The organism is Antiquaquibacter oligotrophicus (assembly GCF_020535405.1).
Classification (GTDB): domain Bacteria; phylum Actinomycetota; class Actinomycetes; order Actinomycetales; family Microbacteriaceae; genus Rhodoglobus; species Rhodoglobus oligotrophicus.
In genome coordinates, this window is record NZ_CP085036.1 from 686,003 (window position 1) to 743,673 (window position 57,671).

51 protein-coding genes and 1 tRNA gene (1 of these 52 cut by a window edge) are annotated in these 57,671 nt (G+C 65.3%); 14 read left to right on the plus strand and 38 right to left on the minus strand.

Annotated elements, in window-relative coordinates; genetic code table 11:
• Positions 1-15: 15 nt before the first annotated feature.
• A complete protein-coding gene (locus LH407_RS03420) occupies positions 16-417 on the plus strand; it encodes a DUF4307 domain-containing protein (protein ID WP_322132695.1) in 402 nt (133 codons plus the stop codon).
• A gap of 65 nt (positions 418-482) precedes the next feature.
• On the plus strand, positions 483-968 hold the full coding sequence (gene greA, locus LH407_RS03425; protein WP_407650629.1) for a transcription elongation factor GreA: 486 nt from the start codon (positions 483-485) through the stop codon (positions 966-968).
• Here greA and LH407_RS03430 read toward each other — a convergent pair whose 3' ends face one another.
• Positions 969-1,799, minus strand: a complete 831-nt coding sequence (locus LH407_RS03430) for an alpha/beta hydrolase (RefSeq protein WP_322132694.1) — start codon at positions 1,797-1,799, stop codon at positions 969-971.
• Between the two features lie 184 nt (positions 1,800-1,983).
• On the opposite strand from LH407_RS03430, the gene LH407_RS03435 reads away from it, so the two are divergent.
• Positions 1,984-2,934: a helix-turn-helix domain-containing protein gene (locus LH407_RS03435; protein WP_322132693.1), complete on the plus strand. Its 951-nt coding sequence runs from the start codon at positions 1,984-1,986 to the stop codon at positions 2,932-2,934.
• Here the strand turns inward: LH407_RS03435 and ilvA are convergent.
• The 6 genes from ilvA to LH407_RS03465 are packed head-to-tail and all read right to left on the minus strand — an operon-like array spanning position 2,931 to position 9,259.
• On the minus strand, positions 2,931-4,169 hold the full coding sequence (ilvA, locus tag LH407_RS03440) for a threonine ammonia-lyase (RefSeq protein WP_322132692.1): 1,239 nt from the start codon (positions 4,167-4,169) through the stop codon (positions 2,931-2,933). The genes LH407_RS03435 and ilvA overlap by 4 nt on opposite strands.
• Positions 4,162-5,304, minus strand: a complete 1,143-nt coding sequence (locus LH407_RS03445; protein WP_322132691.1) for an AI-2E family transporter — start codon at positions 5,302-5,304, stop codon at positions 4,162-4,164. Before LH407_RS03445 ends, ilvA begins: the two co-directional genes overlap by 8 nt.
• A 41-nt stretch (positions 5,305-5,345) precedes the next feature.
• A complete protein-coding gene (locus tag LH407_RS03450; protein ID WP_322132690.1) occupies positions 5,346-6,419 on the minus strand; it encodes an ABC transporter ATP-binding protein in 1,074 nt (357 codons plus the stop codon).
• Entirely contained in the window at positions 6,416-7,243 is an 828-nt protein-coding gene (locus LH407_RS03455; RefSeq protein WP_322132689.1) for an ABC transporter permease, read from the minus strand. The genes LH407_RS03450 and LH407_RS03455 overlap by 4 nt, the downstream gene beginning before the upstream one ends.
• Complete coding sequence (locus LH407_RS03460) at positions 7,231-8,127, minus strand: ABC transporter permease (RefSeq protein ID WP_322132688.1); 897 nt, start codon at positions 8,125-8,127, stop codon at positions 7,231-7,233. The genes LH407_RS03455 and LH407_RS03460 overlap by 13 nt, the downstream gene beginning before the upstream one ends.
• Positions 8,128-8,131: 4 nt before the next feature.
• Positions 8,132-9,259, minus strand: a complete 1,128-nt coding sequence (locus LH407_RS03465; protein ID WP_322132687.1) for an ABC transporter substrate-binding protein — start codon at positions 9,257-9,259, stop codon at positions 8,132-8,134.
• A 159-nt stretch (positions 9,260-9,418) separates the two neighbouring features.
• Between LH407_RS03465 and LH407_RS03470 the strand changes: the two genes are divergently transcribed.
• Complete coding sequence (locus LH407_RS03470; protein WP_322132686.1) at positions 9,419-10,609, plus strand: winged helix-turn-helix domain-containing protein; 1,191 nt, start codon at positions 9,419-9,421, stop codon at positions 10,607-10,609.
• On the opposite strand, the gene LH407_RS03475 is transcribed toward LH407_RS03470, so the two are convergent.
• From LH407_RS03475 to LH407_RS03505, 7 genes are all read right to left on the minus strand, one after another.
• Complete coding sequence (locus LH407_RS03475) at positions 10,606-11,481, minus strand: M48 family metallopeptidase (protein WP_322132685.1); 876 nt, start codon at positions 11,479-11,481, stop codon at positions 10,606-10,608. The genes LH407_RS03470 and LH407_RS03475 overlap by 4 nt on opposite strands.
• 94 nt (positions 11,482-11,575) lie before the next feature.
• Positions 11,576-12,142 carry a LemA family protein gene (locus tag LH407_RS03480; protein ID WP_322132684.1) on the minus strand — a complete coding sequence of 189 codons (567 nt, stop codon included), beginning with the start codon at positions 12,140-12,142 and terminating at the stop codon, positions 11,576-11,578.
• 53 nt (positions 12,143-12,195) lie between these two features.
• Positions 12,196-13,590, minus strand: a complete 1,395-nt coding sequence (locus LH407_RS03485) for a glycoside hydrolase family 1 protein (protein WP_322132683.1) — start codon at positions 13,588-13,590, stop codon at positions 12,196-12,198.
• A complete protein-coding gene (locus LH407_RS03490) occupies positions 13,587-14,897 on the minus strand; it encodes a D-arabinono-1,4-lactone oxidase (protein WP_322132682.1) in 1,311 nt (436 codons plus the stop codon). The genes LH407_RS03485 and LH407_RS03490 overlap by 4 nt, the downstream gene beginning before the upstream one ends.
• A complete protein-coding gene (locus tag LH407_RS03495; protein ID WP_322132681.1) occupies positions 14,894-16,120 on the minus strand; it encodes an amino acid deaminase/aldolase in 1,227 nt (408 codons plus the stop codon). Before LH407_RS03495 ends, LH407_RS03490 begins: the two co-directional genes overlap by 4 nt.
• Entirely contained in the window at positions 16,117-17,322 is a 1,206-nt protein-coding gene (locus LH407_RS03500) for an MFS transporter (protein WP_322132680.1), read from the minus strand. The genes LH407_RS03495 and LH407_RS03500 overlap by 4 nt, the downstream gene beginning before the upstream one ends.
• Positions 17,323-17,379: 57 nt before the next feature.
• Positions 17,380-17,997 carry a TetR/AcrR family transcriptional regulator gene (locus LH407_RS03505; protein ID WP_322132679.1) on the minus strand — a complete coding sequence of 206 codons (618 nt, stop codon included), beginning with the start codon at positions 17,995-17,997 and terminating at the stop codon, positions 17,380-17,382.
• 127 nt (positions 17,998-18,124) lie between these two features.
• Between LH407_RS03505 and LH407_RS03510 the strand changes: the two genes are divergently transcribed.
• Positions 18,125-18,910, plus strand: a complete 786-nt coding sequence (locus tag LH407_RS03510; protein ID WP_322132678.1) for a hypothetical protein — start codon at positions 18,125-18,127, stop codon at positions 18,908-18,910.
• A gap of 166 nt (positions 18,911-19,076) precedes the next feature.
• On the opposite strand, the gene LH407_RS03515 is transcribed toward LH407_RS03510, so the two are convergent.
• Positions 19,077-20,288 carry a ThuA domain-containing protein gene (locus tag LH407_RS03515; protein WP_322132677.1) on the minus strand — a complete coding sequence of 404 codons (1,212 nt, stop codon included), beginning with the start codon at positions 20,286-20,288 and terminating at the stop codon, positions 19,077-19,079.
• 209 nt (positions 20,289-20,497) lie between these two features.
• Here LH407_RS03515 and LH407_RS03520 point away from each other — a divergent pair.
• Together LH407_RS03520 and LH407_RS03525 are read left to right on the plus strand one after the other, a co-directional pair.
• Positions 20,498-20,574, plus strand: a tRNA-Leu gene (locus tag LH407_RS03520).
• Between the two features lie 56 nt (positions 20,575-20,630).
• Positions 20,631-20,975 (plus strand): hypothetical protein, encoded by a 345-nt coding sequence (locus LH407_RS03525; protein ID WP_322132676.1) that lies wholly within the window; start codon positions 20,631-20,633, stop codon positions 20,973-20,975.
• 12 nt (positions 20,976-20,987) lie between these two features.
• On the opposite strand, the gene LH407_RS03530 is transcribed toward LH407_RS03525, so the two are convergent.
• From LH407_RS03530 to LH407_RS03565, 8 genes are all read right to left on the minus strand, one after another.
• Positions 20,988-22,310: an NAD(P)/FAD-dependent oxidoreductase gene (locus tag LH407_RS03530; protein WP_322132675.1), complete on the minus strand. Its 1,323-nt coding sequence runs from the start codon at positions 22,308-22,310 to the stop codon at positions 20,988-20,990.
• Between the two features lie 36 nt (positions 22,311-22,346).
• Positions 22,347-23,744 carry a S8 family peptidase gene (locus tag LH407_RS03535; RefSeq protein WP_407650630.1) on the minus strand — a complete coding sequence of 466 codons (1,398 nt, stop codon included), beginning with the start codon at positions 23,742-23,744 and terminating at the stop codon, positions 22,347-22,349.
• Positions 23,726-24,181: a DUF501 domain-containing protein gene (locus tag LH407_RS03540; RefSeq protein WP_322132674.1), complete on the minus strand. Its 456-nt coding sequence runs from the start codon at positions 24,179-24,181 to the stop codon at positions 23,726-23,728. The genes LH407_RS03535 and LH407_RS03540 overlap by 19 nt, the downstream gene beginning before the upstream one ends.
• A gap of 41 nt (positions 24,182-24,222) precedes the next feature.
• On the minus strand, positions 24,223-24,729 hold the full coding sequence (locus tag LH407_RS03545; RefSeq protein ID WP_322132673.1) for an FtsB family cell division protein: 507 nt from the start codon (positions 24,727-24,729) through the stop codon (positions 24,223-24,225).
• A 29-nt stretch (positions 24,730-24,758) separates the two neighbouring features.
• Positions 24,759-26,039 (minus strand): phosphopyruvate hydratase, encoded by a 1,281-nt coding sequence (eno, locus tag LH407_RS03550; RefSeq protein WP_322132672.1) that lies wholly within the window; start codon positions 26,037-26,039, stop codon positions 24,759-24,761.
• Positions 26,040-26,107: 68 nt separating this feature from the next.
• Positions 26,108-27,379 (minus strand): histidine--tRNA ligase, encoded by a 1,272-nt coding sequence (hisS, locus tag LH407_RS03555; RefSeq protein WP_322132671.1) that lies wholly within the window; start codon positions 27,377-27,379, stop codon positions 26,108-26,110.
• A 35-nt stretch (positions 27,380-27,414) separates the two neighbouring features.
• Positions 27,415-28,020, minus strand: coding sequence for a TetR/AcrR family transcriptional regulator (locus LH407_RS03560; RefSeq protein WP_322132670.1), 606 nt, complete (start codon positions 28,018-28,020; stop codon positions 27,415-27,417).
• 221 nt (positions 28,021-28,241) lie between these two features.
• Positions 28,242-28,898 (minus strand): MazG family protein, encoded by a 657-nt coding sequence (locus LH407_RS03565; protein ID WP_322132669.1) that lies wholly within the window; start codon positions 28,896-28,898, stop codon positions 28,242-28,244.
• 49 nt (positions 28,899-28,947) lie between these two features.
• Between LH407_RS03565 and LH407_RS03570 the strand changes: the two genes are divergently transcribed.
• Positions 28,948-29,520 carry a thermonuclease family protein gene (locus LH407_RS03570; protein WP_322132668.1) on the plus strand — a complete coding sequence of 191 codons (573 nt, stop codon included), beginning with the start codon at positions 28,948-28,950 and terminating at the stop codon, positions 29,518-29,520.
• Between the two features lie 4 nt (positions 29,521-29,524).
• Here LH407_RS03570 and LH407_RS03575 read toward each other — a convergent pair whose 3' ends face one another.
• The 4 genes from LH407_RS03575 to LH407_RS03590 form a co-directional block, all read right to left on the minus strand.
• Positions 29,525-32,137, minus strand: coding sequence for a cell wall-binding repeat-containing protein (locus LH407_RS03575; protein WP_322132667.1), 2,613 nt, complete (start codon positions 32,135-32,137; stop codon positions 29,525-29,527).
• 78 nt (positions 32,138-32,215) lie between these two features.
• Entirely contained in the window at positions 32,216-33,622 is a 1,407-nt protein-coding gene (locus LH407_RS03580; RefSeq protein WP_322132666.1) for an MFS transporter, read from the minus strand.
• Positions 33,623-33,662: 40 nt separating this feature from the next.
• Positions 33,663-34,580, minus strand: coding sequence for a DUF2207 family protein (locus tag LH407_RS03585; protein ID WP_322132665.1), 918 nt, complete (start codon positions 34,578-34,580; stop codon positions 33,663-33,665).
• A gap of 55 nt (positions 34,581-34,635) precedes the next feature.
• On the minus strand, positions 34,636-35,274 hold the full coding sequence (locus tag LH407_RS03590; RefSeq protein WP_322132664.1) for a TetR/AcrR family transcriptional regulator: 639 nt from the start codon (positions 35,272-35,274) through the stop codon (positions 34,636-34,638).
• Positions 35,275-35,415: 141 nt separating this feature from the next.
• On the opposite strand from LH407_RS03590, the gene LH407_RS03595 reads away from it, so the two are divergent.
• The 3 genes from LH407_RS03595 to LH407_RS03605 all read left to right on the plus strand — a co-directional run bounded on the left by LH407_RS03595 (position 35,416) and on the right by LH407_RS03605 (position 39,531).
• Positions 35,416-37,533, plus strand: coding sequence for an Ig-like domain-containing protein (locus tag LH407_RS03595; protein ID WP_322132663.1), 2,118 nt, complete (start codon positions 35,416-35,418; stop codon positions 37,531-37,533).
• A gap of 156 nt (positions 37,534-37,689) precedes the next feature.
• Positions 37,690-38,652 carry a helix-turn-helix domain-containing protein gene (locus tag LH407_RS03600; RefSeq protein ID WP_322132662.1) on the plus strand — a complete coding sequence of 321 codons (963 nt, stop codon included), beginning with the start codon at positions 37,690-37,692 and terminating at the stop codon, positions 38,650-38,652.
• A gap of 48 nt (positions 38,653-38,700) precedes the next feature.
• Positions 38,701-39,531 (plus strand): CPBP family intramembrane glutamic endopeptidase, encoded by an 831-nt coding sequence (locus tag LH407_RS03605; protein ID WP_322132661.1) that lies wholly within the window; start codon positions 38,701-38,703, stop codon positions 39,529-39,531.
• Here LH407_RS03605 and LH407_RS03610 read toward each other — a convergent pair.
• Genes LH407_RS03610 through LH407_RS03620 form a run of 3 tightly spaced genes read right to left on the minus strand, consistent with a single transcriptional unit; the run spans position 39,528 to position 44,475 of the window.
• Positions 39,528-41,348, minus strand: coding sequence for an ABC transporter ATP-binding protein (locus LH407_RS03610; protein ID WP_322132660.1), 1,821 nt, complete (start codon positions 41,346-41,348; stop codon positions 39,528-39,530). The two genes, LH407_RS03605 and LH407_RS03610, sit on opposite strands and share 4 nt — an antisense overlap.
• 40 nt (positions 41,349-41,388) lie before the next feature.
• Complete coding sequence (locus LH407_RS03615) at positions 41,389-43,845, minus strand: phosphoketolase family protein (protein WP_322132659.1); 2,457 nt, start codon at positions 43,843-43,845, stop codon at positions 41,389-41,391.
• Positions 43,846-43,863: 18 nt separating this feature from the next.
• A complete protein-coding gene (locus LH407_RS03620) occupies positions 43,864-44,475 on the minus strand; it encodes a TetR/AcrR family transcriptional regulator (protein ID WP_322132658.1) in 612 nt (203 codons plus the stop codon).
• Positions 44,476-44,561: 86 nt separating this feature from the next.
• On the opposite strand from LH407_RS03620, the gene LH407_RS03625 reads away from it, so the two are divergent.
• Positions 44,562-45,317 carry an SDR family NAD(P)-dependent oxidoreductase gene (locus LH407_RS03625; RefSeq protein WP_322132657.1) on the plus strand — a complete coding sequence of 252 codons (756 nt, stop codon included), beginning with the start codon at positions 44,562-44,564 and terminating at the stop codon, positions 45,315-45,317.
• Here the strand turns inward: LH407_RS03625 and mfd are convergent, their stop codons facing one another.
• The 3 genes from mfd to LH407_RS03640 all read right to left on the minus strand — a co-directional run bounded on the left by mfd (position 45,318) and on the right by LH407_RS03640 (position 50,230).
• Complete coding sequence (gene mfd, locus LH407_RS03630) at positions 45,318-48,857, minus strand: transcription-repair coupling factor (RefSeq protein WP_322132656.1); 3,540 nt, start codon at positions 48,855-48,857, stop codon at positions 45,318-45,320.
• Between the two features lie 147 nt (positions 48,858-49,004).
• A complete protein-coding gene (gene pth, locus LH407_RS03635) occupies positions 49,005-49,586 on the minus strand; it encodes an aminoacyl-tRNA hydrolase (RefSeq protein ID WP_322132655.1) in 582 nt (193 codons plus the stop codon).
• 8 nt (positions 49,587-49,594) lie between these two features.
• Positions 49,595-50,230: a 50S ribosomal protein L25/general stress protein Ctc gene (locus LH407_RS03640; RefSeq protein WP_322132654.1), complete on the minus strand. Its 636-nt coding sequence runs from the start codon at positions 50,228-50,230 to the stop codon at positions 49,595-49,597.
• Between the two features lie 248 nt (positions 50,231-50,478).
• Here LH407_RS03640 and LH407_RS03645 point away from each other — a divergent pair, with 248 nt between their 5' ends.
• Positions 50,479-51,201, plus strand: coding sequence for a FadR/GntR family transcriptional regulator (locus LH407_RS03645; RefSeq protein WP_322132653.1), 723 nt, complete (start codon positions 50,479-50,481; stop codon positions 51,199-51,201).
• On the opposite strand, the gene LH407_RS03650 is transcribed toward LH407_RS03645, so the two are convergent.
• The 4 genes from LH407_RS03650 to LH407_RS03665 are packed head-to-tail and all read right to left on the minus strand — an operon-like array spanning position 51,198 to position 55,000.
• On the minus strand, positions 51,198-52,235 hold the full coding sequence (locus LH407_RS03650; RefSeq protein ID WP_322132652.1) for an L-idonate 5-dehydrogenase: 1,038 nt from the start codon (positions 52,233-52,235) through the stop codon (positions 51,198-51,200). The two genes, LH407_RS03645 and LH407_RS03650, sit on opposite strands and share 4 nt — an antisense overlap.
• Positions 52,236-52,248: 13 nt before the next feature.
• Complete coding sequence (locus tag LH407_RS03655; RefSeq protein ID WP_322132651.1) at positions 52,249-53,022, minus strand: SDR family oxidoreductase; 774 nt, start codon at positions 53,020-53,022, stop codon at positions 52,249-52,251.
• Positions 53,023-53,029: 7 nt separating this feature from the next.
• Positions 53,030-54,436 (minus strand): GntP family permease, encoded by a 1,407-nt coding sequence (locus LH407_RS03660; RefSeq protein ID WP_322132650.1) that lies wholly within the window; start codon positions 54,434-54,436, stop codon positions 53,030-53,032.
• Positions 54,437-54,466: 30 nt separating this feature from the next.
• The gene (locus LH407_RS03665) at positions 54,467-55,000 is read right to left on the minus strand and encodes a gluconokinase (protein WP_407650632.1); all 534 of its coding nucleotides are present in this window, start codon (positions 54,998-55,000) and stop codon (positions 54,467-54,469) included.
• Positions 55,001-55,170: 170 nt separating this feature from the next.
• Here LH407_RS03665 and gndA point away from each other — a divergent pair, with 170 nt between their 5' ends.
• The gene (gndA, locus tag LH407_RS03670; protein ID WP_407650633.1) at positions 55,171-56,616 is read left to right on the plus strand and encodes an NADP-dependent phosphogluconate dehydrogenase; all 1,446 of its coding nucleotides are present in this window, start codon (positions 55,171-55,173) and stop codon (positions 56,614-56,616) included.
• A gap of 10 nt (positions 56,617-56,626) precedes the next feature.
• Here gndA and LH407_RS03675 read toward each other — a convergent pair whose 3' ends face one another.
• Positions 56,627-57,671, minus strand: the 3' portion of a protein-coding gene (locus LH407_RS03675; protein WP_322132647.1) for a low temperature requirement protein A. Its footprint extends 200 nt past the window's final position; the window shows 1,045 of its 1,245 coding nt (coding positions 201-1,245); the start codon falls outside the window, past its right edge; it ends in the stop codon at positions 56,627-56,629.

Consider the following 57,671-nt stretch of genomic DNA (forward strand, 5'->3'; position numbering starts at 1 on the left):
TAACGAAAGCCACCTGTGACCTCGCCCGACACCCTCTCCTCTCGCTACGGCCGCACGCCGGGAACCGCACGTCGAACCCGCACCATCGGGATCATCGCTGCGGTGGCGGTCGCGATCGTCTTCGGGCTGTGGTTGTGGTGGGGCGGACTACTCGAGGCGCCCGCACAGTTCGAGGCGAAAGACACGGGTCACACGATCGAGAGCGACTCGAGGGTCAGCGTGCGGTGGCAGTTCACCGCCGAACCGGGAACCCCGGCATCCTGCGCCATTCAGGCCCTCGACTCGACGTTCGGAATCGTGGGATGGCGCGTGGTCGACCTGCCGCCGTCGGATCAGAACACCCGCGTCTTCACCGAGAGTGTCTTGACGACGGAGCGTGCCGTCACCGGGTTGATCTACCGTTGCTGGCTCACCTAAGGTTGAGGGCTACACCCCAGAACCGGCCCCGTTCGTGGCCGGTTTCGTTCTTGTAAGGAGAGATCGTGACCGACAGCACCGTCACGTGGCTGACCCAGGAAGCGTACGACCGACTGAGCGCAGAACTCGACCAGCTCTCCGGCGAGGGCCGCATCGAGATCGCCAAGAAGATCGAGGCTGCGCGAGAAGAGGGTGATCTCAAGGAGAACGGTGGTTACCACGCCGCCCGCGAGGAGCAGGGCAAGATCGAGGCGCGGATCCGCGTGCTCACCGAACTGCTCCGGACCGCTGTAGTGGGTGAGGCTCCGGAGTCGACCGGTGTTGTCGCACCGGGAACACTCGTGACGGCAACCATCCTCGGTGACGAGTCGACGTTCCTTCTCGGCAGCCGCGAGATCGTGGGCGACAGCGACCTCGACGTCTACAGCGAGGGCAGCCCGCTGGGCACGGCCATCATCGGTCTCGGCGCTGGCGACGAGACGTCGTACACGGCACCCAACGGCCGTTCGATTCCGGTGAAGATCCTGAAGGTCGAGCCCTTCGTACCCTGATCAGGATCGCGTCATGACCGCCGCGTGGCGATCGCCCATTTCGCTCGCCCACACGAGTGCGAAGTCCGCGACTTCTTCCCAGCCGTTCTGAGAAACAATTCGATGGCTTCGCCCGGCGAACTCTTTCCGCTCGACAATTGATGGTCCTGCCGCATAGCGCTTGAGCGCCGCCTTCTGGATGGCAGGCGGAGCGACGTGATCGATCCCGCCGGAGATCAGCAGGAGGGGTGCCCGATCGGGCTTCATGTAGTCCACCCGTGTCACGCCCGACTTCTCGTTCAGGATCGAGAGCACCCCCTCGAAGAACACCCGGTTGTACGAGGGGATGGCGCTGGCTTCCCACTCTCGGTCGGACTCCGATCGCGTCAGATCATTGCCAAATGTGAAGTGGAAATGACCGCGGCTTATTGGCGTGGTGCCCCGTCGACGGAACGGGTTCGAGAGCACGGGAGCACCGGTCCGCAGCGTTGACAAGGGCAGGGCGCGAACACCGGCCGTGTTACCCGGCTCGACGGCGACCGCAGCTCGAGCCAATCCTCGATCGAGGAGCACTTGAGTGAAGATCCCACCGAACGAATGGCCCATGATGATCGGCAATTCGTCGAGGCCTCGAATCACGGCCTCGAACGAGTCGAGGATCTCCGCAATTCCGCGATTGGCGAGGCCGGACGGATCGCGGCGGATGTCCGGCGGGGTCCGGTCCCCGATACCCGGCCAGCCCGGCACGACCACCGGATGCCCGGCCTCGCGGAACCGCGTGGCCCACGTGTCCCAGCTCGAGGGGGTCATCCAGAGTCCATGGATGAGCAGGATGGGTGGCTTTGACGACATGGGCGTCCTTCCGTCGTGAGATCAGAGCAGGTGTGCGCTCACTGTCCCAGGACTTTTTGTTCTCGCCTGTCGCTTGTTTGCCGGGAAATGTTGTCTGCGTGCCGAATCGCAGTTTGACACTCGTTCACGTTGATTGCGATGCTGTCGATGTCCGGCACCACTGCTCCGCTCGAATGGAGTCTCTATGCTCGTTCTCGACACGCAGACACTGCCCGCGCACGACCGAGGCGATGCCTACCAGGGCGCTGTGAGCGCGAACTGCACAACGAGTGCAGCCCGTTTTGAGTCGCCCGGTCGACTGTGGGCAAAAATCGAAGCCTTCGACCTCGGGCCGGCAAAGGTCTTGACTATCGATGCATCCGGAACAACTCTCCGACGCACACCCCGAATGGCGCGTGGCATGAACGACTGCCCCATCGCCCTGGCGCTGCCCGTGCGGTCGAGGAATCGTTTGCAGTGGGAGCGGGAGGACGAGGCATACGATCGCCGCGACATGATGCTCGTCGACCTCTCTGCACCGTATGTCTACGGGTGGGAAGGCGACGGTGCGTCGTATGCGTTCCATGTCGAATTCGATGAGCTCGACCTGCCCATGGAGACGATCCGCTCGGCGATGGTTCGACTGCCGTCGAGTCCTCTCTACGGGCTCGTGCGTGACCACATCGAACACGTGATGACGGGGGCCGGGGAGATCGTACGGAGCGGTGTTGGTGCCGATGTCGGTGCTGCCTCAGTCGAACTCATGCGTGCGCTCATCGTTTCGGCCGCGGGCGACACGCGACACGCGGCGGAGACGATGCATTCTTCCGTCGGAGCGCGGATCGACGCCTACATACGACACCACCTACGGGACCCCGATCTGGTTCCCGCTCGTATCGCTGCGGCGAACGCGGTTTCCGTGCGCGAGCTCTACCGCGAGTTCGAGCGCCGGGGCGCCAGCCTCGAGCAGTCGATCATGAACCAACGCCTGCAAGGGGCGAGCGAGGAACTACGAGTGTGCGATCCGCGCACGTCGGTCGCCGAAATCGGGAGAGCCTGGGGCTTCAGAAACGCCAGTCATTTCGCGAGCCGCTTCAAGGCTCGTTTCGGATTGACTCCCCGTGAGTGGAGATCTCAGCCCCCGCCACGAGCTTAGAAGTCGACCCGCGGCTCGAAGTCCTCGGCTCGGAGCGCAGCGAGCACCTGGTCGGCGTGCTCAGGGCCGCGGGTCTCGATGTGCAGTTCGAGCTCGACCTGACTGATCTGGAGTCCGCCGTTGTGCCGGGTGTGCAGAACCTCAACGACGTTGGCGTTGCACTCGGCGACGATGGCAGACACCCGCGCCAACTGGCCGGGACGATCAGGGAGCGGGATACGGAGTTTGAGGTAGCGCTCCGAAGCAGCGAGCCCGTGGCTGATGACACGTTCCATCACGAGCGGGTCGATATTGCCGCCGGACAGGATCGCGACCGTGGTACCCGTGGCCTGGATACGCCCCGCGAGGATCGCGGCAACACCCACCGCGCCAGCGGGCTCTACCACGAGCTTCGCTCTCTCGATGAGGACGAGAAGCGCCTGCGCGGTCTCGTCCTCCGAGACGGTCACGACCTCATCGACGACGTCACTAATGATCTCGAAGTTGAGCAGACCGGGGCGCGAGACGGCGATCCCGTCGGCGATGGTCGGCAGGATCGTGATCTCCGTCGGGCTGCCCTGGGCAAGCGACGGCGGGTACGCCGCGGCGTTGGCCGCCTGAACCCCGATGACACGAACGGTACGACCGTCGAGGGCGGCGCGCTGCTTTATGGCGCTCGCGACTCCCGAGATCAGCCCACCGCCGCCGATGGGCACAACAACCGTCTCCACGTCTGGCCGTTGATCGAGGATGTCGAGACCCATCGTTCCCTGGCCGGTCACAACATCCGTGTGGTCGAAGGGATGGATAAAGACCGCACCGGTCTCCGCTGCGAACTCCGCGGCGGCCCGCAACGGTTCGTCCACCGTGTGACCTCGGAGCACAACATCCGCTCCGTAATCTCGCGTGGCCTGAAGCTTCGGCAAGGGGACTCCGAGGGGCATAAAGATGGTGGCTTTGATGCCCAATTCACGCGCGGCGAGAGCGACCCCCTGGGCGTGGTTGCCCGCGGAAGCGGCAACAACGCCACGCGCCTTCTCCTCGTCGCTGAGGAGGAAGAGGCGGTTGTACGCTCCCCGGATCTTGTAGGACCCCGTGCGCTGCAGGTTCTCGCACTTGAGGTACACGGGAGCACCCAACACATCGCCGAGGAACCGCGAACTCTCCATCGGTGTGGTGTTCACCACGGCGGAGATTCGGGCACGGGCGGCCTCAAAATCTGCGAGACGAGGGCCGACGAGCGTCGTGTCAGGCATGGGGCAGGATGTCCTTCGCGGTGGGATGGGGAACGGTACGCCACGTACCGCCCGCGATGTATTTCACCATGACATTGGCGGTGGCGACGATGGGGACAGCAAAGAGCGCGCCGGCGATGCCGGCGGTGAACCCGCCGGCGGCCACGGCGAACACAACGGCAAGCGGATGCACCTTGACCGCCGTGCCGAGGACGAGCGGCTGCAACACATGGCCCTCGATCTGCTGGACGAGGAGCACGATGCCGAGCATAAGCACGGCCGGTAGCGGGCCGAGGTAAACGAGCGCGACAAACACCGCGAGCGCACCCGTGAGCAACGCACCGACGACGGGCACAAACGCACCGAGGAAGACTGCGACGGCAATGGGGATGACGAGCGGGAAACCGCCGTAGAACAACCCCAGTATCCAGGCACCCAGGCCGATGCCGACGGCGTCGACGAACGCCACGAATATCTGCACCTTGACGAACGTGGTGAGGGTGATCCAGCCGGCCTCCCCCGCCCCCGTCACGGCCGGGCGAGCGCGCTGCGGGAACAGCCGCACGATCCAGGTCCAGATGCGGCGTCCGTCGATGAGGATGAACAGGGTCGCGAAGAGTGCGAGGAGCACGCCAGCGATGACGTGGCCTGCGGTCGATCCGACCGAGAGCAGACCGTTGACGATCGCACCGTTGTCGCGCTGAATGGTTTCCCACACACCGCCCACCCAGACGTTGATGTCGTCCTGGCTGATGTCCAGCGGCGGCTGGCTCAGCCACTGGGTGAAATCGGCGTAGGCGAGCAGCGTCTTCTCTTGCAGGTCGGGGTACCCCGACCGCACCTGAGCGACAACCAGGATGACGAGTCCTGTGACGACTCCGAGGGTGCCCAGCATCGCGACCGCAACCGCAAGAGCCTTGGGCCACCGGTGCCGACGGAGGAAGTTCACGAGCGGGACGAGCAGGGCGCTCAGGAGGATCGCGACGAAGAAGGGAACGACGATGTAGCGGAACTCGATCACGAGGAACACGAGTACGGCGACCAGTCCGAGCACCACGAGGATGCGCCATCCGTATGCCCCCGCTATGGCAAGACCGGGCGGAACGAGCTGTGACTCGTTCGTCGGCTCCGCGGTCCTCCGCTTTGCGAAGATCATCCGATCAGTCTAGGCACGCTCCCCCGCGCCGTCGCACAGGCTCAGCGCGGTACCGCGCTCACGGGAGCAGGTCGAAGCTGCAGATGCACGGTGTCGCCGATCTGCGGATGCACGTCAACGGCGTGCTGCACGGACAGCAGGGTGTCGTCGCCCAGACGCACACGCGTACGTCGCAACGATCCGAGGAAGCTCGAGGACACCACGGTCGCGGGGATTCCGTCGTCGGCGAATCGGATGTTCTCCGGCCGGATGAAAGCCGTGACCTCGCCGTTTTGGATGGGCGCGCCCAGCATGTCCAACTCCACACCCTGTACGGAGACGGTGCCATCCGTGGCGATACCGGCGACACGATTCGAGAGTCCCACAAAATCCGCGACAAACGGCGTCGCCGGCGCGGCGTACAACTCTTCCGGGGTACCCACCTGCTCGATGACCCCCTCGCGCATGACCGCGACACGATCGGCGACGGCAAGCGCCTCCTCCTGATCGTGGGTGACGAAGACCGTGGTGATGCCGAGCTCCGTCTGGATGCGACGGATCTCGTCCCGCAGCTGCACGCGGACCTTCGCGTCGAGCGCGCTGAGGGGTTCGTCCAGGAGCAACACATGCGGGCGCGTGACGAGGGCGCGCGCGAGCGCCACACGCTGCTGCTGCCCTCCCGAGAGTTGGTGGGCGTAGCGCGAGCCGAACTGGGCGAGACCAACCATGTCCAGGGCTTCGACCGCGCGACCCTTGCGCTCCGCGGCGGGGACCCGGCGCATCCGGAGCCCGAATTGCACGTTCTCGAGCACCGTCATGTGCGGGAAGAGCGAGTACGACTGGAACACCATGCCCATGTCGCGGCGGTTGGTGGGAACGGATGCGACATCCTCACCGTCGATCAGGATCTCACCGCCATCGATGCCCTCGAGCCCCGACAGGGCCCGGAGGGCGGTCGTCTTGCCGCAGCCCGACGGGCCGAGCAGTGCGATGAACTCACCGGGCTCGATCGCGAGGTTGATCGAGTTGAGCGCCCGGTGCGGACCGTAGTGCTTGACCACGTTCGCAAGCTCTACGCGGGCGCCGGATACGGGCTCGAGGTCGATCGCGGTCGCCACGGGAATGGTGTTGGTCATGAGTTGTCCTTACGACGAGCCGACCCGAGCCGGCCGATGATGACGAGGAGCAGGAAGGCAAAAACGAGCGCAAGAAGGGCGAAGATCACCGCGATGTAAGGATCGGCTTTGTTCACCACGAGAAGCGCGGTCTGCAGATTGATGCGGTTGAGGAGCGAGGCGATCGTGAATTCACCGAGCACAACCGCGACCGAGATGAACGATGCGGCGAGAAGTCCGCGGCGCAGGTTCGGCACGATCACCCGGAACAGCACCGTCGCCCACCCCGCTCCGAGCGAACGAGCGGCCTCGCTGAGGGTCTTCACGTCGATCGAGTCGAGCCCGGCCTGGATTGCCCGGTACGCGTACGGAAGCACGAGAATGCCGTACGCGAAGGCGAGTGTCCACACGCCGCTGCCAAAGATCGACGAGACGACGCGATACACGGGGGCGAGGCCCACGACGAGCACAATCGCGGGGATCGTGATCGGCAGCAGGCAGATGAACTCCATGACGGGGCGCAACCGCGGGAAAGACAGCTTGATGAGGATCATCGTCGGTACGAGCAGCACGAGCATGATGACGACCGTCACCACCGCGAGCACAAGCGAGTTGCCGATCGCGATCCAGAGCTGGTTGAACTCAGGGCCGAGCTGCCCCGTGAAGACGGTGACCCAGCGGTCGATCGTGTAGCCCCCCTCGAGTCCGCCGCGAAGAGTGAACTCCACCATGCTCACGAGCGGCAGTGCGAAGAAGAGCGCGACAACAACGAGGATGACCGTGCGCGTCGCCGCGGTCGGCCCGGGGTGGTGGGCGCGCTGCAGCCTGCGGTTCACCGCTGCCATCGTGAAGCCCTTCTCTCGAAGACGGAGTAGATGGCCATCACCACGACCATGACCACGATCATCCCCAGCGCGAGGGCCCCTGCGAGGTTCTCCCGCCCGAGCACCGTTTCGCTCGTGAGGGCGGCGCGGATCTGCAGGGGAACGATGCCCTGGCCCTGACTCGTGAGGGCCGCCGCGGTCGCGTACGACGAGAACGAGTTGGCGAAGAGGAGGAGCAAAGAGCCGATGAAGCTCGGCGCGAGCACGGGCATCCCGATGCGCCACCAGTACGTGGCGCGTGTTCCACCGAGGGTGGCGGATGCCTCGGCCCACTGCGGTTTGAGGGCTTCCAGCGCTGGCAGGAAAACAATGATCATGAGCGGCACCTGGAAGTAGATGTAGGGCAACACAAGCCCGGGGACTTCGTAAAGCCACACGCCGCTGGCAAAGATGTCGATGCCGAAGTTGTTCTGCAGGATGACACGGAGCAGACCCTGCGTGCCGATGAGGGTCACGAACGCGAAGGCGAGCATGACACCGCCGAACTGCGCGAGCACTCCGGAGATCGAATCGACCACGGTGCGAAGGGGGCCGTCCGGCTTGGCGTCGAGCAGCGCGTAGCAGGCCGCGGCACCCACGACCGCTCCGATGACGGCGGTGAGCGCGGAAAGCCAGATCGAGTTCCAGAAGGTGCGGACGATGACCGGGTCTACGAGCGCTTCGAGGTTCGTTGTGGTGAAGGCGCCGTCCCCGTCGAACAGTCCGGTGCTGAGCGCGAGCACGGTCGGCAGCCCGAGGAACAGCACGACATACGCCGCGAAGGGCGCAAGACCGAGGATGGACAGGCGGGATGCCCCGCGACGCGAACGCCGCGGGGCACCACCGGTGACGGTGCTAGCCGGCACAGTGCTACTGGACAGCGGCTGCCCACTTCTCGCCGAGAAGGGTGCCAGCTGCCTCGCTCTGCTCGGCGGTCGGCACAACGGTCTCGCCCTCGACGACCGGAAGCGCTGCGAAGAGCTCCTCATCGATCGTTCCAGCCTCAGCCATCGCGTCGGCGCGCACGGGGCGCGCTCCGCCCTTCAGCCACAGGTTCTGCACCTCGTCGCTGTAGAGGAACTCCTGCCACAGACGAGCCGCGGCGGGGTGGGGTGCGTCCTTGTTGATGGCCTGGTTGTAGTAACCGGCGTAGGCGGTACCGGGGAACACGACGACCTCCCAGTTGCGCTGGCCCTCGAGGCTCGCGGCGTAACCGGTGTTGAGGTAGTCCCAGTCGAAGACGACGGGTGTTTCGCCCGAGGCGATTGTGGCGTCGGTCGGGTCGATCTTGAGGAAGTTGCCCGCCTTGTTCAGCTCGGAGAAGAAGTCGATACCCGCGGTGAAGTCGTCGAGGGTTCCGTCGTTCTGCACCGTGGCCATGCCGACCGCGGCGAATGCGGCACCGGCCTGCGTCGGGTCACCGTTGATGGCGACCTTGCCGAGGTAGTCGGCGCCGAGCAGGTCCTGGAGCGACTCGGGGGCCGGAACCGCGTCGGGGTCGTACCCGACCGACATGTACCCGCCGTAGTCGCCGACGAAGAGGCCGGTCGACTCCTTGAGGGCGTCGGGGATGTCGTCCCAGGTCTGCACCTTGTAGGGCGCAAAGTAGTCAGTGCTGCTGAGGGCCACGGCGAGACCGACATCGAACACGTCGGGGGCCGTGTCCTGCCCCGCAAGGTTGTCTGCGGCCTGGATCTCCTCGGCGCTCGATGCGTCGGGCGAAGCCTCGGTGATGGTGATTTCCGGGTAGCGCTCGGCGAACAGGTCGAGGATCTCGCCGTAGTTAGCCCAGTCGCGCGGCAGCGCGATGACGTTGAGTGCGCCCTCGGCCTTGGCAGCGGCCTCGAGGTCGGCAAAGGTACCGAAGTCGGCGACGGATGTCGCGGATGTCGCGTCCACATCGCCGGCGGGGGTGTCGCCCGCGGGGGCGCACGCCGCGAGCGTGATTGCGGACACAGCGACAAGCGCGGTGCCCGTAAGAATGCGCGTGATGGTCAAGGGTTCCTCTCCTCGGGCCTTCGGTCGTTCGGGCTGTGGTCGAACGGATGGAGCCGAAGGTCCACGGGCGAGGCTAAGGAGCGTTGGCTAATGGTTGGTCGAGCGTGCCTTAACGGAGAGCAAACGGATCGTGTCATCCGTCGGCGATAGCGTCGAGACGTGGTGGAATCACTGAGCGCGGCCGCGGCACGGCGTGTGGCCCTAGCGGCACAGGGCTTCGGGCGACCGCCAGGCGACGTGGGGACACGTCAGCTGAACTCGACGATCAAACGACTGGGGCTGCTGCAGCTCGATTCGATCAACGTCTTCGAACGCAGCCACTACCTCCCGCCGTTCGCTCGCCTGGGCGCGTACGACAAGGCCGCGCTCGATCGCCTCACCTTCGGTAAACGCAGCGACTACGTCGAGTACTGGGCCCACGAGGCGGCCATCATTCCCAAAGACGACCTGCCCCTGTGGCGGTGGAAGATGGATGCCCTCCGCGCTCGCGACTACGACCGCGACGAGTGGGTGCGCTCCAACGGCGCCATGCTCGACTGGCTACGCACCGAACTCGCCACCCGCGGGCCGATCGCGGCGAGCGCGATCGAGCACGACGCGAACACGCGAGTGGGCCCGTGGTGGGGCTGGTCGGACGTCAAACGCGGGCTCGAGTACCTGTTTCGCTGGGGCGAGGCGGTGAGCGCCGGTCGCACCCGATTCGAGCGCACGTACGCGCTCGCCTCGGCCGCGATCCCGCACCTACTCGACGCCCGGCCGTCGCGGCAAGACGCACACCGTGTGCTCGTCGAACGAAGCGCCCGTGCCCTCGGAGTTGCCACCACGAGCGACATCGCGGACTACTTTCGCCTGAAGGCTGCCGACGTGAAGCCGTCCATCACGGAACTCGTGGACGCCGGCACCCTCCTGCCCGTCACGGTTCGGGGCTGGACAGTACCCGCCTACCTTCACGCGAACGCCCGAATCCCGCGCGCCATACGAGCCGACGCGCTGCTCTCCCCCTTTGATCCCGTCGTGTGGGATCGTCGCCGCACCGAGCGGATGTTCGGCTTCCACTACCGCATCGAGGTCTACACCCCCGCCCCGCAGCGCACCTTCGGGTACTACACGTTGCCGTTACTTCAGGACGAAGCGCTCGTCGGGCGCATCGACCTCAAGAGCGACCGGCAGCGGCGAGTGCTCCGCGTGCAGTCCGCGTGGCGGGAGGACGGGGCATCCGTCGACCTCGATCGAGTGTCCGGGCTGCTGGATCGTATCGCCGCTTGGCAGGAGCTCGAGGCCGTGGAGTTCGCGGAGCGCGGCGATCTCATCGCGGCTCTCGCCGAGCACTACCCGTATCGCTCGCGCTAGAACCCGCGCCCGATCTCGCCGAGGCGCTTGATGCGCTCCGGGATCGGAGGGTGGGTGGCGAACAGACGATCCATGAGACCCGGCTTCGTCGGATCGGAGATCCACATGTGGGCCATCGTCGAGTTCTGCTTGATCATCGGCCTGCCGTAGTCGGAGAGCTTCTGCAGAGCACTCGCAAGGGCATCAGGATGCCGCGTGGTGAGCGCACCCGTCGCATCCGCCAGATACTCACGCTGGCGGGACACCGCTGCCTGCACAACCGCGGCCACGAGGGGTGCAACGAGGAACGCCACAAGCCCGAACACGAGCACAATCGGGTTGTTGTTGTTCGAGTTGCGACCACCGAAGAAAGCGACACGCAAAAGAACGTCGGCGATCATGCCGACGGCGACCACCAGACCAAAAACGATCATCGAGACACGAATGTCGTAGTTGCGCACGTGACCGATCTCGTGGGCCATGACACCCTCGAGTTCGGAGTCCGTCATGATGTCGAGCAGACCGGTGGTGGCGGCGACCGAGGCGTGCTCCGGGTCGCGTCCCGTCGCAAAAGCGTTCGGGGCCGGGTCATTGATGATGTAGACCTTCGGCATCGGCGTGCCCGTCGTGATCGAGAGGTTCTCGACGATGCGATACAGCCGCGGGTTGTCCGCCTTCTGAATCTGGTGCGCGCCACTCAGGGCCAACGCCTGGCTGCTCGCCGCGAAGTACTGGATGAGTGCGTAGCCGATCGCAATCACGAGCGTGATGATGACGATCGTCACGTCCCGGTAGATCCACGCCGCGAGGGCAGCAAGGCCCCCGATGATGAGGATGAACAGCAGGATGATGAAGACGGTGTTGCGTTTGTTTTTCGCTATGGCGCGATACATGGGATTCTCCGTGCCGGGTTTCGATACGCGGCTTCGCCGCTACTCAACCTTGAACTTTCGGTCGAACCTTCCTTCGGAAGCCTCGACCTTCAGTTCAAAACTGAACGCGCGGGGGCTCGGCGATGGCGGCCGAGTCGGTGACCTCGAAGAACTCGCGCTCCGTGAAACCGAGACCGCGCACAAAGAGAGTGTTGGGGAACTGCTTGATCTTCGTGTTGAGCTCGCGAACACCACCGTTGTAGAAGCGGCGGCTTGCCTGAATCTTGTCCTCGGTGTCGACGATCTCCGCCTGGAGCTGCAGGAAGTTCTGGCTCGCCTGGAGCTGCGGGTAGGCCTCCGCGACCGCAAAGATCGACTTGAGCGCCTGCTGCATGTGGTTTTCAGCGACTGCCGCGTCGGCCGGGCCCTGGGCCGAGAGCGTCTCGGCACGCGCCTTGGTGACGTTCTCGAAAACGCCCTTCTCGTGCGCGGCGTAACCCTTGACCGACTCGATGAGGTTGGGCAGGAGGTCAGCACGGCGCTTGAGCTGAACCGTGATGTCGCTCCACGCCTCGTCAACGCGAACGTTGAGCGTGACGAGAGAGTTGTATGTCGTCCACAGGTAAATGCCGATGATGACAACGAGCAGAACGATGACGCCGACGACGATGAGGATTTCCATGGCTCACATGGTACGGCAGAAGACCGGGTGATTACTCGGAAAGAAGGGGATGATCAGCGCATTCGTGACGATTGCACGCGTTGTAGCCACTCAAAGGAGGCTTTGGGGGTTCGCACGAGTGAGTCGAAGTCGACGTGAACGAGGCCGAATCGCTGGGTGAACCCCGCCGCCCACTCCCAGTTGTCCATGAGGGTCCACACGAAGTAACCCCGAAGGTCGACCTCCGGCACGGACAGCGCGGCGTTGAGGTGGCCAGCGAGGTAGCTGATGCGCTCGGTGTCATCGACGCGACCGTCGGGCCCCGGAGCATCCGGAAAGCTCGCTCCCCCCTCGGTGATGTAGACGGGCGGAAGGGCCGACCCGTAACGCCTCGTGTGGTCTCGGAGAGTGTCGGCGAGGAAGTGCGGCGCGATAGGCCAACCGAATCCGGTCGTTGGATACTCGGGCCACGGCGCGAGATGGAAGGGCAGGTCGCGCATGGCCTCCGCCTCGCCATCCGGGGTGCTCGAGTCCTCCGGAGGTCCGACAGCGATACGCGTCGGCATGTAGTAGTTGACCCCGTAGAAGTCGAGGGGCTGGTGGATGATGGCGAGGTCTGCCGGGTCTGTCTCCCGCAACGCGCGGAACTCCTTGCGCGCGAGGAGCGGGAATCGCGGATACCGGCCCAGCAGGATCGGGTCGGCATAGATGCGGTTGTGCACGAGATCGAACACACGCGTGTACTGGTCGCCCAGGAATCCGCGCCGAGCGCTCGACACCGGAGAGTGCACGTTCGTGACACCGATCTCACCCCGCACCCCCGCCGCCCTGAGTGCCGTGACCGAGAGACCGTGCCCGAGCAACTGGTGGTGGACACTCGTGAGTGAATCGAAGAGAAGCGATTCGCCCGGAGCGTGGATCCCGAGGGCGTACCCGTTGAGACTGACCGTGGTCGGCTCGTTGAGTGTGATCCACTTGTCGACGCGATCCCCGAATGCCTCCGCGGCTACCGTCGCAAAGTCGGCGAGACGATAAGCGGTGTCACGATTCATCCACCCGCCGGCGCGCTGGAGCGGCTCCGGGACATCCCAGTGGAAGAGGGTGACAACCGGGCTGATTCCGGCCTCGAGGAGGGCGTCGAGCAGGCGATCGTAGAAGGCGATGCCCTCGGCTCGTGCCGGCCCTCGACCGTCGGGGAGGATGCGGGGCCACCCGAGCGAGAAGCGGTAGGCATCAACACCGAGATCGCGCAGGAGTGCGACATCCTCACGGAAACGGTGGACGTGGTCTGTCGTGATCTCCGTGGTCGAACCGTCGGCGATGCGACCCGGTTGGCGGGCGAACACGTCCCACGTCGATTCCCCGCGTCCGCCCTCGTGAATGGCACCCTCGATTTGGGTCGCCGCGGTTGCCACACCGATCAAGAACCCGGGTGGCAGTCGCGCCGCAATCGCCTCCGGATCGATCATGCGCCGAGCACTCTGGCCAGATAGGGGTTCTGGAAGAGCCGATCCGGGTCGAGCCGATCGCGCGCGGCGAGGAAGTCGTCGAACCGTGGATACGACGGGCGCAGGTCGTCAGCGGTGCGCGAGTTCATTTTTCCCCAGTGCGGTCTGCCGTCGTGTGCGCGCATGATGGCCTCCACCTCGCGGAAGTACTCCCGCTCGTCGTCCTTCCAGTACCGGTGCACGGCGATGTACCCGGTGGGTCGACCCGCGGCGGTCGAAAGCCACAGATCATCGGCGGCAGATGCGCGAACCTCGATCGGGAACGAGATTTTCCAGTTTTTGCGCTCGATGAGGTCGTGCACCTCACGCAGCGCGGCAGGAACCTCGGCGACGGGAATGGCGTACTCCATCTCGCGGAACCGAGTTGTACGCACCGTGGAGAACACGTTCCACGAGTAGTCGGAGAAGGCACGGTCGGCCTCGAGCCTCACCGACAGTCTGTTCATGGGCGGAATCATCGCCGGCATCGCGCGCAGCATCTCGAGGGACAGCCTGAACACGGTGTTGGACATAAACCGATTGTCGAACCACTCGCGCATCGGCCCGAGTGGTTCACGCTGTGCGTCTGCGGGAAGTCGGGTGTTGGTTTTGGTGCTGACCAGGTCGGCATGCGGCCAGGAATAGAACTCGAAGTGGTCGTGCTCGGCGATCCGTTGCTCCCACTCGGCGAGAACAGTCTCTGCGGGCTCTGGTCGCTCGACCGCGCTCAACACGAACTCGGGAACACATTCCAATTGAACCGCGACAAGCACACCCAGCGCACCAAGGCCGAGGGCGATTGCCGGGAGCAGATCGGCGTGATGGTCACGATCGATGTGGAGCAACTCACCCGACGCCGTGACGATCGTCGCGCCGCGAACCTGTGTCGCGAGCCCCCCGAAGCGAGCACCGGTGCCGTGGGTGCCGGTCGACAGCGCCCCCGCAATCGTCTGAACGTTGATGTCGCCCATGTTTTCGAGTGCGAGTCCGTGGGGCGCGAGAAGCTCGGGTAGCTCATGCAGGTGCGTGCCGGCACCGAGCGTGACGAGGCGACCGTCGACCCCGAGCAGACCGCGAAGTCCCGAGACATCGAGCAGCACACCCTCAGTCGCGGCGATGGGGGTGAAGCTGTGGCCTGCCCCGATCGCGCGCACCGTTGTGCCGCGCTCGCGGGCGAAGGTGAGGGTATCGACGACATCGCCGACAGTGTTCGCCCGCCCCACGAATTGTGGTGTCGCCTCGACCGAACGACCCCAGTTCTGCCAACGACTGCCCGCCTGGATGGTCACAGAAAAGCATTCCCTTCGCCTCGATACGTCGGAACAGTGTCAACGACAGTGGAACCGTCGACGAGCGCGAACTCGTTCAGATGCTCGCTCAGCTCCCCCGCTTTGGTGTGTCGCAGCCACACGCGGTCGCCGACGCCCAGCCCGCGAGCTGCGGGTCCCCGGAGCGGCGACTGCACTTCGCCGGCGCCCTCGCGCGGCACAAACGACACACCCTGTGGCCAGACCAGCTGCGGCATCCGGTCCGGCGCCGGTGGTCCCGACGCGATCCACCCGCCACCGAGCAGAGTCGCCAACTCGGGTCGGGGTTTACGCACAACGGAGAGCGCGAAGGCGGCGGCCGGGGCGGGCGAGAAGTGGCTGTACCCGTCGAACAGGTGCGGACCGAAGAGGCCACTTCCCGCGGCGATCTCGGTGACGGACGAATCGCTCGCCGTCCGCTCCAGCGATCCCGTGCCACCGCCATTCACAAACTCGAGGGGTGCGATCTCGCGCACGGCGCTGACAACCGCCGAGCGTCGCTCGGAGAGTTCCGCGAAAGAACTGCGCTGCATCCAGTCCACGAGGCGCGCCCGAACGGGGCGACCGGGCGGTCGATTGGTGACCCCCGCGATCTGCGCCTCGTACGCCATGATGCCCACAAGATCGAAACCGCGGCGATCCACGATGTGCCGTGCCAGCGCCACCGCCTGGTCGACCGAATGGACGGGGGAACGATAGACCCCGGTGAACCCGATGAGCTTGGACTGCCAGGAGGCGTCGAGTTCGAGACACACTCGCACGCTCTCGCGGGTGCCGGGCGGCAGGATCGCGTCGATCGCGTCCAACTGGTCGACGGAATCGACCATCAGCGTGACGCGACGGGAAAGGGCGGCCGAACGGGCGAGCGCGCGGATGCCCGCCGCATCGACACTCGGATACCCCACAACAACGTCGTCCACCGTCTCCGCGAGCCAGAGCGCCTCGGGGAGGGTGTAGGCGAGAACACCGGCGAAACCGGGAAGAGCCAGCACCGACTCGACGACCGAGCGCACTCGCAGTGACTTGCTCGCGACACGGATGGTCGTGCCAGCGGCGCGGTCGAGCATGGTGTGGGCGTTGTGGGCGAGTGCCGTGAGATTCAGCGCACCGATCGGGGTGTCGAGGGATGCCGTCGCCTCGGTCATCGCGCCCCAATACGCCGCGGGGGTCAGCCACGGCTGGTCTGTGGGTCTGACGAGTTTCATCGGACACTCCGGATAGGCAACACGGCCGCGGCGCCCAGAAGCGCAGCGACGGCGGACAGGATGAAGAGGCCCTGGAACCCCACGAGAAGGGCAACGACAAGAGCGCCGAGCAGCGGGGCGAGCGCCTGGGGCACCGCGGTGGCGATGTTCATGATGCCGAGATCTTTACCGCGGGTGTGCGGGTCGGGCAGCACCTGGGTGGCGAGTGCCTGATCGACGGACAGGAACGTTCCGTAGCCGAGCCCGAGGAGACCCGCCGCGATCATTGCCACCGTGACGTCGGGCACAAAGGCGAGCATGAGCGCCGCGATGCCCTGCAGGGTCGCCGCGACAAAAACGAACGGCTTGCGTCGTCCAACACGATCGGAGAGCTTGCCGAATACGAGCGAGGCGACGATGACGAACACCATGTACACGAGAGTGAGCACGATGAGGGTTCCCTCGGCGTCGTCGACGCGCAGACCGTAGAGAAGGAACTGAAGGAGCAGGGCGGTGCCGAACGCGTTGCCGAAGTTGACGAGGATGCGACTGAGGAGCGTCCAACCGAAGTCCGGGTAATCCCGTGGGCTGATCCAGAACCCCGCCATGAGACTGCGCACCGTGAGCTTTTCCGCGGCGCTGAGGCGGGCATCCGGGACCCGGAGGAGGAAGGGCAGAACGAGGAGCACGAGCAGGGCCGCCATCGCCGCGTAGCCCAAGAACTGGCCGACGAAGAGTTCGGTGACGAGCACGAGCCCCAGGATGGTGCCGACCGCCTGTGGCGCGGAGATCCAGCCCGAGACGAACCCGCGTTGGCCGACCGGAACCTGGTCGGAGATGACGGCGGTCAGGGCGGCCGTGAGCACGCAGAAACCGGTGAGGGCCAACGCCCAGAAAATACCGACCCCCACGATCGACTCTTGCAGCCCGAGCAGCAATAAGCTCACGGCAAAAATGAGTGCACCCGCCGCAATCCAGGGGCGGCGTCTGCCGAAGCGACTCGTTGTGCGATCGGACAGCGCACCGGTGAGGGGGTAGGCGACGAGTGCGCACAGGCCTGCGATGCCCGAGATGATGCCGAACGCCACAACGTTGTCGACCCAGTAATCGGAGTGCAATTGAGCTTCGACCTGCAACGGAAGCAACAGTTGGACGGGAGTGAGTTGGGCCATCCAGATGCCCAACCACGCAGTGGCGAACAACGCAATCCACCCGCCGGTCACCGCCCGGGTAGGTTCAGCGAATGGTGCGCGAGGGGTGCTGTCGGTCACATTCATGGATCACTCGGCCCTTTCGCGGACGGGAATCGGAGTGGCAAGAGCGGTAAAGGTCTCGGCAGCGAAATCAAGAACGCGGCGTGCTGCCGGTTCGTCTCGATCGGCGAGCCAGGCGAGGGTCACACCGTCGGTGACGGTGACGACGAGCCTGGCGATGTCCTCAACGGGCATCGTCCACGTGACTCGGGCGGCCGCCGCGCCGGCCACAAGCAACTCGGTGACGGCACGCCGGTAGCTGTCGTACTGCTCGCGTGCACGGTGCTCGAGCTCGGGAGTCCGCATGGCGTAGTGCAAGATCTCCTGCATCACTCGCTCGTGGCCAGGGTCGGCGATGACGTAGTCGAGGAAGGCGTGCAGGCCCGTTCTCAGCGACGACCGGATGTCGGCATCCGGCTGTAGTGCCGAGAACACGGCTGTCGACTCCCCCTCGACGACGAGCGCGACGAGTTCGGCCATCATCTCGTCGTGGGAGCGAAAGGCGTAGTGGAAGCTCGCGAGCGACATCCCCGCCTCGCCCACGATGGCCCGCGTCGTCGCTCCGGACACACCCTTCTCGGCGATGACCCGCAGTGCGGCACGCAGAAGGAGGTCGCGACGTTCGTCGGCCGGAATGCGCACCACTGTCCCTCCCCTGCTGAGTGGGTCAACTGTCCCAGACAATCGCCCCGGATGCAACGGCCGACCGAGAGCGCGAATGCGGGAGACTTTGTCTCATCAACGAGAGTGTGACCGACAGAACGTAGGGCAGATGAAGATTCAGCGACGCGTCATAGGGCACGGCTCGCCAGCAGTCTCCGCGCAGCTCGCCGCGCTTGGCTTCCGCGTTTCTCCAACGAGCTTTTTCGGATTTTGGATCGATGAGGACGATCCGAGACTTTCGGCCGTCGCACAGATCACAACTATCAGCTCTCTTTCGCAGACCATCTTCACCAGGGCAGAGATCGACGAAGCTGAATGGGTTCAACCGTTGGCTTCGGGAAGATGGGCCTATCCCCAGCCCGAACGTGGCTTTGGCTACAAGCACTCGACCTACGATTCGTCGAATGCGTGCGCATCCTGCGGGGTCGGACGCGTGCAGGTTGCGCCGTTCCGCGTGAATCGAGACCCGAAGTCGCGCCGGCGAAACTTCTTCCAGCTCCACTGGATTACGGACGAGTTCTTCGTTACGCCCGAACTCGCGAGGGACGTCTTCTGGAAATTCGGAATCACCACCCGCGAGGTTCTTGGGACGAGCGCACGAGTTCGGGAGTCCGTGGTGCAGGTTGAAATAACCGAGGCTGTTGAAGTCGACACGAACTTCCTCGTGGGACACGCGTGCCGTGACTGCGGCACGACGAAGTACGAACCGGTCGCGCGCGGCCCTTCCCCCGCCCCTGTTGCGGACTGCTCAGCCCATCTAGTCCGCTCACGCCAATGGTTTGGAAGCGGGGGCAGCGCGGGGAACATGATCCTCATGTCCCAGGCGCTCAGGACGGCCCTGGTGAATGCGGCAGCATCGGGTCTCGTTTTAAGGCCGACATTCCCGAGAAAATGATTGCGGCGCGTGAATTTGCAGACGACACTCACCGTTAGCAGACACGCGAATCCCATTGGAGCGAGATAGCCGTTGCCCGCAGTTCGAAGCGCGAATGACGCGCACGACTAAACAGGTAACGCCCTCCCACACGCGAGCGCGCGTGGGAGGGCGTTACCTCAGGCGACTAGGCGGAGCGACGACGCACCGCGACCAGCGTCACAGCTGCTCCAAGAAGGAGGAGGAGCGCCGCAGCACCGCTCGCGGATCCGGCATCGATACCCGTCGCGGCGAGCGCACTCGAGGGGGCGACAACCGTCGTGTCATCCCAGCCGAGCAGTTCGCCATCGGTGGAGAGCACCGCGGCCTTCGCCGCACCGAGCGTGAAGTCAGCGGGGACGATCACGGAGAGCGTGCCATCCTCGGCGACTACGCCGGTGCCGAGCGAGACCGCAGTCTCGGTGGAGACGGGGAAGAGGTGCACCTCGAGCGTCTCGCCCGCGCGGTCAGCCCCGACCTGAATGGCGAGGGCCGTTCCCTGAACGACCGAGGTCGCCGCGTCGACGCCGCCGCGGTTGTCATCGGCGAGGTCGGCGAAGGTCACGGGATCGAAGCAGCGGAAGTCCTCGTAGCCTGCGGCCATCTGGATGCCGCCGAGCATGTGCTGGAGCAGGAGCGGCTCCGACCAGAACGCACCCGAGTGGCCCATCGCCGTGTAGACCGAACGACCGCCGTCGTAGGGGTGGCACCACGCGATCGGGTGGTCGCCCATACCCGTGGACCCGGTGTACCCGCTCGGGTCGTATGTGGACTCGTCGAGCGAAAGCAGGACGTGGGTGATGTCACGCGGGTTCGAGCGGAAGTTGTACCACTCGTCGGTGCGAACCCAGGGGTTCGGGAGGAAGTCGGTCGCCGCGGTGTGCTCGTCCTCGACGTGCACCGTGGCCTCCTGGAACTGCGGTGCGAAGGGGTGGTCGAGGAAGTAGGCGCCGACGAGACCGCCGTACCACGGCCAGTCGTACTCGGTGTCCGATGCCGAGTGCACACCGAAGTATCCGCCGCCACCCTGGATGTAGCGCTCGAATGCGTCCTGCTGTTCGTCATTCAGGATGTTGCCCGTGGTGCAGAGGAACACCACGGCGTCGTACTCGGCGAGCGAGGAATCGGAGAACACCGTCGCATCCTCGGTCGCCTCGACGCGGAAACCGTTCTCGGCACCAAGGTTTTCGATCGCATCGGTTCCGGATGCAATGCACTCCGTGTGCCGGAATGCCGCCGTAGCAGAGAACACGAGGACGGCCGGGTCCTCCGGAGCGGCGGCGCTCGCGGGGGCGGCGACCACTCCCCCGAGAACCACGAGAGCGGCGCTGGCGATGGCCGCAGGATAGAAGGTCTTCATTGATCATCTCCGTTGAAGTCGGTGAACCGGTGGTTCCACCATTTGTGGTTCTATACGACTAAATTAACGGCCGAAGGTCAAGTTAATGATGTTCACCGATATAACGACGGGGTTTCGGGTTAGTTGCGCAAGTAGCGAAATTCTCTCGCGTGCACACCGATGCGGGGAGCCTCGCTAGGCTGGGGCGCCGGATGCTCAGCATCCGCCGCGCCCCGGTAGCCCAACTGGCAGAGGCAGGCGACTTAAAATCGTCACAGTCAGGGTTCAAATCCCTGCCGGGGCACCACTAACGTCATGCGCTCTTTCTCGACACCCCGCCTCACGGGGCGTAGCGTCACCCCCATGGCAGAAACGACCTCACAGAAAGACCGGCTGACGGAGAAACTCGCCGCCGGGGTACCCGACCGCAGTGTGAAACTCGCCTACGGCGAGAAACAGACCGTCGACGGCGCCGAAATCATCCCCGTCGCCTTCGTCACCTATGGCTTCGGCGGCGGCGAAGACCTCGAACAACTGGGCAGCGGAGGCGGAGGTGGAGGTGTTGCCATCCCGCTGGGCGCCTACGTGCGAGGCCCCTCCGGGCTTCGCTTCCAGCCCAACCAGATCGCCGTGCTCGCAGCCGCGATCCCGTTGGTCTCGACGATCGCGTGGGGAATCTCGCTCATCGTCAAAGCCGCCCGGCGCTAAACGATCCTGCCGCTAGGCCTTCGGGCGCGACGCGAACTCCTCGAACGCTGCACGAGGCGTCACACGAGCCGACAGCTCAACCATGTCGCGGCGCAGCAAGAAGTTCAGGATCCAGTTGCCGAACACCCGAATCTTGCGCTCCCACATGGGGATCGCGAGACCGTGGTAACCGCGGTGCATAAACCAGGCGATGAGGCCCTTGATGGCGAGCTTCCGCCACTGGTACACACCGTTGTAGAGACCGAGGCCCGCAACCGCGCCGAGGCTCTTGTGGTAGTACTCCTTGGGGTCCTCGCCGCGTAGCGACGCCACGATGTTCTTGGCGAGGAGCTTCGCCTGGCGCACGGCATGCTGGGCGTTCGGAACGCAGAAGCCGCCAACGCCAGCGCCGGTCAGGTCGGGAACCGCCGCGACATCGCCGGCGGTCCACGCGTCAGCCACCGGACCGTTGTCGTCAACGATCTGCAGGGCGGCGGATGCCCGGAGACGGCCGCGCTCCTCGAGCGGTAGATCGGTGTTGCGGATCATCGGGTTCGCCATGACACCCGCCGTCCACACGATCGTGTCGGACTCGAACGACTCACCGGTCGACAACTCGACGACACCACCGACGGCCGAGCTGAGCTGAGTGTCGAGGTGGATCTGCGCACCGCGCTCCGCGAGGGACTTGATCACCCACTTGCTCGTCTCGAGCGACACCTCCGGCATGATGCGACCCATCGCCTCGATGAGGTGGAACTCCGTCTCCTCGAAAGAGATCGTCGGGAACTCACGCACGAGCGACGACGCGAGCGACCGCATCTCCGCAAACGCCTCGATACCGGCGAAACCGCCACCGACAACAACAAAGGTCAGGAGACGCTTCTTCTCGGCGCTGCCCTCCGGCAGGTTCGCCGCCTTCTGGAAGTTCGAGATGATGCGGTCGCGAACGGCGACAGCCTCTTCGATGTTCTTCAGGCCGATCGCCTCATCCGCGACACCCGGAATCGGGAACGTGCGCGAGACTGCGCCCGCCGTCATGACGACGATGTCGTAGGTCTCCTCCCACGGCTCACCCACCTCGGGAGTGATCGTGGCCGTCTTCTCCGCGTGGTTGACGTACGTGACACGCGCGTTGACGATACGAGTGCGCTTGAGGTGCCTGCGGTGCGAGACCACCGCGTGGCGCGGCTCAATCGAGCCGGCAGCAACCTCGGGCAGGAAGGGCTGGTAAGTCAAGTAAGGAAGCGGGTCCACCATGGTGACCTGGGCTTCGTTACGGCCGAGCCACTTCTCAAGCTTCTTAGCAGTGTAGAAACCGGCGTAACCGCCGCCGACGATCAGGATTTTGGGCACGTGTAGGGCTCTCCTTGGTGGAAGTTCGCCCTAACCCTACTCCGTCTTACGCAGGGACCTGAAATGCCGGACGGCCACCCCGACGGCGACCCCGGCCAAGGCGAGGAAAGCACCGAATACCAGAAGGGGGATGCCAACGATCCGCAACTGATTCATCGTGGGAAGCAGAACGCCGAGAGGGCTGCCGGGGGCCAACGGAAGCGGCTCGGGGATCGTGTACGGCGGGGCGCTCGTCGGCGCGGGCGTCTCCGGCGCATCCGCTCGGCGGTACAGGGTGATCCACTCGCTCAGTTCGCCCATGGGGTTGGACTCGACGAGCGGAACGGATGCAGAAACCGCAGCCGCAGCATCCACCAACCCGAATCCGTAGATGGGGTCGGTGCCCGGCTCCCCCGCGTCCCGTGCCGTCGCCACAACACGGTTGATGACGTTCGCCGCATCCAGCTCGGGGTGTGCGGCCATGACCAGGGCGACGATGCCGGACACGATGGGAGCGGCGCCACTCGTGCCGTTCCAGCGGACGTGCCCACCACCCGGCGTGACCCCGACGAGGTTCTCGCTCGGAGCCGCAACAGCGATCGTGATGCCCTGTGATGACGCATCGAAACTCGCCTGCCCCGCCGCATCCACACCGGCGACGGTGAGCACACCCGGCATCGTCGCAGGGGCGCCGACCTGAGTCGTGCCGCTGCCGCGATTGCCTGCCGCCGCCACAACAACGACATCATTTTCGAAGGCGTAGAGGAACGCGTCGTCCCAGCTCTCCGGCCAGTCTGGGGTGTTGCGTGTGAGCGACATGTTGATGATGTCGGCGCCGTTGTCCACCGACCAGCGCACCGCCTCCGCGATCTGATCGTCCGAGCTTGTCGCCCCCTCGCCGAAACCGATCGACGCGGAGAGCAGCGTTGCAGCGGGAGCCGATCCGATGACGCCGCTGTCAGCACCCGTGCCGCGCCCCGCAGCGAGGGAACCCACCATCGTTCCGTGGTCAGAGCCGGTCGAACCGACAGGCTTCTGGCCGTCGGATGCCCCCAAGCCAGAAAAATCGGCACCGCCGACAACCACACCGCTCAGTTCGGCAACCGTACCGTCGACACCCGTGTCGATGACCGCGATCGTGATCCCCTGCCCCTGGGTAGTCGACCACGCCTGGCGGATGCCGTACGCGTCCAGCCAGTACTCGCTGTCGCGGACAGGGTCAGCGTGCGCGGGAAGCGGGATGAGCAGGGATGCCGTTATGGAGGCTAGGAGGGCGATGGCTAGAGGGGTGCGGCGCTGGGGTCGCGAGGTAGTAGGTAGAACCTCGGCCCGGGACGGGCCTCGGCGCTTGCGTCGCGAGGTACTACTACGTGAAACCTCGGCCCGGGACGGGCCGAGGCGCTGGCGTCGCGGCGAAGGCCCGAAAGGGCCTTCGCTTATAGCTCCAGCGCGCACTCACACACCTCCGGGGTCCACCTGGCCTCGGCGAGCGCGATGTCACCGATGGGATTCACTCCGGGGCCCGCCGCCAGCGCGTGCCCCACGAGAGCGTGCAGGCACTTTACCCGATCAGGCATACCGCCAGCTGAGATTCCGTCGATTTCTGAAACATCGCCGAACATGGCCCGATCGGCGAGGTACTGCTCGTGGGCGGCGCGATAGGTGTCGTGCACGTCACCCTCGAGAAGAGCGGCGAGCTCGGGCATCCGACCCTCCGCCTCGAGCGTGGACACGGCCGCAGTCGCCGCAGGATGCGTCAGGTAGTAGAACGTCGGAAACGGTGTGCCGTCGCTCAGACGCGGCCGCGTGGACACGACGGTCGGGCGACCGCACACACACCGAGCCGCGATGCCCACGACGTCGCGCGCTGGGCGGCCCAACTGCTGGGACACGGCTGCAATATCCGCCTCGGTGGGCGGATCGAAGGGAGGCCTCACTCGGATTCCTGGGTCTCGGGCGGGGCCGTCGTCAGGCCCGCGGTGTAAATCGACGACAACAGACCGCTCATCCAGTCAACCTGCGTCGTCTGCAGTTCGTCACTGATGGGGAGACCATCGACGGTGCCGCTGTCGGCCGTCGCCTCCCCGATCACGAGGTAGCTCACATCCCCCGGAAAGACGTAGTAGAGCCGCTCCCGCGCCTGCGCCTCGATGTAGGCGGGGTCGTCCCAGCGGGCGACCTCGTCGGTGAGTTCCGACACAGCGGACTCGGCATCCTTCACCGACTGCTCGAGCTGCGCGATCTGCGCTCGCTGCTCGAGCAGGATACGCAGGTTCGGAGCGAGCACGATCACCGCCACAACGATGAGGGCGAGCATAAAAAGTGTGAAGCCCGACAGTCGCAGATTGCGAAGCCACGCCTCGATCGCGGACTCCTCACGCGGAGAGGCGGCGGGATGCTGTGAGCTCCCGCCGCCTCTCGTGCGTGTTCGTGCCGCCATACCTCAAGGGTACGGCGCGCTACCCCGGCTTACGCCGAGAACCGCGGGAAGGCGGAGCGGCCCGCGTACACCGCGGCGTCGCCCAGCTCCTCCTCGATACGCAGGAGCTGGTTGTACTTGGCAACACGGTCGGAGCGCGCCGGAGCACCCGTCTTGATCTGACCCGAGTTGGTCGCCACCGCGAGGTCGGCGATCGTCGTGTCTTCGGTCTCACCAGAACGGTGGGAGATGACCGCGGTGTAGCCGTGGCGCTGCGCGAGGCTCACGGCATCCAGCGTCTCGGTGAGTGTGCCGATCTGGTTGACCTTGACGAGGATCGAGTTCGCCGCACCCAGGTCGAGGCCCTTCTGGAGGCGAGCCGGGTTGGTCACAAAGAGGTCGTCACCGACGAGCTGCACCTTGCCACCGAGCTTCTCGGTGAGGGCGACATAGCCGTCCCAGTCGTCCTCGTCGAGGGCATCCTCGATGGTGGCGATCGGGTAGTCGTTCACCAGGTTGACCCAGAAGTCGGTGAGCTCATCGGCGCTCAGCTTCTGCTGCTCGAACGAGTACACACCATCCGAGTAGAGCTCGGTCGCGGCAACGTCGAGGCCGAGAGCGAAGTCCTTGCCGGGAGTGAAGCCGGCCGTGGAAATCGCCTCGACAATGAAGTCGAGGGCCGCACGAGCGCCGGGAAGGTCGGGGGCGAACCCACCCTCGTCACCGAGACCGGTGGACTGGCCGTTCTTCTTGAGCGTCGACTTGAGCGCGTGGTAGACCTCGGCGCCCCAGCGGAGTGCGTCGGCGAACGTCTCGGCGCCGACCGGCAGCACCATGAACTCCTGAATGTCGAGCGCGGTGTCGGCGTGAGCTCCACCGTTGATGATGTTCATCATCGGAACGGGCAACACGTGTGCGTTCGGGCCACCGAGGTAACGGAAGAGCGGAAGGTCAGCAGAGTCGGCAGCAGCCTTGGCCACCGCGAGCGAGACGCCGAGGATGGCGTTGGCGCCGAGCTTGGCCTTGTTGTCGGTGCCGTCGAGGGCGATGAGCTCCGAGTCGACGAGACGCTGGTCGGCAGCATCGAAGCCCTCGATGGCGGGGCCGAGCACATCGACGACCGACTCGACGGCCTTCTGAACGCCCTTGCCCAGGTAGCGACCCTTGTCGCCGTCGCGGAGCTCGTACGCCTCGAATGCGCCCGTCGATGCGCCTGAAGGAACCGCCGCGCGCGAAACCACGCCGTCCTCGAGAAGAACCTCGACCTCTACGGTCGGGTTGCCGCGCGAATCCAGAATCTCGCGAGCGCCTACTGCCTCGATCAGTGCCACGGAAATACTCCTTAGGAAATTTGTGGGGGGAATCGCCTAAGAGCCTAGTGGTGGGTTCGAGCGGGCGCTCACTCGAGGGGTCGGAACTCCAGTGAATCGGGGGTGGAATCCGCGCGCACCGTCGCGATCCTCGAGAAACCGGATGCCGCGAGCCCGGCCAGCAGCGGTGCAACATTGCGCGGCTTCCGCTCCAGCCGAACGCGCAGGCCTTGCGCAACGAGCGCCGACTGGAGTGCCGCGAGGTGCGCGGGCGAGGCATCTGCCTCGTACAGGAGCGCGACGGCATCCGCCCGCGATCCGGCGGGCAGGTCGACGAGATCCACGAAACGCTCGAAACCGAGTGAGAAACCCGCCGCCGGGACATCCGTTCCGAGGAATCGACCGATCATGCCGTCGTAGCGTCCGCCGCCCCCCAGCGAGTAGCCAAGGTCGGGGTGGGCGATCTCGAAGATCGTGCCGGTGTAGTAACCCATGCCGCGCACGAGCCACGGATCGAACTCGATGACCCCCTCGCCGATCACACCCGCCACGGCGTCGCCGATGGCGACGAGGCTCTCGACGGCGGCGGTGTCCACACCGTCGGGTGTAACCGCGCGGATGCCCGCCTCCCCGAACGGCAGGCGCTCCGCGGGCCTGCGCAGCAGATTCTCGAGCTGGCTGACGGCGGCCTCGGTGATGCCCTTGGACCGCAGCTCGGCGATCACACCATCCACCCCGACCTTGTCGAGCTTGTCAACCGTGATGAGAACAGAGTCGTTGTCGGCGGGGTCGAACCCGAGAGAAGCGAGCGCGCTCAGAAGGATCCGACGATCGTTGACCCGCACGGTGAAACCGGTGAGTCCCAAAGCCTGGAGAGTCGCCACCGTCGCCGTGATGAGTTCGATCTCCGCCATCGGCCCTGCTTCGCCGATGATGTCGATATCGCACTGCACAAACTGGCGGTACCGCCCCTTTTGCGGTCGCTCGGCACGCCACACGGGTGCGATCTGAATGGCTCGGAAGACGGTGGGAAGTTCGGGCCGGTGACTCGCGTAGAACCGCGCGAGCGGCACGGTCAGATCGAAACGCAACCCGAGATCGGCGAGCACGAGGGGGTCGGATGCCTCACGCAGGTCGTCTACCGTGATGCCTCGCTTCATGACGGCAAAGGCGAGCTTCTCGTTGTCGCCCCCGAGACCGGAGTGGAGCCGCGCGCTGTCTTCGACAACGGGCGTCTCGATCTCGTCGAACCCGTGAGCACGGTAGCTGTCGCGAATGACGGAGAGGATGCCCTCCCTCCTGGCCTTCTCGGCCGGGAGGAAGTCGCGCATCCCGCGCGGGGGGTTCACCTGTGTGGCCATCCGTCGATTCTCTCAGAGGACACGAAGGCGCCGGGTCAGGGGGTCGGGCGCGACGAAAGAAGTGCCTCCAACCGCGCTCGTTGCTGCCGTATCGACAGTTCGAAGGCGCGTGTCGCCTGGTCGACGTCGCCGTTCAACACGAGGTCGTACTGCATGCCGTGGAACACGTTGACGACCGCCCGCGCTTCCACCAGCGCCTCCTCCTCCGACAAACCGAAGTGGCGGAGAGCCGTAACTCCCATGTCCAACCAGCGGCTGTAGAGATCGCGCCCGAGCCGGAGTTCGTCGGGGTTGAGCGCCTCGAGGAGGCCAGCCTCGAAGTCGAGGCGCTGAAGCTGGCGATTGCGGGGGTCGATCGACCATTGCCAGGAGAGCGTCAAACCTTCGAAGTAGGTATCGAGCGTCGCATCCGCACCCTCGAGGCGCGGCTCGATGAGTTCGGCTCGAGCACTGATGGCGCCCACGATGGCGCGGATCAGTTCGGCCTTCGTGCCGAAGTGGTAAACGAGCGTGTAGGTGCTCACGCCGATGCCCTTCGCGAGCGTACGGAAGGTGAGTTCCGACAGGGTCTTGTCGAGGAGGTACTCGAGGATCTGGTCGACGAGTGTCACTCGACGTGACGGGTCAGCGGTGCGCGCCATTCCATTAACATAACGGTCGTTTGCCAATCGCCGACGCGCGACCTAAACTGAGAAGGCCGCTTGTCGAGAATTCCGAGCGCGCCTGGAGAGGCCAGAGCTGGCCCGTCTTCCCGCAGTCGCGGTCGGTGGTTCGGGTAAACCCGCCGGCCGGGGGGCCCGCGCATCGCAGTGCGATCTCGCGTGTCCTGGTGCCCTTCCCTTCGGGTGGGGAGGGCACCGAATCACCCCTCTCGGGCCTCGGTCTCGTGAGCCCGGATCTCGGCCTGCAGTTCACGAAGCGACGTGCGAAGAGCCCGCTCGGAATCGAGCCCATTCGCTTTCGCGGATGCGACGATTGCCAGCAGCAGCGGACCGAGCTCGTCCTCACTCGTCACGCCAACGGCCCCCGGCGCCGTCGCGTCGAGCAGTCCGACCTTGTGCGCGCGACCCAGGAGTTTGTCGGCGAGGGCGAGGGCGGGCATCCCCTGGGGTATTCCGTCGACGACACTCGTGCGCCCGGGCTTCTCCACACTCTTGAGCGCATCCCACGACGCCATGACGGCGTCCGGCGTCTCCGCGATGGCGTCGCCGAAGACGTGCGGATGCCGGCCGACCATCTTCTGGGCCATGTGCTCCGCGACATCCTCAAGAGTGAAACGGCCCTCCTCCTCGGCAATGTCCGCGTGGAAGAGCACCTGGTAAAGCACATCACCGAGCTCCTCGACCATGTCGTCGCGATCCCCCGCTTCGATTGCCTCCACGAGTTCGTACGTCTCCTCGATGAGGTACTGCACGAGCGACTCGTGAGTCTGATCGCGATCCCACGCGCAGCCGCCGGGCGCGCGAAGACGGTGCATCACGGCGATGAGGTTCTCGAGCTGGGGGTGAGTCTGCTCCATGCGCCCAGTCTTACAGCCCGAGAGAGCACCATCGGCCACACTGGTGACCATGCGCCGCGCGATTCTTGTGATCCTCCTGGTGTTCGCCGTCTTCATCGGGTGGGCGCTGAGCACGGGCTGGAGCCCCGTGGACCAGCTGTCCGCAATGCTCGAACCTCAGCGGGCCGAGGCGCCAACCTCGGCTCCTGCTGACCCCGTCGAATCCGACACAGCCACCCAGGGCATCCCCGCCGACGCAACACAGGCAACCGTCGAGTACGTGCACGACGGCGACACACTCTTCCTCACCGACGGACGCAAGGTGCGGCTCCTCGGCATCAACACCCCCGAGATCGGCGACAACGCAGAGTGCTGGGGTGACCACGCGACGAGTGAAGCGCGCGAGCTGCTACCGGAGGGTTCGGCGGTGTGGGTGCAGCAGGACATCGAGCCTCTCGACCAATACGGACGGTCGTTGCTGTTCGTCTTCACCGAGGACGGCACGAACGTCAACGTCGAGCTCGTTCGTCGGGGTGCAGCCCAGATCGAGCAGTACGAGCCGAACTGGCTCCACAGCGACGAGCTCCACGCGGCGGAAGAAGCTGCCAGCGCGGAGCTCGTCGGACTGTGGGGTTCCTGCTAGCGGATCACGCGCAGGGCGTGAGGTCCTCCACTGCCGGGGTCAGGGTCGCGGGACCGCCCAGAAGCACGATGTTTGTCGGCGCGAGCGACGAGATCGAGTTCAGAACGGCCTGCGGCACGCAGTTCGGACGCACCACGTAGAGCGGCGCCGGTTGCTTCGCCGCCCACGCCGACCCGGCGAGTGCATCCGGGAAGTTGGATCCGGTTGCAAGGAAGACCGTGTTCGCTCCGCCCGCGAACGCGTCCTCATTGATAGCGATGGCCGCGGTGAACCGGTCAGCTCCCGAGAGTCGCACCGTCGGAGCGATATCCCCCAGATCCTCGAAGACACCGGCCGACACCGAGTTCGGACCGCCGAGTACCTTGATCTCCTCGACCCCGAGCTCGTCGAGGAGCGTGGCGGTCGCAGCATCCAGAGTCGTCGCCGACCCGTTGACGAGGATGACCGGCGCACCGGTAATGCCAGCGGCACCACCCCCCGCGAGCGCGTCGGGGAAGTTGGCTCCCGTGGCCACGTAGGCCGTCTCGACACCCGTGGCGGAGAAGGAGCGCTCCGCGATCTCTCGCGAGACCTCGTAGCGGGTAGCTCCGGCGACCCGCTCGATCGAATCCGCGAGCCCGGCCAACTGCGTGTACACCGCGGGGGACACGGATGCCTCGCCTCCGATGACCACGATCTTGCTGGGGTCGAGTCGCTGGATCTCACTCACGACAGACGGGGCGACCGCGGTGGCGGACACGAGGAGGAGTGGCGCCCCGTCACGTGCCGCAGCGGGCCCCGCGGAGAGGGCATCGGGGAACACGTTGCCGCTTGAGATGTACACAACATCCGCGCCATCGGGGTAGGACTCCTGTGAGATGTTCGCCGAAACGGCCCAACGGTCGGGGCCCTCGATGCGCTCGGGTTCCGGCAACACCTGGGTCGGGGTTGTCGTCATTCGAGCCGTGATGTTGTCGAACGTTCCACCGTTGCTCGCATCGATGACGGTCGCCGTCTCGAGAGTCGGTTTGTTGTCCCAGTACTGCGTGACATACGGGGTTCCTGTCGTCGCGGTGTCCTGGAAGCGAACCTTGTACTTTCCGGGCGGGAGACCGCCGACGCGGTAGAAGTTGATGTCACCGGCCCCACCCGACGGCGGCGGTGTGACCCAGTTGCCCGGGGTGCGCTCGTAGAGGATGTGTACCTGCACGCTCGGCACTGGCGCGAACGACGTGTCGGTGAAGTACCCCGAGATCGTCGTTCCGGGCAGGACATTCGTGGTGCCCGCGTTGGCGGTCGCACCCGCTGACACGGCGACGGTGGTCGCTTCCTCGGGGTAGTACACCTGGCCGAGGTAGGTCCACGCCCAGTTCGCCGAGTTGTCGCCGAAGGTCTGGATCGTGTAGTTGCCGGGTGCCAGTCCACTCAGAGAGTAGGTTCCGGATGCCGAGGTCTGCACACTCTCGACAGCCTCGTGCTCTCCGCCCGAGACCTTGATGATGCTCACGTAGGCGCCATTGCTGGGTGTCGCCGTACCACCCGTCGGTGTCTGCGTCACGGTGCCGGAAATCGAGCCCCCCGCCACGAGCTGAGCGTTCACCGCCGTGGCGTTGGCACCGGGCCCCACGTTCAACAGCGTTGCGGCCGAGCGGTCGACCGCTCCCCCGTTGTAGCGCTGCGCGTACGTTCCGCCGAAGTCCGAGAACCGCACGACGTATGCGCCGTTCTCCAGACCTTCGACCGTGTAGAGACCGGACGCGTTCGTAGTCGCGGTCTTGACTTGGCGCCAGTATCCGAAATCGTCCTCTTCGAAGACGGTGACGTCGATGTCCGCCAGCGGAGCACTTGAGGAGTTCGTCACGGTGCCGGAGATGATCCCGCCGGTCTCGAGCTCGAAGTTCGCGGTGTACGTCGCTCCAGAACCCACGGTGAAACGGGTTGCGCTCGCCGCGTCGGGCTTGTTGTCGTAGTACTCGCGGACGAGGGTCGACGTTGAGCCGTAGTTCGGGCCGGCCCAGAGGTAGTACTCCCCCGGCGCGAGCCCCGAGAACGAGTAGCTCCCGTCCGCCTGCACCAGGGCAGTTTGGGACGAGTTGGGGGTTGCCGTGTTCGTCGCACTCACGATGAGGTCGTCGCCTGGCAGGCCGTTGTCACCGAGCACCGTTCCGGAGATCGTCGCACCGAGGTCGAGTGTCGGGTTCACCGTGGTTGTCACACCGTCAGTGACGGTGATGTCCGTCGCTGTCTCGACGGTGCGTGCGCCGTCCCAGTACTCGTACGCGTACTGCGAGTTGTTCGCCTGAGGGAAGATCGAGGCCCGGTAGAGACCTGCGTCGAGGTTGCCGATCGAGTATGTGCCGTTGGCGGCGGTCGGTGTCGCCCCGGGCAGCAGCGTCCAGCAGTCAAGCTGCGTCTGCGGGTCGTAGTCCTCGTCGCAGTAGAACAGCTGGATGTTGACACCCTGGAGTGGCACTCCGGCGGCTCCCGTGACGGTGCCCGCGATCACCCCCGTTCCGGCAGCGCTCGCGGCGAGCGGCGATGCTCCCACGAGTCCGACACCGAGAATGAGCGCCGTAATCACACCGAGAATTCGGCGGATCGGGGTCAAGGATGGACGGGATTGGTCAAGCTGAGTCATGAACTACCCCCAGGTGAGAAACAAGGCTTCCTCATTCATCGTATGGCCCCCGTACGAGGGGCACAACGTGATACGAGTTCAGTCCTGAGTCACCGGAAGAGCTGGGGCTTTCGGCATCGCGAACGAGATGATCCAAATCGCGATCGTCACGCCAAGAACCACGAGGAAGACCGCTGCCGATCCCGCCGTGATGTCGTCCGGGTTCGGCGCGCTCGACTCGCCGAAGTACGAATTGGCGATAGCGCCAAAGGCGGCCACTCCCACCGCGGAGCCCACCGAGCGCGAGAACATCTGCATACCGGTCACCACACCGCGTTCGTTCCACTCGACACTCGACTGAGCGGAGATGAGAGAAGATGTCGCGACCAACCCCAGCCCGAGCCCGATGATGAATCCGGCGACAGCGACCGTGACGACCGAAGGGTTCCACGCGAACCCAGCCAGAACGGCGGCGCCCGCCACGGTGATCGCACCACCGATCCGTGCCGTGGCTCGGAAGCCGAGCGGAATATACAGTCGACCCGAGAACGACGCGGCGAGGGGCCAGCCGAGTGTCAGGGTCGCGAGTCCGATTGCCGCGATGAGCGGCGGAACACCCAGGGATCCCTCGAGATAGACGGGCACAAACGACGTCACACCGGTGATGAGCGCGCCGACACCGAGTCCGATGAGGGCTGTCGTCAACAGCAGGCGACGCGTGAATGCCCACAGCGGCACGATGGGTTCCGCGGCTCGCCTCTCGACGAGCACAAACGCGAGGAGCAGCACTCCCCCGACCACAAATCCGCCGATGGACTGCCACGAGTTCCACGCCCAGGCCTGGCCACCCTCGAGCACGGAGAGAATGAGGAGGGAGAGCGCCGCGGTCAGGAGAGCAGCGCCCGCGTAGTCGATGCGGTGGGAGCGGCGCTCCACGTTCTCGTGAAGGTGTCGCACGAGCATCCATCCCGCGAGGAGGCACAGGGGCACGTTCACGAAGAAAACCCAGCGCCACACGTCGAACTGGGCGAACAGACCGCCGAGGGCAGGACCCGCAACGGATGCCACGGCCCACACGCTCGCGATATAGCCCTGCACACGCGCCCGCTCCGCGACGGTGTAGATGTCACCGGCGATGGTCACGGCCATCGGCTGGACCGCGCCGGCGCCGAGCCCCTGCACAGCGCGGAACGCGATGAGCGCTGGCATGCTCCACGCGAAACCGCACAGGATGGAGCCGACGAGGAAGAGCGCGATTCCGATGAGGATGATCGGCTTGCGGCCGAAAATGTCGGAGAGCTTGGCGTAGATCGGCACGGTGACCGCCTGCGTCAGGAGGTAGATCGAGAACAACCACGGGAACTGGGAGAGGCCGCCGAGTTCGGAGACGATCGTGGGGACTGCCGTCGCCAGGATGGTCGCGTCGATGGCCACCAGTCCCGTGGTCACCATGAGCGAGAGAAGAACGGGACCGCGCTCCGAGCGAAGACCTACAGCTGACGTCATAAGAGAGCCAAGTCTTGCAGGGTGTGCAACATTCCGACGATCACACACCGTCTCGTCGACGGCCGAACTCTAGGCGCCGCGACCACTCGACATCGAGCCCGAGTGCCATCGCCCACGACAGCAGCGGTTCCCGTGTCTCAAGTACCGCGACGGCGCCGGAGTTCGGCTCACGGGGTGCTGTGCGGAGGTCGTGAAGCTGTTGAATCCGCTGTTGCTCGGCGAGCGCCAGATACGCTCGCAATCCGAGAAGCTGCTCTCGCATGAGGGCCCCGTCTCGCGTGAGCGGTCGGTGACGAAGCACCAAAATCAGGCCCAGAACTGCGAGCGCGCCGCCGGCCATCGCGAGCAGCATCGTGACAAGAATCGTCCAGAAGTCCGACGATCCGGCTTCGACCACCGCGACTGCGCCGGCAACGAATGTCAGTGCTGCACAGAGCGCGGCAGTAGAGACGGCGGCAGGGGAAAGTCCGCGTCGCAGCCCGAGGGCAACGGCCTCGCCCGCGGCCGAGGATGCCAGCTCCACCGCAGTACGATCCACGGCATCTCGTCTGCCGGTGAGCCAGGAGACCGGGGCCGATCCGTCGGCATCCGCCGCTGCTCGGGTTCGATGTCCGAAGATGCTGTCGAGCAAGGATCGTTCGGGCTCGGTGGCGTCACCCTGGCTGAGGTACTGGATGCCGAGGACCGGGTGAGAGGCGCCCTGGTGGAACTCGACAATCCGCACAACTCCCCGCTCGGCGAGGTCGAGGATGGTGGCGCCTGCCGCCCGAAGGGGTGTTCCGAGCACATTGGCCGCGAGGAAGAGACCTACACCCTTCGGAGGCTGGAACTCGGTGACGACGACGCCCCGGCCGCCGTCATCAGGCGAGAAAGCGACGCGGCTGAGCAGGGCGATGAGGGCCGCGAGCGCTCCCGCGGTGAGCGCGATGAGCAGCGCGACGAGCGAGTGAGTTGGCACGGCGGTCTCCTTACATTAACTACAGTCAGTAGTTTGCGGGAAGGCCTCCCCAACGTCAAGCGGGGTGCTGGTCGCTTCTGGTGCGCTCGAGCAGCAACTCGAGCGATTCCACGAGTCGATCGAGCGCGAACTCGAATGCCTCGTCGGCACGAGCCTTGCCAGAACGGTTCGCGCGGAGCGCTCGACCGAGAGCGGTATCCGCTTCGATCGCGTCGGGGCCGTAGATGTCATCCGGCGCATTGATGTCGAGTGCGCTGCCGATAGCAAGCAGGTCGATCGAGGTGATGATCTTGAGCACATCAACGGAGGCGAACCCTGCAGCCTCCAGCTTCTCCGCGAATCGGGCCACGGCGTCGAGCGGCTCTGTCGCAGCCATTGACGAGATCATGAACTCGGCCGCGATCCAGGGATGCTGGCCGATCGAGTCTCGGTCACTGCGGGCGACGTGACGAACCGAATCCTGCCACGACCATTCCGCGCGCAGCTCCGCGTTCACGGAAAGATGGATTCGCTTGCGAACGAGTTCGAGCACATCCTCCCTGCCCGAGACATGGTTGTAGAGCGAAGGCCCCTTCACGCCCAGGGTTCGCGCAATCTGCGTCAGCGTGAACTGACCTCGTTGCGCGTCAATCAGTTGGAGCGCCGCGTCGGCGATGAGCTCCGGGGTGATGAGCGGGGCAGTCGGTCGACCCATGCGCGGCCCTTTCCGTTGTGGCCACTTCCTGCCGTGGCACGAGTTCACTCTAGCGTGCGGAATCTACATCTCATAGTTTAACTCGCGATAACTACGATCCGTAGATATCAAACTCACAGGACATCAATCACGGGACAGACCATGAAAACCACAACCCTTCTCGCAGCGGGCACCGTCGCGGCCCTGTCACTGGCTTTAGTGATCCCGGCATCCATCGCGATCGCCGACGAGACCTCCGAGCCCTCCGCGGTCACGCTCACCCCGGTGGCCGAGGCACCGTCACCAACGGCAGTCGAATCCGTTCCGGAGCCGGAAGCGACCCCACTCGCAGCGCCCACGGACGGCGCCACGCCCGACAGCGTCCTCGTCGCACCCGTCGTCGACGAAACCGCGCCACAGGCCGAGTCATCCGCACCGGCCCCTGCGACACCCTCGACGGACTCCGAGTCCACCGCAGAATCCGCGTCCGTGCCTCCGACGAACGAATCGCCGACTCCAGAGCGCATGTGGGAGGCAGCAACGCCGGAGTTCGCTCTTTCCGCTGGCACCCGCGACCTCACCTTCACCATCACGGACCCCTCGGGCGACCCGGTGCTGGGGGCAGAGGTCGTGCCACACCACGTCGTCAACGGATCGGACGTTTCGATCTTCGGCTTCTCCAACACCTCCGGCGTCGCCACAGTCACCGACGTGCCCTGGGGAACCTACAGATTCGAAATCCAGGCGCCCGAGGCTCGCCTCGACCTTCGCAGCGAGTGGTGGGGGGATGCGTACGCACCGTCGGATGCTGTCACGGCTACTATCGCCGCCACCGGTCCCGTCTCCTTCGCCGTTCAGCTCGACGCCTCTCCGTCGGCGGGAAACCGCAGCATCACCGGTGTCATCACGGGTGATCACGGGCAGCCGGTTCCTCACGCAACTATCGACCTGTACCGATTCGGTCAGCCCTACCCCGAGGTCACGACGGTCGCCGATGAGGACGGCAGCTATGCCTTCCGTGGGCTCGGCGACGGAGTGTTCGAGTTGAAGGCCTGGTCATACGGCTACTTCCCGATGTGGTTCGGCGGCCAGGAGCGGGTCGCGGCCATTTCGTTGCCGCTTAACGCCGCAACGCCCGTCGCTCTGGCATCGGTGGAGCTTCCACAGTACGGGGGAATGCTGCGTGCGAAGGTGCTCGATCCGTACGGAGCGCCCGTAAAGTTCGCCCAGGTTCAGTTGTACCCGGTCGGCGGAGACAACCTCGTGTCCTACGGATCGACCGACAGCCTCGGTTACACCCTCGTGTCGGCCCTTGACGTCGGCGACTACGAGGTCAAGGTGATCCCACAGGACGAGTCACTCCTCGCAGAAGAATGGTGGCAGGACTCCGCCATCCGCAATGGTTCGAGTGTGATCTCTGTCGCGAACGACTCGGAGACGACCATCACTGTCGAACTGAACTACGCGGAGACGATCGCGAACCCCGACAACTACGGAGTCCAGGCGGGCGAGACCCTCTTCGCGACTGGAGAGTCGCTCACGGTACTCGCCAATGACTACGGCATGGCCGACATGACCGTGGCGCTCATGGATGGACCCGATCACGCCGCTGGCTTCGAGCTGGCTCCGAACGGCGAGTTCCAGTACGACGCCGACTCCGCGTTCGAAGGCAATGACACGTTCACCTATCGCGCCGTGGGTGCCGACGGACTCGAAAGCACGGAGACGACGGTCACCATCGAAGTGTTCGATGACACTCCTGACCTGCCGGTAGCGGTCGACGACTTCTACAGCACGATGGTCAACACGCTGCTCGTCGTTGACGCTCCCGGTGTACTCGCCAACGATGTGCCGGGCGGTCAACCGATCGATTCCGTACACGAACTCGTGGAGGACACGGAGCACGGCACCCTGGTGTTGAACCCCGATGGGTCGTTCGCATACGAGCCCGATCCCGGCTTCGTCGGTGTCGACACGTTCCGCTACAGCAACGAGGATGGTGATCTGCGCAGCGAACCGGGAACGGTCACCATTACCGTTGGTGTCCCGCCACACGGTGACGACGACACTGATAGCAGCACCGATAGCAACACCGAAAGCAACACAGACACGAGCACCGACTCGGCCGACAAGGCAGACAAGCACGCATCCTCGGTGAGCGGACTCGCGTTCACCGGTGTCGACCTGCTCATGCCGACAATTGCGGCGCTCCTCGTCCTTGCTGCGGGAGTGCTCCTCGCTATCGCCACTCGTCGCAAGCGGGGCCAGTGGATCGAATAGAAGCAGATCCCGGTGCGCCCGGCCCGACCTCGTGTCGGGCCGGGCGCACCGTTGATTGCGGTTCTGTTGAGGAGCCGACAACGATCTCGATACGATCCCCTGAGCCAGAGTCAGTGCCGTTCGTGAGGGCGGGAACGATAGCGAGGAGCGGTGCACGTGGCAGGGTCCGGAGAGATCGATCCCATATTCCGAAGCGCGCTGAGCGCACGACCGGACACCCTCAAGCACTTGGGGCAACTGGCGGAGGCGCTCGGCATGACCCTCGAGGATGCACTCGATGCGCTGTCATCCGCAGGCATCGCCGCCCGCGACGGCGAGCGCCTCAGCATCCTCGATCCCACCGAGGGAATCTCCGCCCGACTCGTCGGGCAACTCACCGAGCAGCGGCGAGGGCTCGACACCGCCATCTCCCTCCTCGAAGCTCTGCCCGGCATCGTTGAACTCTGGCGGGAAGGGCGGGGGCTCGACGGCGGGCCCGCATTTGACGTCATCGACAACCACGAAGACGTGTGGGCGCGCTGGTGGCAAGACTCCTTCCGAGTTACCCCCTCCCGCCCCGGCGTGATGGTTCCCGACTCCGTGATGCTGCGCGAGCAGGTCGTGCGCGATATCGACAGAGTCAAAGAAGATTTCATCGCGCGCGACTTCCACATGCGTGTGCTCATCTCGCTCCGCGAACTCGACCCGGAGTCGGGCATCGACACGAGCTACATTCCGGTGCTGATCGACGCCGGCGTCGAGATTCGCGCGATTGCGGATCCTCCCAGCTGGTTTTACGTCGACGAAGGCAAAGCGGGTGTCGGCATCGGCGGCATCCCGCTCGTATGGGGCCAGGGAAATCCCGCGGGGATGGTTGTCGTATATGACGCGAGTCTCATCGCGATGATGTCGTGGTTGTACGACTTCATGTGGGCTCGGGCCATTCCCGTCGGTGCGACGGAACAAGGATGGGAGCCCGTGCTTCGGCTGCTTGCCCAGGGCCTCAGCGACAAACAGGTAGCGGATGCCTTGGGCTGGGGCCTGCGCACCGTGCGCCGGCGGATCTCCGAGGCTATGGACGAGCTCGACGCGCCGACTCGCTTCGAGCTCGGGGCCGCCTGGGCCTCTCGGCAGCGTTAGAACCTCGACCCCGGCTAGACGCATCGCTCCGGGTGCGACGATGGTGGCATGCTCCCTGTTGACTGGCCGCTGACACCCGTGCTGCTGTGGGGTGCGCTCGTGGGGCTCATCGCGGTGCTCGTGATCCGCGCCATCCGTCGCGACCGCCGTGAGTACCAACGCTTCAAGCGCTACCGCACTACTCGGCGACGTCAGGCGATGCTTCTCACGTGGTTGAGGGATTCGGCGATCACTATCGGCGGACTCTCGATCGTGCTGCTGGTCTTGTCGTGGCAGTTCGTCGGGCCTTTGCTCATCGAGCTTCGCACCTGGATTGCCGTGCCGGAGCTACTCGGCTGGGTGATCGTTGTCGCAGTTGTGCTCGTCATTGCCGCGCTCACGATCGTCGGTTTCCGGGCCGTGCGGTCGACGCCGGAAGAGGCGGTCATGCTCGGCGACATCGCGGCCATGATCCCCCGCAACCGCCAGGAGATCCGCATCGGATGGTTGCTCTCGTTGAACGCCGGGGTCTCGGAGGAGCTCATGTTCCGCCTCGCCGTGCCCGCCGCTCTTTACGGCGCCTCGGGTAGTGCGATCGTGGCGGTCGCGGGCTCCGTCGTCCTTTTCGGCGCACTGCACATCTACCAGGGCGCGCAGGGTGTTGTCGGTTCGACGATCGTTGGTGCAGCGCTCATGGCCGCCTACATCGCGACCGGCTCGATCGTCGCCCCGGTCGTGCTCCACGTGCTCCTGGACCTGCGCTCGCTCGTTGTGCTGCCCAGCATGCTCTACGGGGCCCATCGCATCGACGGCACGGTTCAGCGCGTGATCGCGCCACTACCGAAGCCGAAACCCGAGCCAAAACCCGAGGAGTCCCCCTCCGACGGCAGTGCTCCCTAGATCTGCGATTCGAACATCGTGTAGAACGCACCGCGCTTCTCGATGAGTTCCCGCGCCGTTCCGCTCTCCACGATGCGGCCGTCCGCGAGCATGTAGATCACATCGGCGCGCTCGATCGTCGTCAGTCGGTGGCTGATGATGATGAGCGTCTGATCGTGACTGGCGAAGAGATGGTTGAAGATGCGCGACTCGGCGAGCGCGTCGATCGCGGACGTCGGCTCATCGAGGATGATGACAGGAGCCTGGCGGTAGAAGTTCCGCGCAAGCGCCATCCGCTGCCACTGGCCGCCCGAAAGGTCGACACCGTTTGTGCCGTCCTTGTGCGCCATCCACGGCGATACGTACGAGTCCTCACCCTTCGGCAGTTTGGCGATAAAGTCACCAGCCTCGGCCTTGGCGAGGGCCTCCTCGAAAGCGTCACGGTCGAACGGCTTGGAGACCTTGCCGAAAAACACGTTGTCTTTGGCTGTCGCGAAACTGTAGCTCAGGAAGTCCTGCTGCAGGACTGCCAACTGTTTGTGCCACGAGTCGAGTGAATACTCGGACAGTGGCACACCGTCGAGGGTGATCGACCCCTGCGTTGGAGCGTAGAGGCCACTCAGCAGCTTGATGAGTGTCGACTTGCCAGCGCCGTTCTCCCCCACGATCGCGACCCGCTGGCCGCGATCGATCGTGAGCGAAACATCCTTCAGCACGTCGTGTTCGGAGGAGGGATAACGGAACGAGACGTGGTCGACGCGGATCTTCTCGGGCGGGCCCGGCAGCTCACGTTCGCCACCCTGACGCACGTCGAGCGCCATGAACTCCTGGTAGTCGAAGAGATTCGCGAGCTGCTCGTCGAGGGAACTCACCTCGGTCACGAAACTGTTCATCGCGGTGAGTGCCCGCTGAACGATCTGCTGCACGTAGAGGAACTGACCGATCGGCTGGCTGCCGGCGATGATCTGCACGGTCACCCACAGGAGCGATCCGACCTGGGCGGCCAACTCGAGGGCGTCAGCCGCCAAGCGCTTGAGGATGAACTTGCGCTCGAAGATGATGCGCTCGCGTTCATCGGCGTCCCGCAACTCCTGCCGGAGGTTCAGGAGGTAGCGCACCATTCCGTAGAGGCGGAGCTCCGCGATGTGCTCGGGTTGGAACAACTGCCGCTCGATAGTTCCCTTGGCTCGGCGTACGTCGACGGTCGAGTTCCAGTGCCGCACCTGCGCTCGCGAGAGGGAGAACTGCAGGTAGACCCCCGGCACGATCGCCACCACGAGGATGACGGCGAGCCACCAGCCCACGAGGAGGAGCGCGACAACACTCGCCACAAGCGTGATCACCTGGGAGAGCATCCGGGACAGCGTGGTGAACGCCTGCGCATAGAACAGGGAGAACCTCTGGGCGCGGTCGTACATGTCGATGGTGTCTTTGTCGTCGTAACGCCAGAACTCCAACGACAGGAACCGCTCGTACATGATGTCGCTCACCTTCGCCTCGAGCGCGTACCGCATGAGGCGCTGCACGTACTGCTCGAGACTGCGCCACCCCGTCAGCAGCAGGCCGAGCACGCCGGTGACGATCACGTATGTGATCGCTCGGGTGCCCGCGGTCGGATCGCCCATGATCGCCTCGCCGAGGGCGGTCGTCGTCAGAGCCGCGAAGTAGGTCGTGACGATCGGCAGGATCGCGGTGATGAGCGCACCGGCGATCTGGATGACGATCGTGCCGGGTGTTGTCTCCCACGTGAGCTTCGCGATGTCCTTTGCAGCGACGAAGTACTGCTTCGGCCCGAAGTTGGACTGCTGAATTCGCCGATTACGACGCGGGGGTGCCATGAGACCGTTTTACACGGGGTCAGCGACAACACTCCGCGGATCACGCGTTGTCGTCGCCGGTCGCCTCGAACCCCGACCCCGCGCCACCACCCGACCACGACCACTCCGCGACCTCGGGGATGTCTTCTCCGTGTTCTCGCGTGTAGGCGCGGGCACGGACGCGGGCATCCTGCATTTCCTGGCGGAGCGCCCCTTCGCGTTCGGCGAGGCCCGGCACACGGTCGAGCACATCGATGACGAGCTTGTATCGATCGAGGTCGTTGAGCATGACCATGTCGAACGGGGTTGTTGTGGTGCCCTCCTCCTTGTAGCCGCGAACGTGCAGGTTGTCGTGACCGTGGCGCTTGTAGGTGAGCCGATGGATGAGCCACGGATAGCCGTGGTAGGCAAACACGATCGGCTTGTCCACGGTGAAATCCGCATCGAACTCGTGATCAGACAGCCCGTGCGGATGCTCGCGCTCGCTCTGCAATCGCATGAGGTCGACAACATTCACGACACGCAACCTCAGCCCCGGCACCCGTACGCGCAGGATGGAGGCGGCGGCCAGCATCTCCAGAGTCGGCACGTCTCCCGCGGCGGCGAGCACGGCATCCGGTTGCTCTCCAGCAACCTCGGTGCCCGCCCAGTTCAGGATGCCGAGACCGCGCGTACAGTGCTCGATCGCCTGGTCCATCGTGAGCCAGTTCGGTTGGGGCTGTTTGCCGGCGACCACGACGTTGACGTAGTCGACGGTGCGAAGACAGTGGTCGTAGGTGGAGAGGAGGGTGTTGGCGTCGAACGGAAGATAGACCCGGATGACGTCGGCCTTCTTGTTGACGACGTGGTCGATGAATCCCGGATCCTGGTGGGAGAAACCGTTGTGGTCCTGACGCCACACGTGCGAACTCAGGAGGTAGTTGAGAGAGGAGATCGGGCGACGCCAGGCGATGTCCTTGGATGAGGTGATCCACTTCGCGTGCTGATTGAACATGGAGTCGACGATGTGGATGAACGCCTCGTACGAGTTCAGTAGACCGTGCCGGCCCGTGAGCAGGTACCCCTCGAGCCATCCCTGACACTGGTGCTCGCTCAGCATCTCCATCACACGTCCGGCTCGCGCGAGATGGTTGTCGGCATCGATCGGCAAGAACTCGGCGTTCCACTGTTTGTCGGTGACCTCGTAGACCGCCTGCAGACGGTTTGACGCCGTCTCGTCCGGACCGAAAATACGGAAATTCTGCGGGTTGTCGCGCACGACGTCACGCAGCCAGGTGCCGAGGATGCCCGTGGCGCTGTCGACGGTCTCCCCCGGGCGCGGCACGTCCACCGCGTACTTCCGGAAGTCAGGCAGCCTGAGCGGGACCCGAAGCACACCCCCATTGGCGACGGGATTGGCGCTCATGCGCCGATCGCCCTGAGGGGCGAGCGCTCGCGTACTCGCGACGACGGCACCGGCTTCGTCGAAGAGCTCATCCGGCCGGTAACTCTGCAGCCACTCCTCGAGCAGCCTCGTGTGCTCCTCGGTGTCGCGAGCGTTGGCGAGGGGCACCTGGTGCGATCGCCAGTTGTTCTCCGCGGGATGGCCGTCGATTACGGCCGGGCACGTCCATCCTTTGGGCGTGCGAAGGATGATCATGGGCCATGCGGGGCGTCCCACCAGGCTGCCGTCGGCAGCGGAAGCCTTGATGCGCCCGATGTGGTCGAGTGCTGCATCCATCGTCTCCGCGAGTCGCCGGTGGACGAGCATCGGATCCTCGCCGTCGAATCCGCCGGACACGAGGTACGGCGTGTGTCCGTAGCCGCGCATGAGCTCGAGCAGTTCGGACTCGGGGATGCGCGCGAGCACGGTGGGGTTGGCGATCTTGTAGCCGTTGAGATGGAGGATGGGCAGCACGACGCCATCGCGCAGCGGGTCGACGAACTTATTGGAGTGCCAGGCCGTGGCCAGCGGCCCCGTCTCCGATTCGCCATCACCGACGACGGCGGCGACGAGAAGATCCGGGTTGTCGAACGCCGCTCCGTAGGCGTGAGACAGCGAATAGCCGAGTTCGCCACCCTCGTGAATCGACCCCGGGGTCTCGGGCGCCGCGTGACTCGGGATGCCACCGGGAAAAGAGAACTGTCGGAACAGCCTCCGGAGCCCCTCCTCGCTGTGGTCGATGTCGCTGTAGAGCTCAGAGTAGGTGCCGTCGAGATAGGCACTCGCCACCATGCCCGGCCCGCCGTGGCCGGGGCCGCAAATGTAGATCGAGTTCAGATCGCGTTCGACGATCACACGGTTGAGGTGTGCCCACAGGAGGTTGAGTCCGGGTGTCGTTCCCCAGTGACCGAGGAGCCGCGGCTTGATGTCGTCCCTCGTGAGCGGTCGGCGCAGGAGCGGGTTGTCGAGCAGATAGATCTGCCCCACCGAGAGGTAGTTCGCGGTGCGCCACCAGTCGTGGACTGTGGTGAGCGTCTCGTCATTCGGAGGGACGGCGTTCAGAATGGGCCAGGATGCTGCGCTCGCGGCGGTCATGGCCCCATGTTTGCACCATCAGACCGATCGCGACAGGGTCTCCCGACCTACGGAGGGATGATCGTGCGCTGGCCACCACGGCGGGGTGAGGTCAGTGAGTACCGCCAGGAAGTCGTGCGGGTCGCGGGGGTCGGCGAGCCACACCGAAATCGCGCCAACCGTTCCGTCCGCCACGTACCGCAGTGCCGCATCGCGCGACAGTGAGCTCGGGATGCCGGGGATCGCCGGCGGCTCGAGTAACCCTTGAGTGACGAGAAGCCGCGAAGACGCCTGGAAGTGTGCGCTCAAGAAGTCGTGGAGGGGCCCGCCGTCGGCGAGGCCCCGCCGGTAGATGGCCGCATGGCGCTCGACGTGCTCGAGCACCGCGAGCGTCACGTCCCGCAGCGCAGCGGGGAGCGACCGGGCGTCGAGTCCCGAAAGGTGTCGAGTGCGCGCCTCATCCAGTTCCGCACGGAGAGCATCAGTGAGGAGAGCGGCGGGTGATTCCGCGTGCTCGTAGAACGTCGAACGGTGGACCCCAGCCAGGCGCGCCACCTCGGCCACCGTGAGGTCGTCCGCGCGGCGGTCGGCCGCGAGCTCGAAGACTGCAGCATGCAGCTTGAGGCGGCTTCGACGTTGCCGGGCATCCATACGAAACTCCCTGTCTGTGGTGGGCTGACCAAGAGTAGTATCTCTCTAAACGACACATGTCGGTTAATGGATTTATGGAGGAGAACATGGCAACCTACGACGTTCAGAACCGTTCGGCGATCGTCACGGGAGCAGGCTCTGGCATTGGGCGAGCGGTCGCGCACACCCTCGCCGCGAGCGGCGCCGCCGTCATCGTGAGTGACCTCGGGGCCGAGTCCGCCGAGGCGGTCGTCGAGGAGATTCGCGCAGCAGGAGGCACCGCCGAGCCGCACGTCGGCGACGTATCAGACCCCGCGGTATCCGAGAGTGCGGTGGCCGCCGCTAACGGCCTCGCTCCGCTGAAGATCGCCGTCAACAATGCGGGAATCGGAGGCGCCGCCGCCACCGTCGGCGACTACCCAATCGACAGTTGGCGCAAAGTCATCGAGATCAACCTCAACGCCGTGTTCTACGGTCTCAAGTACCAGCTTCCCGCCATCGCGGAAAACGGTGGAGGGTCGATCGTCAACATGGCCTCCGTGCTCGGCTCGGTCGGATTCCCGATGTCCTCCGCCTACGTCACCGCGAAGCACGGTCTCCTCGGACTCACCAAAAACGCCGCGCTCGAATACGGCGACAAAAACGTGCGTGTCAACGCCGTGGGCCCCGGGTTCATCCACACACCCCTCGTCGATGCGAACCTCGACGACGCGACCCAGCAGTTTCTCGCGAGCAAGCACGCGCTCGGTCGCCTCGGCACGCCAGAAGAGGTCGCATCGCTCGTGGCCTTCCTCGCCTCCGACGCCGCATCCTTCGTCAGCGGCAGCTACCACCTCGTCGACGGCGGATACGCGGCGCAGTAGCTACGACTGCTCCCCCGCAGCGACCTGCTCGGCCGAGAAGATCGACACGAGCAGGTCGCCCACCCACTCGATCAGGTGCGCGTCGTCCGGCACCGTCGGGAGCGGGATGATCGCAGCCGACGCTGCCGCGTGATACTTCGCGCCCGGATACATCCGCTGCAACCGAATCTGCAGGGAATCCGGAAGGTTCGCGGGGGCAACTCGAAGCTTGTCGCCCATGACCACGACCTCGCCGAGGCCCGCCTTCTGGGCCATCCGCCGCAAGCGCGAGACGGCGATGAGATTGACCACCTGCACGGGAGGTTCGCCGTAACGATCGGCGAGTTCCTCCAGCACACGGTCGATCGAATCGTCGGATGCCGTGGGCGCTGAAGCCGTCGAAAGCTTCTGGTACGCCTCGAGCCGCAGTCGCTCGGACTCGATGTACTCCTCAGGGATCGAGGCATCCACCGGAAGTTCGAGGCGCAACTCGGTCTGCCCCTCGGCAACGTCTCCTCGGAACGCCGAGACCGCTTCGCCGATCATCCGCAAATACAGATCGAATCCGACCCCGGCGATGTGCCCGGACTGCTCGCCACCGAGCAGGTTTCCCGCACCGCGGATCTCGAGGTCCTTGAGCGCGATCTGCATGCCGGCACCGAGCTCGTTGTTCGCGGCGATCGTGTTGAGTCGCTCGTGTGCGGTCTCGCTCAGGGGCTTGTCCGGGTCGTAAAGGAAGTAGGCGTACGCGCGCTCGCGACCGCGACCGACTCGTCCGCGCAACTGGTGCAGCTGAGACAGCCCGTACTTGTCGGCGCGATCGATGATGAGCGTGTTGGCGTTGGCAATGTCGAGACCGGTCTCGATGATGGTCGTCGCCACGAGCACATCGAACTTGCGCTCCCAGAAGTCGACCATCACCTGCTCGAGGGCGCTCTCCGACATCTGGCCGTGAGCCACCGCGACACGCGCCTCGGGCACGAGTTCGGCGAGCTGGGCCGCGATGCGGTTGATCGAGCTGACACGGTTGTGCACGTAGAAGACCTGCCCCTCGCGCAGTAGCTCGCGGCGGATCGCGGCGGCCACCTGCTTCTCCGAGTACGGCCCGACAAACGACAGGATCGGGTGACGGTCCTCCGGCGGGGTAGCGAGAGTCGACATCTCACGGATGCCCGTCACCGCCATCTCGAGGGTGCGGGGAATCGGTGTCGCCGTCATCGCCAGGATGTCGACGTTGGTCTTGAGTTTCTTGAGGGCGTCCTTGTGCTCGACGCCGAAGCGCTGCTCCTCGTCGATGATGACGAGCCCGAGATCCTTGAAGGTCACACCCTGGCTGAGAAGGCGATGGGTTCCGATGACGACATCGACCGTGCCATCCGCGAGACCCGCGATCGTCTCCTTGGCTTCCTTGTCGGTCTGGAACCGCGAGAGGGCGCGCAGGTGCACGGGGAAGCCCGCAAACCGCTCGGCGAACGTCTCCAGGTGCTGCCTCACGAGGAGGGTCGTCGGGACGATCATGGCGACCTGCTTGCCGTCCTGCACGGCCTTGAATGCGGCTCGCACGGCGACCTCGGTTTTTCCGTACCCGACGTCACCCGACAGCAGACGGTCCATCGGGATGGGCCGCTCCATATCGGCCTTCACCTCGTCGATCGTCTGAAGCTGATCGGGGGTTTCGGCGAACGGGAACGCCTCCTCCAGTTCGCGCTGCCACGGGGTGTCCGGCGGGAAAGAGTGGCCCTTGCTGGCCATACGGGCGCTGTAGAGCTTGACGAGTTCGACGGCGATATCGCGCACAGCCTTGCGCGCCTTGCCCTTGGCGGCCGCCCAGTCGCTGCCGCCCATCTTGCTGAGGCTCGGCGCCTCGCCGCCGACGTAACGCGACAGCAGGTCCAGCTGATCGGTGGGGACAAAGAGCTTGTCCCCCGGGTAACCACGTTTGTTGGGCGCATACTCGAGCACCAAAAACTCGCGCTGCGTTTTGATCGCGTTGCGCCCGCCCGTGCTTACCTCGCGTTGCACGAGTTCGACGAACTTTCCGATGCCGTGTGTGTTGTGCACGACGTAGTCGCCGGGCTTCAACTGCAGCGGGTCGACGACGTTGCGACGGCGGCTCGCGAGCTTCTTGACCTGGCGTGTGCCGTAGCCTGCCGCGCGACCGAAGAACTCCGCCTCACTCAGGACGGCGAGCTTCTCCTCCGCGAGTTCGAAGCCCTGATCGAGGGTCGCCATCGACAGGTAGGCAACACCCGGCTCAGCGTTCTCGGGGAACGGCTCCTCGCGCGCCGAAAGCTCACGCTCGGCGAGCACGGATGCCGCCCGCTCCACCAACCCGTGACCCTCCGCGACGACGGCGACCCGCCACCCATCGCGCAGAAGTGACTCGACGTGTTCGAGCGCGCCATCCGGTTGACCGGCAAAACTCGGAACGGCGGTGGCATCAATCCGCACGTAGTCGTCGTCATCGCTGTTGCTGTCGAATGGGGAAAGGGTCCACCACGTGCGATCGCCAGCGGACTCGCGGAGGCTCGCGAGGGTGACGAACTCACCCGCCTCGAGGTCGATGGGTGCTTCGGCACCGGCGGTGGCGGCGTTCCACGCAGCGGCGAGGAATTCGCGGTTCGTCTCGACGAGGCTCGCAGCGCGCCCCGACACCCGCTCGGGTGCGATGACGGCGATCGCGGCATCCGTCGGCAGGTAATGCGTGAGGGGAACGAGGCGGTCCACGAGAGCGGGGGCGAGCGATTCCATACCGTCGACGGGGATACCCTCACCGATCTTGGCGAGCATGGTCGACAGGCTCGGGAACTCGTGCTGCATCTCCCTCGCGCGCTGACGCACGGAGTCGCTCAGGAGCATCTCGCGGCTGGGGGCGAGTTCGGCGGCGGTGATCTCCTCGGGGAGCGAACGCTGATCGGCGACCGAGAACGCTCGGATCTGCTCGAGTTCGTCGCCGAAGAACTCGAGGCGAAGCGGATGCTCGTCGGTGGGAGCGAACACGTCGAGGATGCCCCCGCGCACAGCGAATTCGCCGCGACGCGTCACCATGTCCACACGGGAGTAGGCGAGACCGACAAGTCGATCCGAGAGTGCTGGGAGGTCGTAGCCGCGGCCGCCGGCGGACAGTTCGACCGGCTCGACGCTCGCGAGGTTGTCGGCGAGCGGCTGGAGGGCGGCTCGCACCGAGGCTACGAGTATGAGGTGGCCGCTCGGATGCTCCTGCCAGGCCCCAACCTCACGGAGTGCGCGGATGCGCTTGCCGACCGTCTCGGCGCTGGGGCTCAACCTCTCGTGCGGCAGCGTTTCCCACGCGGGGAACTCGATGATGCGCGCGTCGGGCAGGTAGCTGGCGAGGGAGCGGCGCAGCGCCTCCGATTCCCTGCCGGTCGCGGTGATCGCGAGAACGGCACGAGGGGTGTCGGATGCCCGCAACAACGTCGCGAGCAGAGGTGCCCGCATCCCGTCGACGAGCGAGAAGTCAGCGCTACGATCGGCGACCCGAAGCGCGCTCTCGACCGTGCGGGCGCGCGAAAGCCCCGTGATAATTCCGTCGAGAGTCACCGGTCGATTCTAGTTACCGCTGCCGACACCATTGTCTGGACGTCGCTCAGCGACGGTCCACCCGCGGTGGTTTGAGCCGCACGCGCAGGTATAAACATGCGCGTGCGGCTCAAACCTGCGCGCGGGAAGTGTCGCTCAGCGACGTCGCTACCCGGCGGTGTGGAACTTCAGTTGTGCGGCGGGGAGGCCCTCGGTGGCGATGAGCTCGACGGCATCCGCCGCGTCAACGAGGAGGTTCGGCAGCACGGTCCGCTCGTCGGAGGAGAAATCGCGCAGCACGAAGTCTGCGGCCGGCTGCCTTCCCGGCGGGCGGCCGATGCCGATACGCACGCGGGTGAAGTCACCCGTACCGAGGTGGGCGATCGTGTCGCGGATGCCGTTATGACCGCCGTGGCCACCGCCGAACTTGAGGCGCACGGTGTCGAAGGGGATGTCGAGCTCGTCGTGAAGCACGATGAGCCGAGACGGATCGAGGGAGTAGAACTTCAGGAGGGCCGAGATGGGCCCGCCGGACAGGTTCATGTAGGTGTTCGGCTTGGCGAGCACAAACTTGGGGCCGCCGGGCACGATACGCCCCTCGGCGATGGCGGCGTTCGCCTTGTGATTTTTGAAACTCGCCGACGCGCGGGAGGCGAGCTCTGCCAGGACCATCTGGCCGACGTTGTGGCGGTTACCGGCGTAGCCGGGCCCGGGGTTACCGAGCCCGGCCACAAGCCAGGTATCGCTCACGAGGAGTGTTACTCGGCGTCCTCGGCAGCTGAGTCGGCACCGGCAGCGGCACCCGCCTCAGCAGAGGCCGCGTCGGCGGCGTCGTCCGCGGCGCTGGCGGCACGCGGCACGGTGATGCCGACGATCAGCAGCTCGGGTTCGGAGAGCAGCGAGGCGCCCTTGGGCAGCTCGATGTCCTTCGCGAGAACGTGTGCACCCTCCTCGAGGCCCTCGATCGAGACGACAACGTTCTCGGGGATGTGAGTGGCCTCAACCTCGAGCGAGATGGTCGCAGCATCCTGCACGGCGATCGTGCCGGAGAACGACTCGCCCTCGAGGTGCACGGGGACGTCGACGGTGACCTTCTCGCCCTTGCGGACGACGATGAGGTCGACGTGCTCGATGATCTGGCGCACCGGGTCCTTCTGCACGTCCTTCACGAGGGCGAGCTGGGTCTTACCGGCGATGTCGAGCTCGAGCACCTGGTTGGCCTTACGCAGGATGAGCGAAACCTCGTGGCCCGGGAGGGTCACGTGCTGCGGCTCGGTTCCGTGGCCGTAGATGACGGCGGGGATCTTGCCGACGGCGCGGATTCGGCGGGCAGCACCCTTACCGAACTGGGTGCGCTCCTCGGTCACGAGGTGGTTGCTGACTTCTTCAGCCATGTCTGTCTCTCCTTGCGGGCCGATGCCCTGTGTGTGGGCTCTCGCCCAGTGATCTGTTGTTTCAACTCGAACGCATGCCAGCGTGAGGAAAAGCCTGGGGCTCGCCCACCGCGTCGATAACGGAACCCAGAGGGTTCCCTCGCCGAAGTTCAGTGGACGAGTTTACACGGATGCCCCGGCCCCGGTCACGCGCGAGTGCGACGGTGCGGCACCGCCGCCGTCGGGGCTCCGCCGGTTACCGTGGAGGGGTGCTGGGCAGTCTTCACGAGCGGGTTCTCGACGGGGTGGGCCACCTCATCGTGTCCGGGGAACTGGCACCCGGCGACACGATGCACGCCGAGCACGCGGAGCAGCGCTTCGGTGTCTCCCGTTCCGTCGTTCGGGAGGCCGTACGGGTGTTGCAGAGCCTCGGTCTCGTCGAGACCGTCAAGCGCGTGGGCATCCGTGTGCTGCCGATGTCCCGGTGGAATCTGTACGACCCGCTCGTCATCCGCTGGCGCTTGGCGCAGCCGACACGCGGCGCGCAACTACGCTCCCTCACGGAACTGCGCAGCGCTGTTGAGCCTCGCGCCGCGGAGCTCGCCGCGCGTTACGCGAACGACGAGGCGACAGCCGAACTGCTCGCGCTCGCGGCGCGTATGCGGTCGGTCGGCCGCGAGGGGGACCTCGAGCTGTTCCTCGAGCTGGACATCCGTTTCCACTCCCTTGTGTTGGCCGCGAGCGGCAACGAGATGTTCGCGAAACTCGACGGCGTCATCGCGGAGGTACTCACGGGGCGCACCGACCAGGGACTCATGCCGCGGCATCCCCACGAGGAGGCGCTTCAGTGGCACGTCGATGTGGCAGACGCGATCCAGGGCGGGCGCCCTGAGGACGCCGCCGCCGCGATGGAGCGCATCATGAACCGCACGGCGCACGAGGTTCAGTCGATCTGGGCGGGCGAACCCCGTGTGTATTGGGATCGCCGCTAGAAGCGCAGAAGCACCTTGCCGCTGACGGAGGCATCCCGGGCCGTCGCGAACGCGTCGAGAGCGTCGGCTGCCGCGAACTCGTGTGTCACGACCGGCTCGACGGAGAGGCTGCCGTCGGCGAGCGCCGCGATGACCTCGTCGATTTCGTTGTTGAAGCGGAACGAGCCGACGAGTTCGAGCTCTCGTGTGATCGCGAGCGAGATGAGCGCTGGCTGCTCGCCGGACGGCAGCAGGCCGACCATCACGACCCGGCCGCCTCGCATGGCTCCGCGCACCGCCGAGGCGAGACCCCGGTGGCTGCCCGAGGACTCGAAGACCACGTCGGCTTCGACCGCGGCGATGGCGTCGGCATCCGTCGCGACGATGGTGCTCGTGGCACCGACGGCGCGCGCGATCTCGAGGGGTTTCTCGTGAAGGTCGACAGCAACGATCTCGGCCGCGCCGAAACGCTTCGCGACGGCGACGATGAGCGCTCCGATGGGGCCTGCACCGATCACGAGCACTCGTTTGCCGGCAATACCCCCGGCGCGCGTGACGGCATGCCACGCGACACTGGCCGGTTCGACGATGGCGGCCTCGCGAAGGTCGAGTCCCGCCGGGAGCTCGCGCAGCATGCGCGACGGCAGCACCGCGTACTCGGCGAAGGCACCCTCGGTGTGCGGGAACCGCGCGGCGCTACCGAGGTACGTCACCCCGGGTGAGAGGTTCGGTCGGTCGACGGGGTAACGCGCGCCTTCACCGCCGGGTGTTGCCGGATGCACCGCCACCGCAGCGCCGACACCCGGGCCCGACCCGTCCGACGCAGCCTGGGCGACAGTACCCACAACCTCGTGACCGAGGATCATGGGCGCCCGGAGTATCGACTCGCCCGCGGCCCCGTGCTGCCAGTAGTGCAGATCCGATCCGCACACTCCCCCGTAGGCGATACGAACAACGACCTCATCGGGGCCGGGCGTCGGCACGGCGATCTCCTCCACACGCAGGTCGTCCTTCGCGTGCGCGACAACGGCGAGTGTCCGCTCGGGAACGGTCATCGATTCCTTCTTCCTAGACCACAACGGTCATGCCGCCGTCGATGAAGACGACCTGACCGTTGACGTAATCGGAGCCATCGGAGGCGAGCCACACGGCGGGGCCACCGAGATCGAACGGTGTTCCCCATCGGTGGGCGGGGGTGCGCCCCACGATCCACGAGTTGAACTCCTCGTCGTCGACGAGTTTCTGCGTCATCTCGGTGTGAATGTATCCCGGAGCGATCGCATTGATCTGCAGGCCGCCGGATGCCCACTCCGCCGTCATCGCACGCGTTAGGTTGCGGATGCCACCCTTCGACGCCGTGTACGGCGCGATGGTGGGCCGCGCAAGGTCGGTCTGCACCGACGCGATGTTGATGATCTTGCCCTGACCCCGCTCGAGCATGTGTCGGGCGACCTCGCGACCGACAAGGAACGCGCTCGTGAGGTTGGTGGACATCACCCGGTTCCAGTCGTCCAGCGAGAGCTCGAGGAGCGGCTCGCGGTGCTGGATGCCCGCGTTGTTCACGAGGATGCGGATGGCACCGACGGAAGCCTCGATGTCGTTCACGGCCGCGGCCACCGCCGTGGCATCCGTCACGTCGAATGCGCGGGCGTGAACCCGGTCGTCACCGTACGTCTCGGCGAACTCGCCGCGCGTCGTCTCGAGTCGCTCAGCGTCGACACCGTTCAGCACAACCGTCGCTCCCGCGTCGGCGAGCGCCGTCGCGATGACGCGGCCGATGCCGCGGCTGGACCCGGTAATGAGCGCGATACGACCCGTGAGATCGAAGAGTGCGGATGCCACGGTGCCCCTAGAACAGTCCGGCGATCAGGAAGATCGCGAGGGCGAGCACAAATCCGATCACGGCGATGAGTGCCTGACCGACGGTCCACGTGCGCAGGGTCGTCTGGGTGTCCATGCCGAAGAAGCGACTGACCAGCCAGAAGCCCGAGTCGTTGACGTGACCGGCGAAGACCGAGCCTGCGGCGAGCGCCAGAACGAGGGCCGCGAGTTCGACGGGGTTGAGACTCGTGTCCGCCGCAACCACGGGCTGGACGAGTGCGGCGGCCGTCGTGAGCGCCACGGTCGCCGAGCCTTGGGCGACACGCACGATCGCCGCGATCACGAAGCCCGCGACAATCAGGGGCAAGCCGATCGCGTCCAGGGTGTCGGCAAGGCTCGTGCCGATGCCGCTCGCACGAAGCACACCACCGAACATTCCGCCAGCGCCGGTGATGAGGATGATGGAACACACCGGGCCGAGGGCGCTATCGACGATGGTTTCGACGAGCGAACCACGCTTGCGCGGCTTCCAGCCGAGGAGCCACATCGCGAAGAAGACCGTGATGAGCAGGGCGACCGGGGTCTCGCCCAGCAGGCGGAGCACCTGGACGACGGGGTTCTCCAGCGACACCACTCCCGCCGTCGCGAGGGCATTCAGTCCGGTATTGAGGAAGATGAGCACCAGCGGCAGCACAAGCAGGAACACGATGGTGCGCAGCTTCGGGGCCGAAGCGAATTCCGCCGCGTTGGGGTCGTCCTTCTGCCCGAAGAGGATGTCCGGGATCGCGATGTCGAAGCGCTTACCGGTCCACGTGCCGAACTTGTATCCGACGATGTACCACGTGGGGATGGCGATGAGTAGACCGAGGAGCAGCACGAGGCCGACGTCGGCGCCGAGCAGTCCCGTCGCGGCGACGGGGCCCGGGTGCGGCGGAACGAAGATGTGCATGACGGAGAAGGCCACCGCAGCAGGAAACGCGTACAGCAGAAGCGAACCGCCGAGGCGTCGAGCGACCGAGAAGATGATGGGGAGCATCACGACGAGCCCCGCGTCGAAGAAGATCGGGAACCCCATCATGAGGGACGCGATGGAGAGCGCCAACGGCGCGCGTTTCTCACCGAAGCGCCGGATAAGGGCATCCGTGAGCACTTGCGCACCGCCACTGGTCTCGAGCATTCGGCCCAACATGGCGCCGAGCCCGACGAGGAGGGCAACCGTGGCGAGTGTGCCGCCGAAACCTGTTGTCAACGTCGGAATGATCTGGTTGGCAGGGATTCCGGTCGCGACAGCGGTTACGAGGCTCACGACGATGAGCGCAAGGAACGCGTGAATTCGCGCGGCGATGATGAGAACGAGCAGGAGTGCGATGGCTCCCGCCGCGATAAGGAGGAGTCCCCAGGTGGGGAGCTCCCAGGCGAGTTCGATGTCGGTCATCGTTGTCCTAACGTCGGTTTTTCTTGTCGGTTACTGGTGGTCGACGAAGTTCTCGTCGAGGGTCGTGATGATGTAGCTGACCATCTGGTCCGGAGTCTGAGTGAGGTCGACGAGGATGCCCCGCTCGTCGCTCGCGAGATCCTCGAGTGTCGCGAACTGCGAGTCGAGCAGGCTGTTGGGCATGTACTCGTGGTGACGGTGGGACTGTCGTTCGGCGATGACCTTCTGCGTACCCACGAGGTGCACAAAAACGACGGATGGCGCGTGGGCGATGAGTAGCTCGCGATAGGAGCGTTTGAGGGCTGAGCACGCGACGATGATGGATGTTCCCTCAGCCAGTTCGGCGCCGATGCGATCCGCGATGATCTCGAGCCACGGTGCCCGATCTTCGTCGTTCAGCGGGTGGCCCGCAGCCATCTTCTCTTTGTTGGCGCGGGGGTGCAGGTCGTCGCCGTCGATGAACGGCATGCCGAGTTTTTGCCCCAGCGCCTCGCCGATCGTCGACTTACCCGAGCCCGATACCCCCATAACGATGAGAGGCGGATAGCTGGTCTGCACGTTCATCCTTCCGTCGACGCTCCATTACGTCTGATCTCAAGTCATGAAGGTAGCAATAAATCAGACTTATTGCGAAGTCTATCAGCGAGCGTAATTTGCCTGCCACCCCTTGCGAAAAGAGGAGAGGGATGGGAGCGATACCCTGTAAGCCGACGTCGACCACAGGAGAGAGACACGTGTCACAGGCAAACATTGGTGTTGTTGGGCTCGCGGTGATGGGATCGAACCTCGCCCGCAACCTCGCGAGTCGCGAGGGCAACACCGTCGCAATCTTCAATCGCTCGTACGAGAAGACGCAGACGCTTCTCGACGAGCACCCCGAGGCGGAGTTCGTACCGGCCTCCACCTACGAGGAGTTCGCAGCATCCCTCTCGAAGCCCCGCACCGCCATCATCATGGTGCAGGCCGGCAAGGGCACGGATGCCGTGATCGACGCACTCACGGAGGTGTTCGAGCCGGGCGACATCATCGTCGATGGCGGCAACGCGCTCTTCACCGACACCATCCGTCGCGAGAAGGCCGTGCGCGAGACGGGAATCAACTTCGTCGGTGCGGGAATCTCCGGCGGCGAAGAGGGCGCGCTCAACGGCCCGTCGATCATGCCGGGTGGATCGGATGAGTCGTGGGTGACCCTCGGCCCCATCCTCAAGTCGATCGCCGCCGTCGCCGAGGGCGAGCCCTGCGTCACCCACGTCGGCCACGACGGTGCTGGACACTTCGTCAAGATGATCCACAACGGCATCGAGTACGCCGACATGCAGCTCATCGCCGAGGCTTACGACCTCATCCGTCGCGGCACGGGCAAGAGCCCCGCCGAGATCTCGGAGATCTTCGCCGAGTGGAACAAGGGCGAGCTGGAGAGCTACCTCATCGAGATCACCGCCGAGGTGCTCAAGCAGGTCGACGCCGACACCGGCAAGCCGCTCGTCGACGTGATCCTTGACCAGGCAGGTTCCAAGGGCACCGGCGTGTGGACCGTGCAGACCGCGCTCGACCTCGGCATCCCGGTGTCGGGTATCGCCGAGGCCGTCTTCGCGCGCTCGCTCTCGTCGAAGCCGGCGCAGCGGGATGCCGCGGCCGCCCTTCCCGGTCCCGACGAGAACGCCTTCCGCGCCCAGGACGAGGATGCCTTCATCGAGGGTGTGCGCCTCGCACTGTACGCGTCCAAGGTCATCGCCTACTCGCAGGGCTTCGACGCCATCGTCGCTGGCGCCGAGCAGTACGGCTGGGACATCAAGAAGGGTGAGATCGCCAAGATCTGGCGTGGCGGATGCATCATTCGCGCTCGCTTCCTCAACCGCATCACCGAGGCCTACGCCGAGAACCCGGGCCTCGTGGCCCTCGTGACGGCACCGTTCTTCGTGGACGTCATGGAGAAGGCACAGGTCGCGTGGCGCAAGGTTGTCGCCGATGCCGCCTACGCGGGCATCCCGGCCCCCGCCTTCTCGAGCTCGCTCGCCTACTACGACGGCCTCCGCGCCGACCGCCTGCCGGCGGCACTCGTTCAGGGTCAGCGCGACTTCTTCGGTGCGCACACCTACAAGCGCGTCGACAAGAAGGGCACCTTCCACACGCTGTGGTCGGGTGACCGCAGCGAAATCGAAGCGGTCGACTCGCACTAGTCACGCAGCTTTACTCCACCTCGAGGGCATCGGCGTTTCGCCGGTGCCCTCGAATTTCGAACCCGACGACCATGATCGCGGGCGCCAGCATGACGATCAGGAGGCTCACACTCAGCGGGTCGCCGAGCGCCGCGAGAACGACGGCACCGGCGAGCACGATGAGCGCGACCGCGAGAAGGACAACTTTGAAGCGCGGAATAGTCCTGACGAGCCAGAGATCGAGCCCCACGATCGCGAGCAGGTAGACGGCGACCGGGATGGCCACGGCGGCCGTCGCACCGAGGGAACCGGCATCCGTCTCCCCCTTCGCCACGTACGCGGCGACGTGCAGCCCAGCACCGGTCGCGGCAATGGACGCGAAGACAAGAACGTGGCCGTATCCCCACACCCACGATCGTTCGCGGTGCCGTGACAACACTTCACCGGCAGGGGCGATGAAGTAGATCCACCACAGACCGAAGGTCAACCCGATGCCCGCCGTCACGATGATGACGGCATCCGCAGACCACCCGTCCTCCTGCACAAAACCGGACACGGCCGCGACGGTGCCGATCACGCCCTCACCGAGCGCGATGATCGCGAGCAGACCGTAGCGCTCCGCTATGTGATGCGGATGCCACGGTGTTCCGCTCGTGCGCCCCTCGGAGACGATGGGGCCCGTGGCCTCGACGACAAATAGTGCGATCGCCGCGACGAAGAACAGTGCCGGGCTCGTGTGAAGCACCAACAGGACGATCCACCCAACCTGGGCGACACCGACCCACACGGCGTAGGTGAGCGCCGTGCGTCGACGCGCGGGATCCTGCCGTGCCGCTCGCAACCACTGCGCGATGAGGGCGACACGCATGACGACGTAACCCGCCACCATGACCCCGTTGTCGATGGTGTGCCCCTCCTCGAGCGAGTGGAACATCTCCGGGAGTCCGAGAGCGAAAACGACAACACCGATCATCTGCACCATGGTCAGCACGCGGTAGAGCCAGTCATCGGTGTCGTACGCCGAGGAGAACCACGAGAAGTTGATCCACGCCCAGCAGGTCGCGCCGAGCGCGAAG

Coding starts and splice junctions, on each gene's coding strand:
- LH407_RS03430 (WP_322132694.1), bottom strand. CDS start 1,799: ATGTCGTCAAAGCCACCCATCCTGCTCATCCATGGACTCTGGATGACC.
- LH407_RS03435 (WP_322132693.1), top strand. CDS start 1,984: ATGCTCGTTCTCGACACGCAGACACTGCCCGCGCACGACCGAGGCGAT.
- ilvA (WP_322132692.1), bottom strand. CDS start 4,169: ATGCCTGACACGACGCTCGTCGGCCCTCGTCTCGCAGATTTTGAGGCC.
- LH407_RS03445 (WP_322132691.1), bottom strand. CDS start 5,304: ATGATCTTCGCAAAGCGGAGGACCGCGGAGCCGACGAACGAGTCACAG.
- LH407_RS03450 (WP_322132690.1), bottom strand. CDS start 6,419: ATGACCAACACCATTCCCGTGGCGACCGCGATCGACCTCGAGCCCGTA.
- LH407_RS03455 (WP_322132689.1), bottom strand. CDS start 7,243: ATGGCAGCGGTGAACCGCAGGCTGCAGCGCGCCCACCACCCCGGGCCG.
- LH407_RS03475 (WP_322132685.1), bottom strand. CDS start 11,481: ATGTATCGCGCCATAGCGAAAAACAAACGCAACACCGTCTTCATCATC.
- LH407_RS03480 (WP_322132684.1), bottom strand. CDS start 12,142: ATGGAAATCCTCATCGTCGTCGGCGTCATCGTTCTGCTCGTTGTCATC.
- LH407_RS03485 (WP_322132683.1), bottom strand. CDS start 13,590: ATGATCGATCCGGAGGCGATTGCGGCGCGACTGCCACCCGGGTTCTTG.
- LH407_RS03495 (WP_322132681.1), bottom strand. CDS start 16,120: ATGAAACTCGTCAGACCCACAGACCAGCCGTGGCTGACCCCCGCGGCG.
- LH407_RS03510 (WP_322132678.1), top strand. CDS start 18,125: ATGAAGATTCAGCGACGCGTCATAGGGCACGGCTCGCCAGCAGTCTCC.
- LH407_RS03515 (WP_322132677.1), bottom strand. CDS start 20,288: ATGAAGACCTTCTATCCTGCGGCCATCGCCAGCGCCGCTCTCGTGGTT.
- LH407_RS03525 (WP_322132676.1), top strand. CDS start 20,631: ATGGCAGAAACGACCTCACAGAAAGACCGGCTGACGGAGAAACTCGCC.
- LH407_RS03545 (WP_322132673.1), bottom strand. CDS start 24,729: ATGGCGGCACGAACACGCACGAGAGGCGGCGGGAGCTCACAGCATCCC.
- hisS (WP_322132671.1), bottom strand. CDS start 27,379: ATGGCCACACAGGTGAACCCCCCGCGCGGGATGCGCGACTTCCTCCCG.
- LH407_RS03560 (WP_322132670.1), bottom strand. CDS start 28,020: ATGGCGCGCACCGCTGACCCGTCACGTCGAGTGACACTCGTCGACCAG.
- LH407_RS03565 (WP_322132669.1), bottom strand. CDS start 28,898: ATGGAGCAGACTCACCCCCAGCTCGAGAACCTCATCGCCGTGATGCAC.
- LH407_RS03570 (WP_322132668.1), top strand. CDS start 28,948: ATGCGCCGCGCGATTCTTGTGATCCTCCTGGTGTTCGCCGTCTTCATC.
- LH407_RS03575 (WP_322132667.1), bottom strand. CDS start 32,137: ATGACTCAGCTTGACCAATCCCGTCCATCCTTGACCCCGATCCGCCGA.
- LH407_RS03580 (WP_322132666.1), bottom strand. CDS start 33,622: ATGACGTCAGCTGTAGGTCTTCGCTCGGAGCGCGGTCCCGTTCTTCTC.
- LH407_RS03590 (WP_322132664.1), bottom strand. CDS start 35,274: ATGGGTCGACCGACTGCCCCGCTCATCACCCCGGAGCTCATCGCCGAC.
- LH407_RS03595 (WP_322132663.1), top strand. CDS start 35,416: ATGAAAACCACAACCCTTCTCGCAGCGGGCACCGTCGCGGCCCTGTCA.
- LH407_RS03605 (WP_322132661.1), top strand. CDS start 38,701: ATGCTCCCTGTTGACTGGCCGCTGACACCCGTGCTGCTGTGGGGTGCG.
- LH407_RS03610 (WP_322132660.1), bottom strand. CDS start 41,348: ATGGCACCCCCGCGTCGTAATCGGCGAATTCAGCAGTCCAACTTCGGG.
- LH407_RS03615 (WP_322132659.1), bottom strand. CDS start 43,845: ATGACCGCCGCGAGCGCAGCATCCTGGCCCATTCTGAACGCCGTCCCT.
- LH407_RS03620 (WP_322132658.1), bottom strand. CDS start 44,475: ATGGATGCCCGGCAACGTCGAAGCCGCCTCAAGCTGCATGCTGCAGTC.
- LH407_RS03625 (WP_322132657.1), top strand. CDS start 44,562: ATGGCAACCTACGACGTTCAGAACCGTTCGGCGATCGTCACGGGAGCA.
- LH407_RS03640 (WP_322132654.1), bottom strand. CDS start 50,230: ATGGCTGAAGAAGTCAGCAACCACCTCGTGACCGAGGAGCGCACCCAG.
- LH407_RS03650 (WP_322132652.1), bottom strand. CDS start 52,235: ATGACCGTTCCCGAGCGGACACTCGCCGTTGTCGCGCACGCGAAGGAC.
- LH407_RS03660 (WP_322132650.1), bottom strand. CDS start 54,436: ATGACCGACATCGAACTCGCCTGGGAGCTCCCCACCTGGGGACTCCTC.
- LH407_RS03665 (WP_407650632.1), bottom strand. CDS start 55,000: ATGAACGTGCAGACCAGCTATCCGCCTCTCATCGTTATGGGGGTATCG.